58 protein-coding genes and 1 other annotated feature (2 of these 59 cut by a window edge) are annotated in these 57,671 nt (G+C 45.2%); of the genes, 47 read left to right on the top strand and 11 right to left on the bottom strand.

The window, feature by feature from the left end; genetic code table 11:
* The 17 genes from J2Z66_RS14725 to spoVM form a co-directional block, all read left to right on the top strand.
* Window positions 1-1,817, top strand: partial view of a bifunctional homocysteine S-methyltransferase/methylenetetrahydrofolate reductase gene (locus J2Z66_RS14725; protein WP_209972190.1) — the 3' portion only. The gene continues 85 nt to the left of window position 1, outside the view; only the last 1,817 of its 1,902 coding nucleotides appear in the window; its start codon lies beyond the left edge, outside the window; its stop codon occupies window positions 1,815-1,817.
* 28 nt (window positions 1,818-1,845) lie between these two features.
* Complete coding sequence (locus J2Z66_RS14720; RefSeq protein WP_209972189.1) at window positions 1,846-2,730, top strand: YicC/YloC family endoribonuclease; 885 nt, start codon at window positions 1,846-1,848, stop codon at window positions 2,728-2,730.
* A gap of 35 nt (window positions 2,731-2,765) precedes the next feature.
* On the top strand, window positions 2,766-3,026 hold the full coding sequence (remA, locus tag J2Z66_RS14715) for an extracellular matrix/biofilm regulator RemA (RefSeq protein WP_009672664.1): 261 nt from the start codon (window positions 2,766-2,768) through the stop codon (window positions 3,024-3,026).
* Window positions 3,016-3,654, top strand: coding sequence for a guanylate kinase (gmk, locus tag J2Z66_RS14710; RefSeq protein WP_209972188.1), 639 nt, complete (start codon window positions 3,016-3,018; stop codon window positions 3,652-3,654). The genes remA and gmk overlap by 11 nt, the downstream gene beginning before the upstream one ends.
* A 2-nt stretch (window positions 3,655-3,656) precedes the next feature.
* Window positions 3,657-3,875 (top strand): DNA-directed RNA polymerase subunit omega, encoded by a 219-nt coding sequence (rpoZ, locus tag J2Z66_RS14705; protein ID WP_209972187.1) that lies wholly within the window; start codon window positions 3,657-3,659, stop codon window positions 3,873-3,875.
* A 59-nt stretch (window positions 3,876-3,934) separates the two neighbouring features.
* Window positions 3,935-5,197 (top strand): bifunctional phosphopantothenoylcysteine decarboxylase/phosphopantothenate--cysteine ligase CoaBC, encoded by a 1,263-nt coding sequence (coaBC, locus tag J2Z66_RS14700; RefSeq protein WP_209972186.1) that lies wholly within the window; start codon window positions 3,935-3,937, stop codon window positions 5,195-5,197.
* Window positions 5,197-7,734 (top strand): primosomal protein N', encoded by a 2,538-nt coding sequence (gene priA / locus J2Z66_RS14695; protein ID WP_209972185.1) that lies wholly within the window; start codon window positions 5,197-5,199, stop codon window positions 7,732-7,734. Before coaBC ends, priA begins: the two co-directional genes overlap by 1 nt.
* A gap of 43 nt (window positions 7,735-7,777) precedes the next feature.
* Window positions 7,778-8,263, top strand: coding sequence for a peptide deformylase (gene def, locus J2Z66_RS14690; RefSeq protein WP_209972184.1), 486 nt, complete (start codon window positions 7,778-7,780; stop codon window positions 8,261-8,263).
* On the top strand, window positions 8,260-9,240 hold the full coding sequence (gene fmt, locus J2Z66_RS14685) for a methionyl-tRNA formyltransferase (RefSeq protein WP_312894560.1): 981 nt from the start codon (window positions 8,260-8,262) through the stop codon (window positions 9,238-9,240). The genes def (J2Z66_RS14690) and fmt overlap by 4 nt, the downstream gene beginning before the upstream one ends.
* 38 nt (window positions 9,241-9,278) lie before the next feature.
* A complete protein-coding gene (gene rsmB, locus J2Z66_RS14680; protein WP_376774403.1) occupies window positions 9,279-10,769 on the top strand; it encodes a 16S rRNA (cytosine(967)-C(5))-methyltransferase RsmB in 1,491 nt (496 codons plus the stop codon).
* 104 nt (window positions 10,770-10,873) lie between these two features.
* Window positions 10,874-11,917, top strand: coding sequence for a dual-specificity RNA methyltransferase RlmN (gene rlmN / locus J2Z66_RS14675; protein ID WP_209972182.1), 1,044 nt, complete (start codon window positions 10,874-10,876; stop codon window positions 11,915-11,917).
* Between the two features lie 15 nt (window positions 11,918-11,932).
* Entirely contained in the window at window positions 11,933-12,694 is a 762-nt protein-coding gene (locus tag J2Z66_RS14670; RefSeq protein WP_209972181.1) for a Stp1/IreP family PP2C-type Ser/Thr phosphatase, read from the top strand.
* Window positions 12,695-12,700: 6 nt separating this feature from the next.
* Window positions 12,701-14,884 carry a Stk1 family PASTA domain-containing Ser/Thr kinase gene (gene pknB / locus J2Z66_RS14665; protein WP_209972180.1) on the top strand — a complete coding sequence of 728 codons (2,184 nt, stop codon included), beginning with the start codon at window positions 12,701-12,703 and terminating at the stop codon, window positions 14,882-14,884.
* The gene (rsgA, locus tag J2Z66_RS14660; RefSeq protein ID WP_209972179.1) at window positions 14,884-15,807 is read left to right on the top strand and encodes a ribosome small subunit-dependent GTPase A; all 924 of its coding nucleotides are present in this window, start codon (window positions 14,884-14,886) and stop codon (window positions 15,805-15,807) included. Before pknB ends, rsgA begins: the two co-directional genes overlap by 1 nt.
* Before the next feature lie 4 nt (window positions 15,808-15,811).
* Window positions 15,812-16,462 (top strand): ribulose-phosphate 3-epimerase, encoded by a 651-nt coding sequence (rpe, locus tag J2Z66_RS14655; protein WP_209972178.1) that lies wholly within the window; start codon window positions 15,812-15,814, stop codon window positions 16,460-16,462.
* A gap of 18 nt (window positions 16,463-16,480) precedes the next feature.
* Window positions 16,481-16,720, top strand: coding sequence for a hypothetical protein (locus J2Z66_RS14650; RefSeq protein ID WP_209972177.1), 240 nt, complete (start codon window positions 16,481-16,483; stop codon window positions 16,718-16,720).
* Between the two features lie 207 nt (window positions 16,721-16,927).
* Complete coding sequence (gene spoVM, locus J2Z66_RS14645) at window positions 16,928-17,008, top strand: stage V sporulation protein SpoVM (RefSeq protein WP_209972208.1); 81 nt, start codon at window positions 16,928-16,930, stop codon at window positions 17,006-17,008.
* Between the two features lie 59 nt (window positions 17,009-17,067).
* Here the strand turns inward: spoVM and rpmB are convergent, their stop codons facing one another.
* Window positions 17,068-17,256, bottom strand: coding sequence for a 50S ribosomal protein L28 (rpmB, locus tag J2Z66_RS14640; protein WP_209972176.1), 189 nt, complete (start codon window positions 17,254-17,256; stop codon window positions 17,068-17,070).
* A gap of 281 nt (window positions 17,257-17,537) precedes the next feature.
* Here rpmB and J2Z66_RS14635 point away from each other — a divergent pair, with 281 nt between their 5' ends.
* The 8 genes from J2Z66_RS14635 to abc-f all read left to right on the top strand — a co-directional run bounded on the left by J2Z66_RS14635 (window position 17,538) and on the right by abc-f (window position 27,721).
* Window positions 17,538-17,897 carry an Asp23/Gls24 family envelope stress response protein gene (locus tag J2Z66_RS14635; protein WP_209972175.1) on the top strand — a complete coding sequence of 120 codons (360 nt, stop codon included), beginning with the start codon at window positions 17,538-17,540 and terminating at the stop codon, window positions 17,895-17,897.
* A gap of 19 nt (window positions 17,898-17,916) precedes the next feature.
* Window positions 17,917-19,692 (top strand): fatty acid kinase ATP-binding subunit FakA, encoded by a 1,776-nt coding sequence (locus J2Z66_RS14630; RefSeq protein ID WP_209972174.1) that lies wholly within the window; start codon window positions 17,917-17,919, stop codon window positions 19,690-19,692.
* 25 nt (window positions 19,693-19,717) lie between these two features.
* Window positions 19,718-20,575 (top strand): fatty acid kinase binding subunit FakB, encoded by an 858-nt coding sequence (locus J2Z66_RS14625; protein WP_209972173.1) that lies wholly within the window; start codon window positions 19,718-19,720, stop codon window positions 20,573-20,575.
* Between the two features lie 4 nt (window positions 20,576-20,579).
* Entirely contained in the window at window positions 20,580-22,625 is a 2,046-nt protein-coding gene (gene recG, locus J2Z66_RS14620; RefSeq protein ID WP_209972172.1) for an ATP-dependent DNA helicase RecG, read from the top strand.
* Between the two features lie 98 nt (window positions 22,626-22,723).
* On the top strand, window positions 22,724-23,014 hold the full coding sequence (locus J2Z66_RS14615) for a stage VI sporulation protein F (RefSeq protein ID WP_209972171.1): 291 nt from the start codon (window positions 22,724-22,726) through the stop codon (window positions 23,012-23,014).
* 84 nt (window positions 23,015-23,098) lie between these two features.
* Window positions 23,099-23,357, top strand: a binding site (T-box leader).
* A gap of 125 nt (window positions 23,358-23,482) precedes the next feature.
* Window positions 23,483-24,481 carry a tryptophan--tRNA ligase gene (trpS, locus tag J2Z66_RS14610; protein ID WP_209972170.1) on the top strand — a complete coding sequence of 333 codons (999 nt, stop codon included), beginning with the start codon at window positions 23,483-23,485 and terminating at the stop codon, window positions 24,479-24,481.
* A 33-nt stretch (window positions 24,482-24,514) separates the two neighbouring features.
* Window positions 24,515-25,507 (top strand): CobW family GTP-binding protein, encoded by a 993-nt coding sequence (locus J2Z66_RS14605; RefSeq protein ID WP_209972169.1) that lies wholly within the window; start codon window positions 24,515-24,517, stop codon window positions 25,505-25,507.
* 363 nt (window positions 25,508-25,870) lie between these two features.
* Window positions 25,871-27,721, top strand: coding sequence for a ribosomal protection-like ABC-F family protein (gene abc-f / locus J2Z66_RS14600; RefSeq protein WP_209972168.1), 1,851 nt, complete (start codon window positions 25,871-25,873; stop codon window positions 27,719-27,721).
* Window positions 27,722-27,728: 7 nt separating this feature from the next.
* On the opposite strand, the gene J2Z66_RS14595 is transcribed toward abc-f, so the two are convergent.
* Entirely contained in the window at window positions 27,729-28,745 is a 1,017-nt protein-coding gene (locus J2Z66_RS14595; protein WP_209972167.1) for a polysaccharide deacetylase family protein, read from the bottom strand.
* 100 nt (window positions 28,746-28,845) lie between these two features.
* A complete protein-coding gene (locus J2Z66_RS14590; protein ID WP_209972166.1) occupies window positions 28,846-29,670 on the bottom strand; it encodes a metallophosphoesterase in 825 nt (274 codons plus the stop codon).
* A 136-nt stretch (window positions 29,671-29,806) separates the two neighbouring features.
* Here J2Z66_RS14590 and J2Z66_RS14585 point away from each other — a divergent pair, with 136 nt between their 5' ends.
* The gene (locus tag J2Z66_RS14585; protein ID WP_209972165.1) at window positions 29,807-30,193 is read left to right on the top strand and encodes a hypothetical protein; all 387 of its coding nucleotides are present in this window, start codon (window positions 29,807-29,809) and stop codon (window positions 30,191-30,193) included.
* A 57-nt stretch (window positions 30,194-30,250) separates the two neighbouring features.
* Here J2Z66_RS14585 and J2Z66_RS14580 read toward each other — a convergent pair whose 3' ends face one another.
* Both J2Z66_RS14580 and J2Z66_RS14575 read right to left on the bottom strand, forming a co-directional pair.
* Complete coding sequence (locus J2Z66_RS14580; RefSeq protein ID WP_209972164.1) at window positions 30,251-30,670, bottom strand: hypothetical protein; 420 nt, start codon at window positions 30,668-30,670, stop codon at window positions 30,251-30,253.
* A gap of 151 nt (window positions 30,671-30,821) precedes the next feature.
* Complete coding sequence (locus tag J2Z66_RS14575; RefSeq protein ID WP_209972163.1) at window positions 30,822-31,427, bottom strand: pentapeptide repeat-containing protein; 606 nt, start codon at window positions 31,425-31,427, stop codon at window positions 30,822-30,824.
* A gap of 248 nt (window positions 31,428-31,675) precedes the next feature.
* Here J2Z66_RS14575 and J2Z66_RS14570 point away from each other — a divergent pair, with 248 nt between their 5' ends.
* Window positions 31,676-32,893, top strand: a complete 1,218-nt coding sequence (locus J2Z66_RS14570; RefSeq protein WP_209972162.1) for an MFS transporter — start codon at window positions 31,676-31,678, stop codon at window positions 32,891-32,893.
* Between the two features lie 57 nt (window positions 32,894-32,950).
* The gene (locus J2Z66_RS14565; protein WP_209972161.1) at window positions 32,951-33,526 is read left to right on the top strand and encodes a nitroreductase family protein; all 576 of its coding nucleotides are present in this window, start codon (window positions 32,951-32,953) and stop codon (window positions 33,524-33,526) included.
* Window positions 33,527-33,577: 51 nt separating this feature from the next.
* Here J2Z66_RS14565 and def (J2Z66_RS14560) read toward each other — a convergent pair whose 3' ends face one another.
* The 3 genes from def (J2Z66_RS14560) to J2Z66_RS14550 all read right to left on the bottom strand — a co-directional run bounded on the left by def (J2Z66_RS14560) (window position 33,578) and on the right by J2Z66_RS14550 (window position 35,044).
* The gene (gene def / locus J2Z66_RS14560; protein ID WP_209972160.1) at window positions 33,578-34,093 is read right to left on the bottom strand and encodes a peptide deformylase; all 516 of its coding nucleotides are present in this window, start codon (window positions 34,091-34,093) and stop codon (window positions 33,578-33,580) included.
* Window positions 34,094-34,127: 34 nt separating this feature from the next.
* Window positions 34,128-34,367 carry a helix-turn-helix domain-containing protein gene (locus J2Z66_RS14555; protein WP_209972207.1) on the bottom strand — a complete coding sequence of 80 codons (240 nt, stop codon included), beginning with the start codon at window positions 34,365-34,367 and terminating at the stop codon, window positions 34,128-34,130.
* A gap of 134 nt (window positions 34,368-34,501) precedes the next feature.
* Complete coding sequence (locus J2Z66_RS14550; protein WP_209972159.1) at window positions 34,502-35,044, bottom strand: hypothetical protein; 543 nt, start codon at window positions 35,042-35,044, stop codon at window positions 34,502-34,504.
* Window positions 35,045-35,299: 255 nt separating this feature from the next.
* Here J2Z66_RS14550 and glf point away from each other — a divergent pair, with 255 nt between their 5' ends.
* The 14 genes from glf (at window position 35,300) to J2Z66_RS14480 (ending at window position 53,577) form a co-directional block, all read left to right on the top strand.
* The gene (gene glf / locus J2Z66_RS14545) at window positions 35,300-36,424 is read left to right on the top strand and encodes a UDP-galactopyranose mutase (protein ID WP_312894558.1); all 1,125 of its coding nucleotides are present in this window, start codon (window positions 35,300-35,302) and stop codon (window positions 36,422-36,424) included.
* A gap of 59 nt (window positions 36,425-36,483) precedes the next feature.
* Window positions 36,484-37,269, top strand: a complete 786-nt coding sequence (locus J2Z66_RS14540; protein WP_209972157.1) for a hypothetical protein — start codon at window positions 36,484-36,486, stop codon at window positions 37,267-37,269.
* Window positions 37,270-37,467: 198 nt separating this feature from the next.
* Window positions 37,468-37,938, top strand: coding sequence for a phage holin family protein (locus J2Z66_RS14535; RefSeq protein ID WP_209972156.1), 471 nt, complete (start codon window positions 37,468-37,470; stop codon window positions 37,936-37,938).
* Window positions 37,939-38,048: 110 nt separating this feature from the next.
* Window positions 38,049-40,442 carry a helix-turn-helix domain-containing protein gene (locus tag J2Z66_RS14530; protein WP_209972155.1) on the top strand — a complete coding sequence of 798 codons (2,394 nt, stop codon included), beginning with the start codon at window positions 38,049-38,051 and terminating at the stop codon, window positions 40,440-40,442.
* A 149-nt stretch (window positions 40,443-40,591) separates the two neighbouring features.
* Window positions 40,592-42,118 carry an extracellular solute-binding protein gene (locus tag J2Z66_RS14525; protein WP_209972154.1) on the top strand — a complete coding sequence of 509 codons (1,527 nt, stop codon included), beginning with the start codon at window positions 40,592-40,594 and terminating at the stop codon, window positions 42,116-42,118.
* 97 nt (window positions 42,119-42,215) lie between these two features.
* Window positions 42,216-43,166, top strand: coding sequence for an ABC transporter permease (locus tag J2Z66_RS14520; RefSeq protein ID WP_209972206.1), 951 nt, complete (start codon window positions 42,216-42,218; stop codon window positions 43,164-43,166).
* Between the two features lie 10 nt (window positions 43,167-43,176).
* Window positions 43,177-44,067, top strand: coding sequence for a carbohydrate ABC transporter permease (locus J2Z66_RS14515; protein ID WP_209972153.1), 891 nt, complete (start codon window positions 43,177-43,179; stop codon window positions 44,065-44,067).
* Window positions 44,068-44,133: 66 nt separating this feature from the next.
* Window positions 44,134-45,561 (top strand): glycosyl hydrolase family 28-related protein, encoded by a 1,428-nt coding sequence (locus J2Z66_RS14510; RefSeq protein ID WP_209972152.1) that lies wholly within the window; start codon window positions 44,134-44,136, stop codon window positions 45,559-45,561.
* A gap of 22 nt (window positions 45,562-45,583) precedes the next feature.
* Window positions 45,584-46,639 (top strand): glycosyl hydrolase family 28-related protein, encoded by a 1,056-nt coding sequence (locus J2Z66_RS14505; RefSeq protein ID WP_209972151.1) that lies wholly within the window; start codon window positions 45,584-45,586, stop codon window positions 46,637-46,639.
* 226 nt (window positions 46,640-46,865) lie between these two features.
* Window positions 46,866-49,115, top strand: a complete 2,250-nt coding sequence (locus tag J2Z66_RS14500; protein WP_209972150.1) for a helix-turn-helix domain-containing protein — start codon at window positions 46,866-46,868, stop codon at window positions 49,113-49,115.
* Between the two features lie 181 nt (window positions 49,116-49,296).
* Window positions 49,297-50,061, top strand: a complete 765-nt coding sequence (locus tag J2Z66_RS14495) for an HpcH/HpaI aldolase family protein (protein WP_209972149.1) — start codon at window positions 49,297-49,299, stop codon at window positions 50,059-50,061.
* Window positions 50,062-50,077: 16 nt separating this feature from the next.
* Window positions 50,078-51,070: a DUF4432 family protein gene (locus J2Z66_RS14490; RefSeq protein ID WP_209972148.1), complete on the top strand. Its 993-nt coding sequence runs from the start codon at window positions 50,078-50,080 to the stop codon at window positions 51,068-51,070.
* 36 nt (window positions 51,071-51,106) lie between these two features.
* A complete protein-coding gene (locus tag J2Z66_RS14485) occupies window positions 51,107-52,627 on the top strand; it encodes an extracellular solute-binding protein (RefSeq protein ID WP_209972147.1) in 1,521 nt (506 codons plus the stop codon).
* A 59-nt stretch (window positions 52,628-52,686) separates the two neighbouring features.
* Window positions 52,687-53,577: an acetamidase/formamidase family protein gene (locus J2Z66_RS14480; RefSeq protein ID WP_209972146.1), complete on the top strand. Its 891-nt coding sequence runs from the start codon at window positions 52,687-52,689 to the stop codon at window positions 53,575-53,577.
* Window positions 53,578-53,645: 68 nt separating this feature from the next.
* Here J2Z66_RS14480 and J2Z66_RS14475 read toward each other — a convergent pair whose 3' ends face one another.
* On the bottom strand, window positions 53,646-54,104 hold the full coding sequence (locus tag J2Z66_RS14475) for a CPBP family intramembrane glutamic endopeptidase (protein WP_209972145.1): 459 nt from the start codon (window positions 54,102-54,104) through the stop codon (window positions 53,646-53,648).
* A gap of 365 nt (window positions 54,105-54,469) precedes the next feature.
* On the opposite strand from J2Z66_RS14475, the gene J2Z66_RS14470 reads away from it, so the two are divergent.
* From J2Z66_RS14470 to J2Z66_RS14455, 4 genes are read left to right on the top strand one after another with little or no spacing between them, the layout of a single operon-like run.
* A complete protein-coding gene (locus J2Z66_RS14470; RefSeq protein WP_209972144.1) occupies window positions 54,470-54,655 on the top strand; it encodes a helix-turn-helix domain-containing protein in 186 nt (61 codons plus the stop codon).
* A 28-nt stretch (window positions 54,656-54,683) separates the two neighbouring features.
* Window positions 54,684-55,364, top strand: a complete 681-nt coding sequence (locus J2Z66_RS14465; protein WP_209972143.1) for a hypothetical protein — start codon at window positions 54,684-54,686, stop codon at window positions 55,362-55,364.
* A 6-nt stretch (window positions 55,365-55,370) separates the two neighbouring features.
* A complete protein-coding gene (locus tag J2Z66_RS14460) occupies window positions 55,371-55,907 on the top strand; it encodes an accessory gene regulator B family protein (protein WP_209972142.1) in 537 nt (178 codons plus the stop codon).
* Between the two features lie 17 nt (window positions 55,908-55,924).
* Window positions 55,925-56,047, top strand: a complete 123-nt coding sequence (locus J2Z66_RS14455) for a cyclic lactone autoinducer peptide (RefSeq protein WP_209972141.1) — start codon at window positions 55,925-55,927, stop codon at window positions 56,045-56,047.
* Between the two features lie 51 nt (window positions 56,048-56,098).
* On the opposite strand, the gene J2Z66_RS14450 is transcribed toward J2Z66_RS14455, so the two are convergent.
* Together J2Z66_RS14450 and J2Z66_RS14445 are read right to left on the bottom strand one after the other, a co-directional pair.
* On the bottom strand, window positions 56,099-56,473 hold the full coding sequence (locus tag J2Z66_RS14450) for a hypothetical protein (RefSeq protein WP_209972140.1): 375 nt from the start codon (window positions 56,471-56,473) through the stop codon (window positions 56,099-56,101).
* Between the two features lie 55 nt (window positions 56,474-56,528).
* Entirely contained in the window at window positions 56,529-56,936 is a 408-nt protein-coding gene (locus J2Z66_RS14445; RefSeq protein ID WP_209972139.1) for a helix-turn-helix domain-containing protein, read from the bottom strand.
* A 309-nt stretch (window positions 56,937-57,245) separates the two neighbouring features.
* Between J2Z66_RS14445 and J2Z66_RS14440 the strand changes: the two genes are divergently transcribed.
* A protein-coding gene (locus J2Z66_RS14440; protein ID WP_209972138.1) for an Npt1/Npt2 family nucleotide transporter crosses the window boundary here: on the top strand, window positions 57,246-57,671 show its start. 3,282 nt of this gene lie beyond the right edge of the window; 426 of the gene's 3,708 nt are visible here — the first part of the coding sequence; its start codon is at window positions 57,246-57,248; its stop codon lies beyond the right edge, outside the window.

Genomic DNA, 57,671 nt, shown 5'->3' with positions numbered 1-57,671 from the left:
TCCCGGTCGGCATCTCCTTTGAGGAGCTGAACATACTTCAGCCTGATACGATTGAAGGCGTCCATCGTCGCTACTACGAGGCAGGCGCGAGACTCATTGAGACGAATACGTTCTCGGCTAATCGGGAAAAGCTGTCCAAATATGGCCTTGAGAAGCAAGTGGAAGCAATCAACCGCGAAGGTGTACGGCTTGCCCGCAAAGCGGTCGGCGATGATGCTTATGTTGTTGGAGCTATCGGTTCTATCCGCTCCGGAAAACGCAAAAACGTACGTACGACCCAGGTTGAGAAATCGCTGAACGAGCAAATTAATGTGCTGCTGGATTCGCCTGTAGACGGCCTGCTGCTGGAAACCTTTTATGATTTGGAGGAGCTGCTGCTTGCGCTTAAGCTCATTCGCAGCTTAAGTAATTTACCTGTCATCTGTCAATTTGCAACAGAGGGTACTGGCAGCACGCAGGATGGAATTCCGCTACAGGATGCATGCGAGAGATTGCGTAGTGAGGGGGCCGATGTGATTGGCTTCAACTGTCGGGTAGGCCCGAATGGCATTCTGCGTACGATGGAGAAGCTGACACCGCTTGAAGGCGTGCCTTTCTCCGTATTTCCTAACGCAGGGCTGCCCGACTACGTCGACGGGCACTACTCATACGCGGCTACGCCTGCTTACTTCGCTGAGAGCGCGCTGCGCTTCGCCAGCCTAGGCGCCCGCATTATCGGCGGCTGCTGCGGCACAACGCCTGAGCATATCGCAGCTGTCGCGCAGGCGCTTAGCAGCTTTGTCCCTGCAGAGGCGTCCCAGGTGGACGCCTCCAGGCAAGCCGCTGCGCCTGAGCTGAAGCCGCTGCGCATTCAGCCGCCGGTGCTGGCTTCTGCGTCAGCAGCGCCAGCTGCAGGGCCAACGCTGCTGGACCAGGTCCGGCAGCGGCCTACCGTTATTGTCGAGCTGGATCCTCCTAAGGATCTAGACATTGACAAATTTATGCAGGGCTCGAAAGCCCTGCAGGAAGCTCATGTCGACGCCATTACGATGGCCGACAATTCGCTTGCGGTGACGCGCATGAGCAACCTGGCACTCGGCTACCTCGTGCAGGATAAGCTGGGTGCGCGTCCGCTCATTCATATCGCGTGCCGCGACCGCAACATGATCGGAACACAGTCCCATCTGATGGGCTTGCATGCTCTGGGCATCGATCATGTGCTTGCCGTCACAGGCGATCCCGCTAAATTCGGGGATCTTCCTGGCGCCAGCTCAGTTTACGATCTTACTTCCTTCGAGATCATCCGCATGATCAAGCAGCTTAATGAAGGCATTTCCTTCTCAGGCAAGCCGCTGAAGAGAAAAGCTAACTTTATCGTCGGAGCGGCGTTCAATCCGAATGTGAAATATTTGGATAAGGCTGTCAAACGGCTGGAAAGAAAGATCGAAGCGGGTGCCGATTACATTATGACGCAGCCTGTCTATGATCCTATCCTTATAGAGCAGATCTATGAGACTACAAAGCATCTGGATGTACCGATTTTCATAGGTATCATGCCGCTTGCCAGTGGACGCAACGCTGAATACTTGCATAATGAGGTTCCCGGCATTGAATTGTCTGCTGATGTCCGCAGCAGGATGCATGGGCTTGATGGAGAGGCTGGACGCGCTATGGGCGTGGAGATTGCCAAGGAGCTTCTGGATGCTGCCATGCAGTATTTTAATGGAATCTATTTGATGACTCCCTTCTTACTCTATGAGATGAGTGTGCAGCTAACGAACTATGTTTGGGAAAAGTCGAGCCGTAGTGATTTCCACTTGTACCCACTTTCAAAATGAATTAAAATAGGTTATGGATGTGATCAGAATGCTTCCAAGTATGACCGGCTTCGGACAAGCGAGCCGCAGCTTTGCAGGCTATAAGGTGTTTATCGACGTTAAATCGGTCAATCACCGTTATTCGGAAGTCTCCATCCGCATGCCCAAAGAATGGGCTTGTTATGAAGACTCCATGAAGAAGACCATACTGCAGTCGGTCAAGAGGGGACGAGTGGATGTATTCGTTACGGCAGAACGGGAAGCTGCTTCGCACAAAGCTGTTTCCGTAGATTGGACATTGGTAAACGCTTATATGGGCGCTTCGGAGCAGTTAAGACAGCGATATGGATTTACGGAGAGCCTGTCTCTTGCAGAATTGCTTCGTATTCCTGATCTGATACAGCTTAAAGAAGAGCGGGCCGAGCCGGATGAACAGCTAAAGATGGAATTATGCGGTTGTCTGGAAGAGGCCGTTATGGCACTAACGAGCATGCGGCTGCGAGAGGGCGCCTATCTGAAGCAGGACATTAAGGAACGACTGGAAAACTTGATCACGTTTCATGCGGGGCTGCGCAAGCATGCCTCAAGTGTGGTCAAAGAGTTTGCGGGCAAGCTTCGGCAACGCATTCAAGAGCTGCTGCAGGAGCAGACTCCAGTTGATGAGAATCGTCTTGCTGCAGAGATCGCTATCTTCGCAGACCGTTCTAATATAGATGAGGAGCTAACCAGGCTGCACAGCCATTTCGAGCAGTTCAAACTGCTGATTGACTGTGGAGAGCCTGTTGGCAGAAAGCTCGATTTCCTGATCCAAGAAATGAATCGTGAAGTTAATACGATAGGCTCCAAAGCCAATCATTCGGAGCTATCATCTAGAATCATCGACATGAAGGCCGAATTAGAGAAAATGAGAGAACAAATTCAGAATATCGAGTGATGCCGATATGCGGCTTTCATGAGGAGGAAGTTTGAATGGCTATCAAATTAATTAATATCGGGTTCGGAAATATCGTATCGGCGAACCGCATTATTTCGATTGTGAGTCCGGAATCGGCTCCGATCAAGCGAATTATTCAAGAGGCTCGTGACAGACACATGCTGATTGACGCTACATACGGAAGAAGAACCCGAGCCGTCATTATTACTGACAGCGACCATGTCATTTTGTCGGCGGTACAGCCTGAGACGGTAGCACATCGACTTTCCAACAAGGACGATGATCATGACGAGTAATACGAACACGTTAGACCGCGAAAGAGGCATACTGATCGTATTATCCGGGCCTTCCGGTGTAGGCAAGGGGACGGTATGCGCCGCTCTTCGCCAGGTCGCACCGGAGCTCGTATACTCAGTGTCAGCTACGACCAGAGCCCCACGCCAAGGAGAAATCGAAGGCGTGAATTATTTCTTCAAAACGAGGGAACAATTTCAGCAGTTAATTGAAGCTGATGAGATGCTGGAATGGGCACAGTATGTAAATAATTATTATGGAACACCCAAACGCTTTGTTGAGGATGTACTTCGTTCCGGCAAAGATGTTATACTGGAGATTGAGGTTCAGGGAGCATTGATGGTGAAGAATAAATTCCCAGAGGGTGTATTCATCTTCCTGCTCCCGCCGTCCCTGGATGAGTTGCAGAATCGTATCGTTACACGAGGAACGGAATCGGATGAAACGATCCGCAGCCGCATGTCAGTGGCTCTTGATGAGATGCGTCTTATGGAGCATTATGATTATGCCATCGTCAATGATCATGTGGAAACGGCTTGTTCCAAGATTCAAGCGATTCTTGCCGCTGAGCATTGCAGGCGGGATCGTATTTTCCCAAAAATCGTCCAATGGATAAATGAGGTGAACTAAACATGTTATATCCATCTATTGACAAGCTGCTTGACAAAGTTGACAGCAAGTATTCATTGGTCGTAGCTGCAGCGAAGAGAGCAAGAATGCTCCGCGATGGAACGAAGACCGAATTGAAAAACCAAAAAGCAAACAAAAATGTAGGTATTGCTCTGGAAGAGCTATATGGTGAATATATTAGTTATGAGAAGGTAGAACACAAAGAACTGGTCAAGAGATAAAGTGTATCCGACAACCCTTGTGGTTGTTATTTTTTTCTGGAGAGAAAGGGGGATGCATCATGTCGAACCTGCAAGGTAAAACCATAGTGCTCGGCGTAAGTGGTGGCATTGCTGTTTACAAAGCAGCGGCACTTACAAGCAAACTCGCACAGCTTGGTGTAAAGGTGCGGGTGATTATGACGGAGTCGGCGGCTAAATTCGTCGCCCCGCTGACGTTTCAAACATTGTCCCGCCATCCTGTGTTCATCGATACTTTCGAGGAGAAGGATGCATCTGTCGTATCTCACATTGATTTGGCCGATAGTGCCGATCTGGTCGTCATCGCTCCTGCAACAGCGAACGTTATAGCCAAGCTGGCACTTGGATTAGGGGACGATATGCTGAGCACGACTCTGCTCGCTACAATGGCGCCAATTATGGTGGCTCCTGCCATGAATGTGCATATGTACGGAAATGCTGCCGTTCAATTAAATATGCAGACCCTGCGCAGCCGCGGTGTTCACTTTATTGAGCCTGGTGAAGGGCAGCTTGCTTGCGGCTACGTAGGAAAAGGCAGGCTGGCAGAGCCCGAAGAGATCGTGCAGGAAATTACCCGTTATTTTGCGCAAAAAAAGGAATGGCACGGCAAACGGGTGCTTGTAACCGCTGGCGGTACTGTGGAACGAATTGATCCTGTCCGTTACATAACCAACGATTCATCGGGTAAAATGGGCTATGCCATTGCCGAAGAGGCAGCCCGCCTCGGCGCGAACGTGACGTTAATATCGGGTCCTACGGCGCTACTGGTGCCTCAAGGTGTTGAGCTTGTGCCGGTTATTTCCACTCAGGATATGTTTGATGCTGCAATGTCTGAGCTTGAGAGAGCAGATGTTGTCTTTAAAGCGGCAGCTGTTGCTGATTATCGGCCAGCGGTCAGAGCAGAGCGGAAATTGAAGAAAAAAACGGAAACCCTGACTTTGGAGCTTGTTAAAAATCCGGACATTCTAGAGGAAATCGGATCACGCAAAACGAAGCAGTTTGTGGTCGGATTTGCCGCGGAAACTGACCGGTTGGATGAATATGCCATGGACAAGCTGAAGCGTAAAAATTGTGATTTATTAGTAGCCAATGATATTTCCCAAGAAGGGGCCGGCTTTGGAAATGATACGAATATAGTTCGTGTATACGGCTCTGACGGATTGATTGAGTCTCTGCCGCTTCAAAGCAAGAAGGAAGTTGCCCGCAGGCTTCTGGCTATAGTAGCCGAACGGCTTCCGGCTGTACTTGCAGGCAGAGCTTCTGAAAAAGGCATAACTAACGTCAAACCGATAGGTACCCCCTAATGTTTGCTAAGGTCATCGTTGATGTCCCTGCCAAGCAAACGAACCGTGCTTTTGATTACATAGTTCCACCAGCGTTAAAGGCCTGGGTAGAAGTTGGCAGCCGTGTCACTGTTCCCTTTGGTCCAAGGGTGGTACAAGGCTTTGTAGTCGAGCTGCATGAGGAAACAGATGTAAAAATTGAGCGTTTAAAATCGATACAAAGCGTACCTGATTTGGTTCCTCCGCTAACCGTGGAGCTTGTAGGTCTTGCTCACTGGATGAGTCGGACCTATTTGTGTCATGAGGTAACGGCGCTTCAGGTTATGCTGCCTGGTGCGCTGAAAGCCAAATATGAGCGAGGTTTGCAGGTAGGCATAGAGCCGCAAATGGGTTCCCTGCTGGAGCTGCCCGAGCGCCTCGCTATCCTGGATTTTGTCCGATGCAAAGGAACGCTGTCCATGGAAGCGCTGATGGACCGTTTTCCGCATGAGGGCGCTGCGATTAAGGATATGGTGCTAAGCGGGGCTTTGGTCGAGGTTCAGATGATGAAAGACAGGATTAGCATGAAGAAGGTGCTTACGGTGTTTCCACCGAAAGAAGTGGACAGTCTGGTAGAGGCTGGGGAGAAGCTGCCCGCTAAAGCCCGTAAACAAAAAGAAGTGCTGGATTATCTGAGTCTGCATCCTGATCCGATCCGTCTTACTGAGCTTATGGAACTGATTCAGGTCGGAGCGGGTACAGTTAAAGCACTCGCCGACCGTGGACTTATCGAGCTTAAAGAGATCGAGGTTATGAGAGATCCTTACGCCGGCCGCACCTTTGCCAGAACCATGCCTTTGCCTTTAACGGATGAGCAAAGTACAGTGTATGCGGAAATTCGCAGCGCAATCGTAGAGGGGAAACCGAGTGTGTTTCTACTTCAAGGGGTAACAGGCAGCGGGAAAACAGAAGTATATTTGCAGTCGATACAGCAGTGTCTTGAACTGGGGAAGGAAGCGATTGTGCTTGTTCCGGAAATTTCTCTGACCCCGCAAATGGTCGAGCGCTTTAAAGGACGTTTTGGAAACGAAGTAGCCGTTCTGCACAGCAGACTGTCCCAAGGGGAACGTTATGACGAATGGCGCAAAATTATGCGCAAGCAGGTGCGGGTTGTTATTGGTGCGAGGTCTGCTGTTTTCGCGCCTTTTCAACGATTAGGGCTTATCATTATTGATGAGGAGCATGAATCCTCCTACAAGCAGGAAGATAGCCCCAAATATCACGCTCGGGAAATTGCCGTGCAAAGAGCAGAGAATAACGGTGCTACGGTTGTGCTTGGCTCCGCTACACCATCGCTTGAAAGTATTCATCGAACGAGTGTACTTCCGGATCATGGGACGACGGAATCTCCTTCCTATAGGCTGTTAACGATGAAATCACGTGTAGAAGGAAGACCGCTTCCAGAGGTATTTATTGTCGATATGCGGGAAGAACTGAAGAATGGCAACCGTTCGATGTTCAGTAAGGCGCTGCATCACGCGATTGAGGAAAGGCTGCATAAGAAGGAACAGATCGTTATGCTGCTGAACCGCCGCGGCTACGCTACCTTTGTGATGTGCCGGACCTGCGGATATGTATCCTCTTGCCCTCATTGTGATATCTCGCTTACGTACCATCAGAGCACACGGATGCTTCGCTGTCATTATTGCGGCTATGCAGAGCGAGAGGTGAAGCTGTGCCCAAGCTGCGGGTCGGAGCATATTCGTCATTTCGGAACAGGAACGCAGCGTGTGGAGGAGGAGCTTGGCAAGCTGTTTCCCGGCATTCGGGTTATACGGATGGATGTGGATACGACCACTGAAAAGGGGTCGCATGAGAAGTGGCTGACGATGTTCGGTCAAAAGCAGGCAGACGTGCTGCTCGGCACTCAAATGGTAGCCAAGGGACTGGATTTTCCTGATGTTACTTTAGTAGGGGTGATTGCAGCAGACACCAGCTTAAATATTCCCGATTTCAGATCAGCGGAACGGACCTTTCAGCTTTTGACTCAAGTGGCCGGGAGGGCAGGCAGGCATCAGAAGCTGGGCGAAGTATATGTTCAGACCTATACACCGGAGCATTATAGTGTGCAGTGTGCAAGCAGACATGATTATAATTCTTTTGTTACAGAAGAGCTGCACAGCCGTATTCGTCTGGGTTACCCGCCCTATCAGCGATTGATTCTGGTTACCTTTTCACATGAACAGGCGCCGTTTCTGATCAGAGCAGCTGAGGCCTTTGCCGTTAGACTAAAAGAGCTCATCGAAGATGTGCAGAGAAAGCAATCTACTGAAATGCTGCTTAGTCTGGACGGGTTTGAAGAGCCGCAAGCTGCTGATTTTTCGATGGAAGTATTGGGGCCTGTCGCTTCACCCATTTCAAGGATCAAAGATAGATATCGTTTTCAATGCGTGGTAAAATATCGGGGGGACGGATTAGCTGTGGAGCTGGTTGGTAAAGCGGTTGCTTACTTCGAGCAGCAAAATGCCAAAGAAAAGCTGCAGATCAGTATTGACGTGGACCCGCAGTATTTGATGTAATGAGTAAATAAATATATTAAGACTGATAGAGGAAGGTGCTCCTTTGGGTATTCGAATCATTGTTAAAGATCCAGATCCCGTGCTGCGGGAAAAGGCAAAGCAGGTCACGAAATTTAATTCAAATTTGCATAAGCTGCTGGACGATATGGCAGCTACTATGTATGATGCACCAGGTGTAGGTCTGGCGGCTCCACAGGTGGGCGTTCTCAAGCGGGTCATCGTGATGGACGTCGGCGAGGAAAACAGCTTGATCGAGATGGTGAATCCGGAGGTCATAGCTTCCAGCGGAGAGCAGACTGGCCCTGAAGGATGTCTTAGTATTCCCGGACTTCGCGGAGATGTGAAGAGACCCCTGAATGTAACCGCAAAGGGTCAGGATCGTTACGGGAATGATATTGTGATTGAAGGCTCGGAGCTTTTGGCCCGCTGTATTTTACATGAGATCGATCATTTAAATGGTGTGTTGTTTACGGACTTGGCACTTAAGGTGTACAGGGAAGAGGACGAAGAAGAGGAAGATGCCGAGTGAAGATCATTTTCATGGGCACGCCTGAGTTTGCAGTACCGTCCCTTCAACTGCTGATCGAAGAAGGCTATTCCATTGTTGCTGTAGTTACCCAGCCTGACCGGCCAAAGGGGCGGAAGCGCATTTTGACACCGCCCCCCGTGAAGGTGGAGGCTGAGAAGCATGGCATTCCGGTGCTGCAGCCGGAGAAGCTGCGCCAGGCTGATTCTGTGGAGCTGCTGCGAGCGTTCCAGCCTGATTTAATCGTGACTGCCGCTTATGGGCAAATCTTGCCTAAATCGGTTCTGGATCTGCCTGCGCATGGCTGTATTAATATCCATGCTTCGCTTCTGCCCAAATATCGGGGCGGAGCACCGATTCATTATGCGGTTATGCAGGGTGAACCTGTTACTGGTGTAACCATTATGTACATGGCAGAAGGCCTGGACACAGGAGATATGATCAGCAGGGTGGAAGTGCCTATTGCGGATTCGGATACAACCGGAACGATGTTTGAGAAGCTAAGTGCAGCGGGTGCGGGATTGCTGAAAAGCACCCTGCCTGAGCTTCTGGAAGGCCGCATACAGGCTTCTGTGCAGAATGAAGCGGATGCTGTCTATTCACCGAATATTAAGCGTGAGGATGAGAGGATCGATTGGTCCCGCTCAGCGTTGTCTATTTTCAACCAAATTCGTGGTTTGAATCCTTTCCCGGGCGCTTACACGACATGGAACCATGAGGTTATGAAAATTTGGGCCAGCCGCAAGCCGGAGCCGGCAGGAGAAAGAGAATCGAATGACGGCTTGAAGCGGGATTTACCCGCTGGAATGCCAGTGCCCGGAACTGTGCTGCAGAGCCGGCCAGAAGGCATTGAGGTGAAGACCGGAGACGGTACCCTTTGGCTGACCGAAATTCAGCCGCCAGGCAAAAAGGCGATGGAGGTCGCACAATTTATTAAAGGCTCCAGCATCCCGGACGGAACTGTGCTCGGTTCTCAGTAACCGTAACGCTTTCGTTCCATATGGAAGAGGTTTTTCTATTGTCCAAGCATACAAATAGCAGCACTGGAGGCAGACAAGCATCAAGCTCCGGTGCTGCAGGCACCACAAGTCATACAAACAAGCCAAGTAAGTCAAACAAAACAAATAAGCTGACGGTTAAAGACAGCACATCCAAGCACTCTGCACGCGATGCAGCCCTGGATGTGCTTGTTAGAGTTGAAGAAAATCAGTCCTATAGCAATTTGCTTCTCAACCAAACCTTGCAAAAATATACTTTGGAGCGGGCTGATACCGCACTTGCTACTGAGCTCGTGTATGGAACCATTGCCCGACTCAATACGCTGGATTTCTTCCTTGAGCGTTTCGTGGCTAAAGGGTTGGGAAAGCTGGAGCCGTGGGTGAAATGCCTGCTTCGGCTTAGTCTGTATCAGTTCATGTATTTGGAACGTGTTCCGGATCATGCTGTTGTCAGTGAAGCCGTTAATATCGCCAAACGCCGAGGACATCAGGGAATATCGGGAATGGTCAATGGGGTGCTGAGAAATGTGCTGCGTAGTAAGGAGCAGCTTGTTTTGCCGCCGCAGATGGGCGATAAAAAGCGGATTGCGCTGCTGCACTCTCATCCGGATTGGCTGGTAGGGCGCTGGATCAAGCAGTTCGGCCCTGAAGTGACGGAGCAAATATGTGCGGCTAACAATGAAGCCCCGCATGTCAGCATTCGTGTCAATACAATGAAGTATAGCCGTGTAGAGCTGCTTGAGCAGCTGCGCGAGAGCGGGATTAGCGCAGAGGCTTCCATGCTGGCGCCAGCCGGTATTCTTGTTCGCGGTGCCGGTAATATGGCGATGGATTCACGCTTTCAAGAAGGAGCTTTCTCCATACAGGATGAGAGCTCTATGCTCGTTGCTGAAGCGGTTGATCCTCAGCCTGGCATGAAGGTTCTGGATTGCTGCGCCGCTCCTGGTGGCAAAACGGCTCATATGGCAGAGAAAATGCATGATAAGGGCAGCATTCAAGCTTGCGATCTTTATGAGCATAAGCAGCAGCTTATTGAAGCTCAGGCAAGGAGGCTTGGACTTGCTTCTATTCAAGCATCCGTCTTGGACGCTACGAGGCTGGAGGCACATTTTGCAGAGGAATCCTTTGATCGCATCCTTCTGGATGCCCCCTGCTCAGGACTTGGCGTCATCAGGCGCAAGCCTGATCTTAAATGGGCCAAGCAGGAGGCGGAAATCAAGGAGATCAGTGAGCTGCAGCAGCAAATTTTAAATCAAGTGCACCGCCTTTTGAAGCCGGGTGGAATTCTTGTCTACAGCACGTGTACACTTGAGGCCGAAGAGAATGAGGAGCAGGTAAAGCGGTTTCTGGCGGACCATCCCGAGTTTCAACTGACGCCATTTCCGCAGCAGACATTTGCCGATTCAGGAATCTCCGAAGCTGCGCTGCAGTCCGGATGCGTTCAGATTTACCCATATGAGTTCCACTCGGATGGATTTTTTATTGCCAGACTGAAGAAGCAGGACCGCTAAAGCAGAGGCTGAAACAAGAGGACTGTGTGTTCGGCTCTCATTTGTGTTAAAATACATAAGATTAACAAAAAAAGTTTTTTAAAAAGGTGCAGGTTGTGATAACTATGAAGCCGTTTGTTTATGATTTAACTTTAGAAGAGTGGCAGGCATGGATGAAAACGAACAGCGAAGCTGCTTTTCGTGCCGGGCAAGTGTTCGATTGGCTTTATGTGAAGCGGGTTCTCAGCTTCGAAGAAATGACGAATTTGCCAAAAGGCTTGCGAGATAAGCTCGCAGAGCAGTTTGAGTTCGTCACACTGCATGAAATCGCAAAGTATAAGTCACAGGATGGTACCGTCAAATTTCTGTTTGAGCTATCCGACAAGAATGCGATTGAAACAGTGATTATGAAGCACAGCTACGGCAATAGTATTTGTGTAACGACACAAGTAGGCTGCCGGGTAGGCTGTACGTTCTGTGCCTCGACGCTGGGCGGGCTGAAGCGCGATTTAACTGCCGGAGAAATTGTTGCCCAGGTGGTTAAGGCGCAAAAGCTGCTTGACGATGAAGAGGAACGGATCAGCTCGATTGTCATAATGGGAATCGGCGAGCCGTTCGAGAACTATGAAGCTACGATGAATTTTCTCAGAATAATGATTCATCCGAAGGGGCTTAATATCGGGCAAAGACATATTACTGTATCGACCAGTGGAATCGTGCCGAATATTTACAAGTTCGCGGATGAGAATTTGCAGGTGAATTTGGCGATTTCGATCCATGCGCCTAATGATGCATTGCGGTCCAAGCTGATGCCGGTAAACCGGAGGTTTCCTTTTAAAGACCTGATTGAGGCTTGTCAATATTATACAGCCACAACCGGTCGCCGGATTACGTTCGAGTATGCTCTTATGGGGGAAGTCAATGATCAGCCCGAGCATGCCGAGGAATTGGCCCAGGTGCTCAAAGCAATGCCGCTCAGCCATGTTAATTTGATTCCGGTAAATTATGTGGCAGAACGGGATTTTAAAAGAACGCCTAGAGATGATATTTTTATGTTTCAGCGGATTTTGGAACGAAATAAAATCAATGCAACCATACGCCGTGAGCAGGGCAGTGATATTGCAGCAGCCTGTGGTCAACTGCGAGCCAAGCATATGAAGAACAAGTAATGAGGTGAAACCGAAATGTTGATGGTGAGCCAAACGGATATCGGAAGGGTTCGTCTTGTCAACGAGGATCGTGCGGTTGTTCAGCAGGAGCTGAATGGGCTGTCGCTAGCTATCGTTGCAGATGGAATGGGCGGACACCAAGCTGGAGATATCGCCAGCCAGATGGCCATTGAAAGGATACAGGCAGGACTTCAGGTCGTTCGCAGCGAGATGTCTATCGAGGAGCGAAAGAGAAGGCTTATTCAAGCTATTGAAGCAGCAAATGAAACCATATTTGAGTTTGCAACCCAGCGGGAGAACTACCACGGAATGGGGACTACTGTGGTGGTGGTACTTGCTTCGCAGGAACTGCTGCTGATTGGTCATATTGGTGACAGCAGAGCTTACAAAATCAATAGTGAATCGATTCTTCAGCTAACAGAGGATCATTCTTTGGTGAATGAGCTTGTGAAAACAGGTCAAATTACTGCGGAAGAGGCGAGTGAGCATCCACGCAGAAATGTGCTGCTTAGAGCCCTTGGGACAGAACCAGGAGTAGAAGTGGACATTTATGAATACACATGGAAGCCCGGGGATGTTGTTCTTTTGTGTACGGACGGCTTAAGCGGTCTGATTGATGTGGACATGATATGGAATCATGTGAAGAAGGAAGCGAATCTTGAGCTTGCTGCACAACAGCTTATCCAAAGCGCGCTAGATGCGGGTGGAGACGACAATGTCACCGTTATTTTGCTGAAGCATAGTCAAGATATCGATACCGCTGAAGGAAAGGGGTGATGAGGATTGATCGGTAAAAAGCTCGGAGGAAGATATGAAATTCTGGAACGCATCGGCGGCGGCGGCATGGCGCTCGTATATAAAGGGCAGGATTTGCTGCTCCATCGTAAGGTGGCCGTTAAGGTGCTGCGCCAGCAGTATGTGCATGATGAGGATTTCATTCGTCGTTTCCGGCGCGAAGCTCAGTCGGCCGCTTCTCTCTCTCATCCCAATGTTGTCAGTATTTACGATGTCGGCCAGGAAGGCGACATTCATTACATTGTTATGGAACATATTGAGGGCACAACGCTTAATGATCTCATTAAGTTGAAGGCTCCGCTTCAGGTTGAGGAAGCTGTGCATTATGCAAGCCAGATTGCCGATGCACTTGATCATGCCCATCATAATGAGATTATTCATCGTGATATTAAGCCGCACAATATTCTTATCGGCAAGAACGGACGTGTGAAGGTAACAGATTTTGGCATTGCCAGAGCAGCTACTTCGTCTACCATAACACAAACAGGCTCTGTGATGGGTTCTGTGCATTATTTTTCTCCTGAGCATGCAAAAGGGACGAATGCTGGAGCGAAATCTGACCTTTATTCGCTTGGCATTGTCATGTACCAAATGCTTACTGCGAGGCTTCCTTTTGTCGGGGAAAGCCCTATCAGTGTTGCTCTTAAGCATCTCCAAGAGGACGTGGAGGAGCCGCGCAAAGTGAATCCGCTAATCCCGCAAAGCGTGGAGAACGTGATTCTGAAGGCGATGCGCAAAAAAGCAGATGAGCGCTATCAATCGGCGAAGCAGATGCTGGACGATCTTGAAACCTGCCTGCTGCCAGAGCGGCGTAATGAATCGAAGGTTACGTTCTGGGAACCTGAAGGCATGGATGAAGAGCGTACGATCGTCATGCCGGCTATTCGTGCCGATCAATTTGGCAGTCACTACGAGGAAGAGTCCGAGAGTCCTGTTGTGTCCAAAGCAGCCGAGGTAGAGCCTGTTAAGAAAAATGGCTGGGTTAAGCCTGTAATATGGATAGTTATTTTGCTGATCCTGCTGGCCTTTATGTGGTATTTGGTAGGCTTTGTGAAAGGTAAAATCACTACGGAAGAGGTATTCGTTCCCAATGTAACCACGATGACCTTGGAGAAAGCCGAAGCAGAATTGAAGGCTGTTAACTTGGAGTCTAGCGTTGTGCGTGAAAGGAATGAGCAACCTAAAGACATTGTTTTCCGCCAGGAACCGTTAGAGATGAATGTAAATGTAGGCAGTATTATTACTTTGTATGTCAGTGATGGACCGGAGAAGCCTAAATTAGAAAGCTATATTGGTCAAACTTTAAATGAAACCAAAGCGAAGCTTGTGGCGTTGGGTGTGAAGGATACGCAAATTGTCGTGAATGAGGAGTTCAGTGATGAACCACTTGGTACGATATTGGAACAAACGCCGACTGAGGGTGAAGAATTCGATCCTGCGACCGTAACCATTACGTTCAAAGTCAGTAAAGGGCAAGAGAAAATTGCTATGCCAGATTTAGTTGGATTAACTGAGGCTGAGGCCAAGAAGAAAATTGCTGATTCCAAGTTAAAGCTGGCTGCGGAAGGCATCAAACGTGAAAAGAGCTATAAGCAGCCGAAAGGCAAAGTAATCAAGCAGTTCCCTTATGAACCTGGCAGTGAAGTGTCTCCGGGTGCTGAGATTAGCAGTTTAATAATCAGCGATGGTCTGCCTGCGGAAGCGGGGCCGATTCTGGTCAGCGTACCGGTTAGCCCAGCGGAGGAAGGCAAATCCTCTTCCTACAGCATTATAGTTAGCGACGCACAGTACGATAACTACGAATACAGTACGAATTCGATCAATAAGACAACTTCAATTGGTGTGAATATTATCGTTTCACCAGACAGTAAAGCAGTGGTCCTGGTCAAAGTTGACGGAAAGCTGGTCAATACGATTACCCGCACTTACGAGGATTATCTGTTTGAGCAAAATGGCGGCCCGACAGAAACACCGACTCCTTCTGAGTCTGTTTCTCCAAGTCCAACACCAGTTAGCAGTCCAGCATCAACGGAAACCGAGATGCCGAGTGCAGATGCATTCAAAGGCCAGTATGCAATAGGTTCGCAGCATAGTTCCGTCATTACGGATGCAGTGGCTGTAAACCATATCAACGGTAATTTTCATCAGCTTGGGATCGGAGGCAGACTCTAATGCCGCAAGGTTGGATTGTCAAAGCATTGAGCGGCTACTATTATGTACTGCCTGAGCAAGCGAACCTCCACACGAAAGCGGTCATTCAATGCCGGGCAAGAGGCGTATTTAAGAAAAGAGGCATTTCTCCGCTTGTTGGAGATCAGGTCATTTATGAGCTTACAGAAAATGGGGAGGGGACGGTTACAGAAGTTCTCCCCCGCACTTCTGAGCTTATCCGTCCGCCGATGGCGAACGCAAAGCTGGCTGTATTGGTGTTCTCTGTAACGGAACCGGCTCTGAATCTTCAACTGCTGGATAAGTTTCTTGTGCATGTTGCTCATTCCGGTCTGGATGCCCTGCTTTGTTTCACCAAATATGATTTATTGGACTTCAATTCGTCAGAGCAAAATGAAGAGCTTAAATCTAAGCTTCATCAGGTATTTCAGCTTTATGAAACGATTGGTTATGAAGTTGTTATTACCAGTGCTAAACGAAAGCAAGGGATAGAAGAGGTTTCAAAGCGTTTGGCAAACACGATTAGCGTTTTTTCCGGGCAATCGGGTGTGGGTAAATCTTCCTTGCTTAATGCGATGAACAGCAATCTGGATATAGAAACCAATGCTATTAGCATGAAGCTTGGCAGAGGGAAGCATACGACCCGTCACGTAGAGCTTTGGCCGTTAGAGAATGGTGGGTTTGTTGCAGATACTCCTGGTTTTAGTCAATTGGATTTCATGGAGATTGAGGTTGAAGAGCTGAGCAGCTGTTTTAAAGAGTTCGCGGCGGTCGCTGAGGGATGCAGATTCAGGGGGTGCTTACATCTTCATGAACCGGATTGCAAGGTTCGTGATGGCTCAACAGAGGGCAACATCGCACCATCCCGTTATGAAAACTATCTAACGTTTCTTCATGAAATGAAGAATAGAAAGAAGAGGTATTAAACCGATGGTTATGATTGCACCTTCTATTTTATCAGCAGATTTCTCCAAGCTTGGAAGCGAGATTAAGGAAGCGGAGCTTGGCGGAGCGGATTGGATCCATGTCGATGTTATGGATGGACATTTCGTTCCCAATATCACAATTGGGCCAGCCGTGGTGGAAGCGATCCGGCCTCACACGAAGCTTCCGCTGGATGTGCATCTGATGATTGAGAATCCGGAAAGGTATATTGTTGATTTTATCCGGGCAGGTGCCGACTATGTCTCTGTACATGTGGAGGCCTGTAAGCATTTGCACCGCACGCTGCATCTTATTAAAGACAATGGTGCCAAAGCGGGGGTTGTGCTTAATCCGGCGACCCCTCTGGGCTCTATCGAATATGTATTGAATGCGGATATTGATCTTGTGCTGATTATGACAGTTAACCCTGGCTTTGGCGGTCAAAAGTTTATTCCTGAGATGCTAAAAAAAATTCGTTTATTGCGTGAGAAGGCAGTGAAGCTTGGTTTGGACGAGTTGCATATCGAGGTGGACGGCGGCATTAATGAAATGACTGCCAGACAGGTAGTAGAGGCAGGTGCCAACGTTCTGGTAGCCGGAAATGCTATATTTGGGCAGCCAAGCCGCGCGGAAGCCATCAGACGAATTCGGGGTTGAAAGGAAGCGGCGGAAGTTATGAGAATAACCTGGTTATTTATATATAGTGTCATCTGCGGTGCTTTGCTTACGTTCTATTCCAACATTCAAGATCTCAGCAAGTTTTTATTCAGTATTGGGGCAATCTACGCGGGAATTCGATTCTTTCGCCAATTTGAGAGCAAGAGCTTGCGGATTTGGTTTATTGTTCTTTCCGTGCTGCTGTATTTCATATTCAACATTGCTTTTGCTTTTTCCCAATATATGAAGAATATCTGAATATGCCCTGCATACATATGGTTACAAGAGACTTAGCGTTCTTGTAGCTTTTTTTTGTTCAAAGGCATGCACTGTCTTCAGCTTTGGGCATATCCTATGGTAACGTGAAAATTTGGTGACCTTGAAGATGCATTGCCGTATAGCAAAACTCAGGGCCAATGCTACGAAGTCAGTATTGTTAAAGCAAACTCTAAGGAGGGGTAGAGGATGAAGTTCTATACAATCAAGCTACCAAAATTTCTGGGCGGACTTGTTAAAGCCGTATTGAATACCTTCAGTAAACACTAAGGTTGGCTTCTTCTCCCCCATAAACGCAAAAAAAAGCACCGATGAGGTGCTTTTTGGCTTTACACGCGAGTTAATTTACCGGACTTAAGCGCGCGAGTACTTACATATACGCGTTTTGGTTTACCGTCAACTAGAATGCGAACCTTTTGGACGTTAACGCCCCAAGTGCGCTTGTTTTTATTATTAGCGTGTGACACGTGATTACCAGTGCCTGGTCCTTTACCTGTAATAAAGCATTTGCGGGACATGTTTGACACCTCCTTCGGTATTATACAAAGCAGCCTGGTTGGCAAGCCTGAGCTCGACATGACAGCTTTCGTCATTTGTTTTCATTGTAGTTATTGTTTCACCAGTTAAAACACACTTAAACATAATACCACAGCGTTAAGAGCCCAGTCAATGAATTCCTGTTTCTTTCCTGCTTCTTCGTTGCTTCTTTGTCGCTTCTTTGTCGTTGGCGTTTATTTATTTGGATGATTATAGTACAATAAGCTAAGACCCTACACCCATGTAAAGGAGACGGTGATCAGTGACAATCGAGCTTTCAACAGAATTCGGCAAAATATTTGTAACCAACGATGTGATCGCTACACTGGCAGGTTCTGCTGCCTTGGATTGTTATGGACTTGTAGGCATGGCCTCACGCAAGCAGCTAAAGGATGGCATCGCAGAGCTGCTGGGTCAAGGGAATTTGAGCCGCGGGGTTGAAGTGCGCCGTGAAGCGGATCGACTTGAAATCGATCTTTATATTATTGTCAGCTATGGAACCAAAATTTCAGTTGTGGCTAACAATGTGCAGACGAAGATCAAGTACATTTTAAATGAAGTAGTAGGTCTGCATGTAGATGATGTAAATATATTTGTGCAGGGAGTACGTGTAGCCCGCTAGGCACGAAGGAGAGTGCATCTTGAGTAAGCGCTTCAACTCGATAAATGGTAATGACTTCGCCCAAATGGTCTTCGCGGGTGCAGAAAACCTTCGCAGAAATGTGGATAGAGTTAACGGACTTAACGTGTTCCCCGTTCCTGATGGGGATACAGGTACAAATATGAATCTTACGCTTATTTCTGGTGTGGAGGAATTGAAGAAGAAGCCATCCTCGCATATTGGACATGTAGCAAACGCTCTTTCCAAGGGTTTATTAATGGGCGCGCGCGGGAACTCAGGAGTTATTTTATCCCAATTATTCCGCGGCTTCGCCAAGTATGTCCATGATTTCGATGAAGTGGATTCTGTACAGTTCGCTGCCGGTTTGCAGCAAGGTGTAGAAACGGCCTACAAGGCCGTAGTTAAGCCGGTTGAAGGAACGATTTTAACAGTTTCTAAGGAGGCCGCCAAGCAAGCTGTGTTGTTCAGGCGGGCAGCCGATGTGCTTGAGCTTATGCAAGAGGTGCTGGTAAAAGCTGAGGAGGCATTGGCCCGAACGCCAGAGCAGCTTCCTGTATTGAAGCAGGTCGGGGTTGTTGATGCAGGAGGACAAGGGCTAGTCTGCATTTATGAGGGCTTTGTAACAGCTTTGCGGAGTGGAAGTGGAAAATCCAATTTCACGGATAGCTTTATGAGTCCGGAAATTGGTTCAGGAACATATTCAGAAAGAGCTTCTTCCGCACCGCCGGCTTTTTCTGCAATGAATTTGGCCCAGGAAGCCCACCAGCTGCAGGGGAATCGTCCGGTACAGGCGCATCTGGCTACAGAGGATATTGAATTTGGATATTGTACAGAATTTATGCTGACGATTGCGCCGGGCAAGACGCCTGGACAGCCATTTGCCGAGGATATTTTCCGCAATCAGCTGGAGAAGCTGGGGGATTCGCTTTTGGTAGTGTCTGATGAGGAATTGGTCAAGATCCACATTCATGCCGAATACCCAGGTGAAGTGATGAATCTGGCGATGAAGTATGGCGACCTCAGCAGAATTAAAATTGAAAACATGCGCGATCAGCATACACATATTTTGGAAGGTACGGCGCATAGCGCGAGCCCGGGCGGCACGACAGCACCTGATCTGGCCAAAGAACCACTAAAGCCTTATGGCTTTGTTGCAGTGGCGATGGGCGAAGGTATTAAGGAGATTCTCACAAGTGTCGGCGTTGATGTAGTTTTGTCCGGAGGACAAACGATGAATCCGAGCACGGAGGATCTGGTGAATGCAGTGCAGCGTATCGATGCGCAGACTGTATTCATTCTGCCTAACAATTCGAATATCATCCTGGCTGCGCAGCAGGCTAAGGACATAGTGGAGGGCAAGACGGTCATCATTATTCCCTCCAAATCGATTCCGCAAGGACTGGCCGCGATTCTGGCTTTTCAAGAGAACTCGGAACCACTTGCCAATAGTGAAGCAATGACTTCCGCCATCGGACGCATTAAGAGCGGACAAGTCACTCACGCTGTACGGGATACACAGATGGATGGTATCGAGATTAAGCTCGGGCATTTCATAGGTATACACGATGGCCGCATTGTAAGCTCTGAGCCGGCGCTCATGGATGCAAGCAAAAGGCTGCTGCAGGATATGATTGAAGAAGGCTCCGAAATCGTGACTATTCTGACTGGTGATACAGCTAAGGAAGAAGACATGGAGGAGCTGGAAGCTTTTATCCAGGAGATGTACCCGGAGCTGGAAGTTGAGCTCCATTCCGGAGGGCAGCCAGTTTATCCTTATATTTTCTCAGTAGAATGAAATTTGATGGAAGGAGTGGGTTCAAGTGAGCAGCATTCGTATCGTCACTGACAGTACGGCAGATATTCCTTTAGCTGTACGGGAAGAGCTTGGAATAGAGATGGTTCCGTTGAAAATTCATTTTGGCAGCGAAACGTTCCTGGATGCAGTGACGCTGCAATCAGCATCTTTTTACGAAAAGCTGGTATCCACGGCGGCACTTCCTACAACTTCCCAGCCTTCTCCCCTTGAATTCATGGAGGTCTACAAAAGGCTTGCTGAAGAGCCAGGTACGCAAATCATTTCGATTCACCTATCGTCCGCGCTAAGCGGGACCTATCAGTCGGCTGTGCTTGCCGGAAACATGATGGAAGAAGAAAAGCTGGGCAAGGTGAATGTCGTAGATTCCTTATCAGCTTCATATGGGATTGGCGTATTAGCGGTAGCAGCGGCAAAAGCTGCAAGAGAAGGACACAGTGTAGAGCAAATACTGACGCTAATTCAAAATATCAGAAAAGATTATAAAATTTATTTCCTGGTCGATACATTGTCCTATTTGCAAAAAGGGGGACGAATCGGCAAGGCATCTGCAGTACTAGGCTCGCTTCTTAGTATTAAGCCCATTCTTTCAATCGACAAAGATGGCGTTGTGGCCGCGATTGATAAGGTGCGGGGGCAGAGAAAAGCGATGGCCCGCATTATTGAGCTTATGCAGGCGGATATTCCTGGCAAAGCACTGCATCTGGTTATCGCCCATGCCAACAATCTGGAGGCGGCAGATCAGCTTCGCGGGCTGATTGAAGACAATTTTGAAGTGCTAAGCGTGGAGTATATCATCCTAGGTCCGGTTATCGGTGCCCATGCCGGACCAGGAACTTCGGCTGCGTTCATTAAACCGGTGTAGCGCAATGGATCTGAATCTGATACTAGTACGCGATGTCCGTGGAGTTGGCGCCCAGAAGGTTGAGGAGCTCAACGCTATGGGCATTTTTACGGCTGCAGACCTCATTGAATATGTTCCTTTTCGCTACGAGGATTATACAATTAGAGATTTAGTTGGAGTGAAGGACGGAGACCGGATTACCATACAAGGGAAGATCGTTGGCGAGCCGGTACTGCAGCGTTATGGAGGCAAGTCCAGGCTGTCTTGCAAAGTTATGGCCGACGCTTTTTTCATTACTGCCGTTTGGTTTAACCGCCACTTCTTGAAAGAAAAGCTGCAGGTGCAGCAGGACATTCTGCTTACGGGTAAATGGGACGGACGACGCATGCAGCTGACCGTTTCCGATTCCGAATTTCCTGGTCCAGGGGCTACCAAGACGGGAACTGTGCAGCCGGTCTATTCTGTAGCAGGCTCGCTTACCCAAAAATGGATGCGCAAGGTAATCAAGCAGGCATTAACGCAGTATGGGGCGATGATTAGTGAGGTTTTGCCTGCTTCACTGATCCGAAAGTATGGCTTTATGTCCAGGGGAAAAGCATTAGCTATTGTGCATCTGCCGGGTGATATCCATGAAGGGCAAAAGGCCAGAAGCCGCATGGTGTATGAAGAGCTGTTTCTTTTCCAGCTAAAGCTGCAAGCTTATAAAGCTGTCAACCGCCGCCGTGCGGATGGCATTGCCCAACAGATTGAATTGCCTGGCGTCCGCGCGTTTGTGCGTTCATTGCCCTTTCAGCTGACGGAATCACAAAAGCAGGTCATTGCGGAAATTTTGCAGGATCTGCAGCAGCCCTATTGTATGAACCGGCTGCTGCAGGGAGACGTTGGTGCAGGGAAGACGGTTGTTGCTGCTGTTGCCCTCTTCGCGACTATTAAGGCTGGCAATCAGGGGGCATTGATGGTGCCTACAGAGATTCTTGCCGAGCAGCACAAACGTTCACTGGACAAGCTGTTCGAGCCGCATGGAGTGCAGATCGCTCTGCTCACGGGAAGCTCCACTGAACGTCAGCGAAGAGATATACTAGCCGCTTTGCAGACGGGGTTGGTTGATCTTATTGTTGGAACTCATGCGTTAATTCAAGAGGACATCTATTTTCGCCAGCTGGGTCTTGTCGTAACGGATGAGCAGCATCGTTTCGGTGTGAATCAGCGCAGTATTCTACGCCGTAAAGGGATGAATCCCGATGTTCTGGCTATGACCGCGACGCCGATTCCACGTACACTGGCCATTACGGCATTTGGTGATATGGACGTCTCCACACTGCGTGAGCTGCCCAAAGGGCGCAAGCCAATCAAGACGTATTGGGTGCGGGAATCCATGATCGAGCGGGTACATAGCTTTATCGATAAAGAGGTTGCAGGCGGACGGCAGGTGTATGTGATCTGTCCCCTCATTGAGGAATCAGAGAAGCTGGATGTCCAGAACGCGATTGATGTTCACCTGCAGCTGCAGCAGCATTTTCCACGTATGCGAGTCGGGCTGCTGCATGGACGAATGAGCGCTCAGGAAAAGGATGCAGTGATGCAGGGCTTTAAGGATGGTATCGTGGAGACTCTCGTTTCCACGACAGTCATTGAGGTTGGCGTGGACGTGCCGAATGCTTCGCTGATGGTCATCTATGATGCCGACCGCTTTGGTCTCTCACAGCTGCATCAGCTGCGCGGCAGAGTAGGCCGGGGTGAGCAGCAGTCGCACTGCGTGCTTATCGCTGATCCGAAGACAGAGGTAGGCAAGGAACGTATGAAAGCAATGACGGAGACGACGGACGGCTTCGAGATCGCCAGGCGCGACCTGGAGCTGCGTGGACCGGGAGATTTCTTCGGCACGAAGCAGAGCGGACTGCCCGAGTTCCGGCTCGCCGATATGATGGTCGATTTTGCTGTCATGGAAGAGGCTCGTGACGATGCTGCAGAGCTAGTAGCTGAACAAGCCTTCTGGACTGGAGTGGAGTACGCCGGGCTGCGGCAGTATTTGCAGCGTCAGCAGGTGTTCGACAGCGATGTACTCGACTAAAGCAATCATCTATCTTTCAATTTCCTTCAAGATGTAGGAAGAATTCCGCGACCTCCCTCATAGACTAGAAGAGGAGAGGGATCGGAGGTGCTGAAAGGATGAAGGTTTATGAGAAGTATGGGATAGATCCTGTTTGGGTAGAACGCGTAAAGGTAAAATTTAAGAACCGGGAAACCAAGGAACGAGTCAAGCAGATTTTGCATGGTGTAACGGCTCAAGATTTGCAGAATAAAGCCAAAATCAGCCGATTGCTGGGTGCTGTATCTAAGGCGCTTGGAGAAAAGCTTAGTGAAGAGCAGAGTAACACGATTATTGATTTTGTTATTTCGCAGCAAATTGATCCGGCAAATCCGTTTCACAAGATAAAGCTGTGGAATATGTTTCGTTAACTATGCTTCATTATCTATCTTTCATTAATTAGGCTCACCAGCTGCTTGTAGGGTTTCAGAATTTGTGATAAAGTAATAAAAAAATAGTACACGATGAAGAAGAAGAGTACACGTTAGGATGGCTTCAGAGAGCTGATGGTTGGTGTGAATCAGTGCTGGAATAACGTCGAATGGGCTTCTGAGTGCCGATCCGAACGGGCAGTAGGAAAGGCGGATAGTCTCACCGATACAGGAGACAGGGTATCGTAAGCGTCTTGGATGCTTGCTGTACCTGTAGAGAGAGTCAGCTTGGCGACAAGCTAACTAAACAAGGTGGTAACGCGAATTCAACTTCGTCCTTTTAAGGGACGGAGTTTTTTTATATTGGAAAGGGGGTGATGGCCATGGATGATGGCTGGTGCTGGCGAAACATACTTTCAGTAGAAGCAGTTCAATTCTGGACATATCATTTTTCGAGGAGGAAGTCTTATGAAAGAACGTGTATTAACTGGAGACCGCGTTACTGGCAAGCTTCATCTTGGCCATTACACCGGGAGCTTGAGAAATCGGGTAAGTTTGCAGGAGCAGTACGAATCCTTTGTGATGCTGGCTGATGTACAGGCACTCACAACGCATTTCGATCACCCTGAGCTTATTAAAGCTAATCTTAGAGAAGTAGCTCTGGATTATTTATCGGTGGGCATTGATCCCGCTAAATCTACGCTGTTTATTCAATCTATGATTCCGGAAATTGCTGAGTTGATTGTTTATTTCTCAATGTTTGTGACGGTCAATTCCTTGCGTCATAACCCTACGATTAAGTCGGAAGCGAAGCAGCGTGGCAGCACGGATATGTACTATGGGTTTCTCGGTTATCCGGTCAGTCAGGCGGCTGATATTACGTTTTGTAAAGCGACGCTAATTCCGGTTGGGGAAGATCAATTGCCTCATATTGAACAGACGAGGAAAATTGTTAGACGTTTTAATGATCTATATGCTCCAATTTTGCTTGAGCCAAAGGCATTGGTCGGTCCGCGGCTGGAAGGTATAGATGGAAATCATAAAATGAGTAAAAGCCTTGGCAATGCCATCCTGCTGGATTCGAGCCAGAAGGAAGTGGAGGAGAAGTTGAAAAAAGCCAAGACGGATCCAAGCCGTGTTCATAAAAACGATCCCGGACATCCGGATATTTGTCCCATATATGGCTATCATGCTGCCTTTCAACCTGATATAGCTGCTGATATTCATAAAGCTTGCTCCGAGGGACAACTCGGCTGTGCGGATTGTAAAGGAAAGATTGCGAATACTCTCCATGAGCTCCTTGAACCAATGCGTGAGCGAAGACAAGTCTATAAAAGCAAGCCTGGTTATGTGGATGAAATACTACTTGCCGGAACAGGTAAAGCACAAGCAATCGCCAAAGAAACGATGCGTGAAGTGCGTGAGGCTATTGGGATTAATTATTTTGAAGATATGATTACAAGGTAGAACTGAAAGCACATATGGATGGAGGTTAAGCCAATGGAGAATACGAGGAGAACCGAGCCTGCTGTTCCTGTATATATTTTGTCCGGTTTTTTGGGGAGCGGCAAAACGACCTTTTTGACCCAAGTCATTGATTATTTTACTGCTTTGGGCAGAAAGCCTGCGGTCATTATGAATGAAATTGGTGAAGTTAATTTAGACGGTTTGTTAATCGACAGAACGGTTCCGATGGCAGAACTGCTGAGTGGATGTATTTGTTGTACGATCCGTGACGATCTGGGAATAACGCTAAGTGAGCTGCTGGCTGCCCATCAGCCGGATTTAATTTTCATTGAATCAACGGGTGTTGCCCATCCGCTTGAAATTGTAGATGAGGTTACAGATGCCAGCTTCACGCTTCCTGTGGAATTAAAATCTGTCATATCAATTGTTGATGCCCCGCAGCTGCTGCAGCTAAGCCGGACGAGTGCAGGCAAAACGTTCCTGCTTATGCAGGAGCAAATCCGCTGCGCGAGTGTGCTGGTTTTGAACAAGACGGATCTGGTGGTTCCTTCAGATTTGCCGGAAGTGGAGCAGTTGCTGCGGGATTGGAATCCGAAGGCCTATTTGGAGCAGTCCGTACATGCCCAGATCACACATGAACTTATGGAAGTATTGGAACAAAAGCATGATCAGGAGTATGAAAATGGACAGCAGCAGCGGGGACAACGGGAAGAGAAACAGCATGAGCACAATCCATGCAAGGCACATTCTTCACATGAGCATGTAATCGCGTATACGCATTATTTTGATAAGTCAATGGATAGTCATGAATTTGAGCTTTTTATAAGCAGACTGCCGGATGACATTTATCGGGCAAAAGGAATTGTAACATTTAGAGATACACAGAGCAGGTTTATGTTTCAATATGCCTATGGCGAGGTTGACTTTGTTAAAATTACTCCTCCAGACGGGGTTAGAGATGTGGGAGTGTTTATAGGTGAGAATTTTTCGAAGGAAATAATACGGTCCTCGATTTCGCTGTTATAATATAGCACACTCAATAGTACACACTTTATCCATTTAGCGCTTGCCAAATACTGCGTGTATCCTTTATAATGGAGCCATTCTTAGAACTCGGAGGTACCCCGGACGGTGAAGTAATTACGCCCAACTCAATTCTGCTTTTCATTATATGAGAAGGCAGACTCTACAACAGGTAGAGCGAGTGGGGATCGTATGTCCAAAAGGGGAGACTGATGTTCAGAATTTAAGCTGCGCGCCTGATTTAACCGAGGGCTGCTATTTAAGCTTATTCCTTTTTTGCATACAATTTCATTTGAATTCGTTCTTCCTGACTGTGGGCTGCTGCCTGCAGTTTTTTTGTATTTCAACACAAGGGAGGACATCTATATGACATTACTTATAAAAGCTACAAATCTTTCGAAGGAAGCTGCTGGAGCTGTGTTATTTACTAAGGTAAACGTTGAAGTGCACGCTGGAGAGCGGATTGCATTGTTCGGACGGAATGGGGTTGGTAAAACTACACTGCTGAATATGCTAACCGGTACTATTCAACCGGATAAGGGGACGATTGAACGGAAGCTGCCTGTCACGGAGTGGGGTTGGCTGGAGCAGCAGGTTGAGGCTTCGGATTCAATATCGATAGAGACATATGTACAGTCAGGAAGTCCTGAGCTTTATGCCTGCAAATGTGAGCTTAGCGACTTGGAGGCCAGCATGAAGAAAGCTGATACAAGCGATATGGAGAGCTTGCTGCTGCGCTACTCTGCGACAAGTGAGCGGTATATTCAACTAGGCGGCTATGATTGGGAAATTGAGGTGGAAAAAAAGCTGCTGCAGCTAAAGCTTGGACGGGAGCTTTGGGATTTGCCGCTGCATGTATGCAGCGGCGGTCAGAAGACAAGGGCACAGATGGCGCGCTTGATGGTGCGGAATCCGCAGCTGCTGCTGCTGGATGAGCCGACGAATCACCTGGATGGAGAGTCGCTGGAATGGCTGGAACAATGGCTTCAAGGGTATACGGGAACGGTCTTGTTCGTTTCTCATGATCGATACTTCATTGACCGGTTAGCGGATAGCTTGATTGAAATTACACCAAATGGGAGTAAAAAATATCATGGGGGTTATTCCGACTTCGTACGGCAGCGGGAAATTGAAGTGAAAACACAGGAGACAGAGTATCGCAAGCAAAAACAACAGCGTGAGCAATTGGAGGCTTCAATCCGTACTTACAGACAATGGTTTATTCAGGGAGAAAAGAATGCCAGAAAAGCAGAAGTGCCTATTCAGCGGGGGTATTTTCAAGCGCGTTCCGGGAAACATATTGGGCGCCTAAAAGATAAGGAGAAGCAGTTGGAAAGGCTGGAGGCGGAGCGGGTAGAGAAGCCGCGTGAAGCAGCAGGGCTGCATATGAAGCTGGAGGGGAGTGATTTCTCCGGACATTCGCTTGTGCGGATGGAGCAAGTTTCGTTTTCATTTCAGCAGGGAGCAGCTATGCTTTTCCGTGAACTGCAGTTTGAAATAGTCAGAGGGGACCGGCTGGCCGTACTTGGTTCAAATGGTGTTGGCAAAACCACGCTGTTAAAGCTGCTTATTGGCAGCTTATTTCCAACCGAGGGAATAGTCAGGCATCACCCACAATTAAAGCTCGGCTATTTCTCACAGGAGCTTGATAATTTGGATAAACAAGACACCCTACTTGACTGCTTGCTCTCGCTGCCTTCAATGACGCAAACACTAGCTCGAACGATATTGGGCTGCTTTTTATTCTCAGGAGATGATGTCCACAAACAAATTAAAGATTTAAGTATGGGCGAGAAGTGCAGAGCTGCTTTTTTAAAGCTATATTTTAGCGGAGCAAATTTACTTGTGTTGGATGAACCTACTAATTATTTGGATATTGATACGAGGGAACGCATCGAACAGGCACTTGAGCATTATCCGGGAGCGATGGTCCTTGTGTCGCATGATCGCTTTCTGATCCGTAAGCTGGCCAATAAGCTGATTTGGTTGACAGGTGATGGTCATTCCTTATTGTTCGAGGGAACCTACGATGAGTATGAACAATCAAAAAAGGATAGAAGCATAGCGCCTCATCTCCGCGAGCAAGCAAATGAACGGCGCAGATTGGAGCATTTGCTCAGCTTGCTGATGGCAGAGGAAACGCCTGATCAAGCAGCTGAACAGCTCCAAATGCACCAGGTCAGACAAATCAAGCTAAAGCTGGCTAACCTGGATTGACTTTTTCTCATAAATTTTTGGCAACTTGCAGCAGCTCTGGAACGGTTACCAGCTGGTATCCATCGGCTTTTAGCTTTTGAATGACGAGAGGTAAGGCCTCAACTGTCCCGCTTAAATCCTGCTTGTCTCCACCGCCTGAATGCTGCAAAATAATGGAACCCGGTCTTGTTTGCTGGAGAATGGTCTGCAGTACTTTGTCTTTACCGAGCTGCTTCCAATCCAGTGAATCCACATTCCAATTAACAATCAGGTAATTATGGCTGGATAACCATTTGACTTGCTGTTCGTTAATGGCCCCATATGGAGGACGTATTAGTTTGGGTGCATAACCGGTCAGCTTTTTCAAAACATTTTGGGTGCTTTCAATTTGATTCACAAAATTTTCTTGAGAAAGCTTGGGATAGAAAGCATGATTATAGGAATGGTTTCCAATAATATGTCCTTCACGGACGATTCTTTGCACAAGCTCAGGATGAGAGCCCGCTTTAGTTCCGACAAGAAAAAAAGTTGCTTTCACATGATGAAGTTTAAGTACGTCCAGTACTTGAGGCGTAAATTTGGAGTCAGGGCCATCATCGAAGGTTAGAGCTACTTTTTTCTCCTTCGATGATCCTCTAAGCTTAAGGATGTTTGGGTATTTACGCACAAGCTCTGTAAGAGTAAGGCTTCTGGCGGCTGCTTTGCGTTTGCCTTGGTTTTGATGAACGGGTACAGAAGGCTTTTTAGTTGGCTCCGGCTTCCTCGAATGTTTACTTTGTACAGTTGTTTCCTTAGCTGAAGGCTGTGAAGGGGATGGCTTAGAAGTGGACTCCACAGAAAGTGTTGGTTGAGGAGCCGCTATTCCCGGTTGCGGGCCGGGCTGCAAATTACCCGCTTCAGCTGTTGAGATCTGCAGGGGGACAGGAACAGTGGTCTGTGCTTCCTCCTGCATATCATGTTGAGGCTTGTTTACAATCATACCGCAGCCAGATAAGAGAATGGCGCATATGGTAACAAAGGAAACAAATATAAGCAGTTTTTTCATGAAAATCCCTCCGTGTAAAGCCTGTGCTAGCTTATAGGATGGGCTAGGGGAGGGCAGAATATCCAAGTAAATAAAAACAATTACGGCTGTTTAATAATGCTTATGTACATATTTGTATGGCTTTTTTGGGTATTCCCTTGTTCTCTTGCGGGTAGCCCAGAGCCGCGTTGAAAAACCGGCATCCATGAAGGGAGTAGTCCATTCGATTGTGGAGATGTCCGAAGCACCAAATTTTGTTTTTAATAAAAGGGAAATAAGGGGCTCCATCAAAATAATAAAAGCTTGTTGTCAGATCGAGCTTGCGGCTGAGAGGGGCATGACTCCAATCCGGAGAAAAATGTGTAATAATCACATCGGAGTGGGGAAGAATACGTAAGAGCTTACTCTTTTCGGCGTAAAACATATCTGTGGTTGCTCGTGTGATTCCGCGCGTACATACAGCATCGTTGGATACAGCTAACCAATGCTTGTAGATTTTGGCATAATTAGAGTTTAGGATTTGAATCCCGTACTGAAAATCGTACCACATACCGCATCCGCCGTAGCTGATTCCATCAATAGTAATAATATCTCCATCCAACATATAAACGTTAGACAAGCTTTGAGCATATTTTTTCATTTCAGTAAATCTATTGACCGAGTCATATGCATAGGAATATCGAGTAGATGAAGACTCCATATAATAATCATGATTGCCAGCAACCAAAAGAATATAAGAATAGTAATTTTTGAGCTCCTTAAGCAGTTTGTAATTTTGTTTGTTTCTATGACCCAGATCACCCGCTATGATGAGAACTGCTGAGGGGCGTTCGGGCAATAAGCTTGCAGCGAATGCTTGGAGGCTCTGCTTCTTATTAAATATGTGCCAACCGGTTGTGATCCAAAAGTCAAGATGAATATCAGATATAAGATCGAATGTGGGCATGAACGTTCCTTTCCATTAGAAAAAAATAAGACTGGAAATGTGTAAAGCAGTGCTTTTATGGGTAAAGAAAGATAAGGGACTCTCAGTCCCAAAAAAAGGATGAGTATAAACAATAAATATAAAGGAGCTGAATTTTATGTCAAAGCCTATTCAAGCTTATTTTAGCACAGAAAGTGATGCTGAAAGCGCAAGGATTTCTCTAATGATTTTTAATATTGATCTTTTGGAGGTAGGTGAGCTCGGGGATGGCCGCCCTGAAGGAGTAAGATTTGTAGTTCCGATAATTGCTGGATCAGGGAGTGGTATAGCTACTGGTACAGGAATGGGGACCTTGGGTGCAGATGCAGGAGCAGTTGGAACTGCTGCGAGTACCACACCGGTAGTTGGCGATTTGGACAAAAATGAGCCGATAGATTACGATAAACTGCGCTATGTACTTTCAGGCAAAGTTAGAGAACAGGACTATCCAGAAATTGTTAGAATTATTCATCGCAATAAGGGACATGTGCAAGCGTTTGACTAGTGTGGTGTAAGATTTGAACTTAAATGCAAAACCCCCGTGTAGGGGGTTTTGTGATGTTTATGATGTTTGTATTAGCTGCTCAGCTTTGTTGTCCGTAATAGAAGGTAGGAACAGCAGAGATACGCTGCTGCTGATGGGGATAATTCCAAGGATGCTGCTGGCTGGTGTGGGAAAGGGTATGTGGGTGATATGGATGATGCCACGGGTTAATCCAGTAGGGATGATGTATAGGATGAAAGCCATATTGGTGAAAAACATGTTGTTGTCCATGGTGTCCTTGGTGCCACTGGCCTTGATGTCCCTGCCCTTGGTGTCCTTGGTGCCACTGACCCTGATGCCCTGGGTGCTGCCATCCGCCATGCTCATCATGATGGCCCTGGTGATGGCCTTGCTGATAATGGTCATGAGTGCCAGACTGTGGAGCTTGATATGGGGCAGATGAAGGTGGGCGGGATAAATCGAATGCATCGAATGCATCGAAGGCTTCTGCAGCGTTTACTAAATTGGGATCTTCCTGCGTCATGAAAATTCTCCTCTCAATTAAAAAGCATACAGTAGCCTATGCTCGAAGGAGACTTAAGGGCACTTATCCCGGTAAATTGGGCTGAGGGCTATTTTCTAAATAGGTTCAATCAATTTTGGCGCCATAAGACCGCAAAAAAGTAACAGCTTGCATCATATCCATCCGCGCACCCTTAACGTCCAATGCTTTGAAGTCAATGCCATCAAGTATAGCACCTCTTAAATCTGCACCTTGCAGCCTCACTTTGCCGAGCTGCGCTCTTGTTAAATCTGCATGTCTGAGGTCCGCCTTTTCGAGATTGCAGCTATACATATCAGCTTCTGTTAATCGAATGCCGCGCAGGTCCTGCTTGGATAAATCCGTGTGCCGCAAATTTACATAAGACCAGTCGCCGCCGCGGATTGTGATTCCATCCATCTGAGACTCAGAAAAGTCGGAGCCGATCATCTTGCATTCCTCAAACTTGGAGACAAATAGGTTGGCCCCCCGAAAGATGCAATTCGTGAAAGCAGAACCGTTATGCAGAGAAGCATTAAACATGGCTCCAGTAAAGTCACAAGCTATGAAATTGCAGCCTGTTGTAAACACCTCTTCCAAGTGGGTACCCCGAAACCGGCATTTAGTGAAGGTGCAATTGCGCAATTCTCCTTCTCTTTGGTCGGACTGGCTGAAGTCTGTTTCTTCATAATGTTGATCTACATGCTGGAACATATGTGGCAGCCTCTTTTCGATATTTTTATCTATGGATTAGGTCTGACGAAAAAAACGTACTGATGTTTCCATTTTAACTTATTTGGAACATAATTTCGAATGTCGAGTTGTGAAATATCGTACATAATTACAAGCATCGCCAATATGGCGCTAGATAGCAGTACACATGCTTTTTCCAATTCTTTTATTGACTTGTTCAACAGCCATGATATAATCTCTTGATGAGCAATTAAGGGAGGAATAACTTGATGAACAAGGCACAAACGACAACGGCTGCAGCTGCGACTACGGTCTATCCTATTTTATTTGCAATCAGCATTGTTCATTTATTGAATGATTTAATGCAATCGACGATTTCGGCTCTTTTTCCTATTCTTAAAGATTCGCTCAGTCTGAGCTTTGCACAGATTGGATTGATTGCTTTTGCGATGAATATTACGGCATCATTTTTACAACCACTGATTGGGCTTTATGCAGATGCTCGTCCTAAGCCTTACATTCTGCCCTTTGGGGTAGGCTTTACCTTAATCGGGATTATTGCACTGGCATTCGCTCCAAATTTTGGCTGGATTCTTATTGCCGTTATGTGTGTAGGGATAGGCTCAGCGGTATTCCATCCGGAATCCTCCAGGGTAGCTTATTTAGCTGCGGGAGGCAGGAGAGGACTTGCCCAATCCATCTTCCAGGTTGGCGGCAATTTTGGGAGCGCTTTGGGACCTATTATGACGGCCATCATATTTGTACCCTTAGGCCAATTTGGTGTTATTTGGTTTGTTTTTGCAGCTGGAACAGCGATATGTATTCAATTCTATGTGGCTGGCTGGTACAGCAAGCAGAATCTGCTGCCGCGGCAAAAAGCAAAATCGAAGGCGGTTCAGCACAGCGGCGGTCTGACAAAGCGGCAAATTGGGTTTGCCATCGCGATTTTAATCATGCTCGTCTTTTCTAAAAATGTATATATTTCAAGTATTACAAGCTTCTATTCCTTTTACTTGATCGGAGATTATGGAGTTACGGTACAGCATGCCCAGCTTTTTTTATTTGCTTTTTTAGCTGCGTCTGCTGCCGGGACTTTTTTGGGAGGGCCGCTTGCGGACCGCTTTGGAAGGCGTAACATCATTTGGATTTCGATTATGGGTACAGCACCGTTCTCGATATTATTGCCTTATGCCAGCTTATTCTGGTCGGGTGTACTGTGCATTTGCGCTGGATTTGTGTTATCATCGGCCTTTTCGATTATTGTGGTCTATGCGCAGGAGCTGATGCCAGGTAAGATCGGGCTAGTATCGGGATTATTTTTTGGTTTGGCCTTTGGGCTTGGAGGTCTTGGTTCAGCACTGCTTGGTTTACTTGCGGATGCAACAAGCATAGCCTTTATTATGAAGCTGTGCGCATTTTTGCCTTTGATCGGCATTCTGACGGTGTTCCTGCCCAAGGATGAAGCTATAAGGGGCAAGGCGGCATAAAACATAAATGAAGAAATGTGCAGTAAACATAGGGAATACAAAAGGAGCGATTAGAGCATGAATGTCAAGGATGCTATTTTAAGCAGGCGGAGTATAGGAAGAGTTAAACCGGATGCTGTTGATCCCAAGCTGATCGAAGAGCTTCTGGAAGCGGCTGTTTGGGCGCCAAACCATCGGAATACGGAGCCGTGGCGCTTTATTGTTATGACAGGAGAAGGAAGAAAGGTGCTTGGGCGGGCTTATGGAGACATTGCCGCAGAAGAGGCTGATGATAAGCTGTCCGAGGAGGAGCTGCAGCTTCTATACAGTAAACAGGAGCTAAAAGCTTTGCGTGCTCCAGTCGTTATTGCTGTTGCAATGTGCCATACTCCAGGCTTAGTGGTGCCTTGGATCGAAGAAATTGCCGCGGTGCATGCGGCTATTCAAAATATGCTGCTCACAGCACATGCATTAGGTCTTGGTGCGATTTGGCGAACGGGAGATCCGACTTATCATCCGAAGATGAAAGCAGCCTTCGGTTTTCAAGGTGAGGAAGAACTGGCCGGCTTTATCTATGTTGGCCATCCGGAAGTTCCGGCAGGACAGGGCAAGCGCAGTGAATTCCAGCAAAAAACGGTTTGGCTAACTGAATAAATCTGTTTTAAAACGCCGGCTTCCTCTTGAATGGAGACCGGCGTTTTTTCTTTATTTTTGATTGGATAAGCGGACAAAGCCGGAGAGCGGGACAGCCTCACCAGTCTGGTCATGATAAAGTGAATGATCTTGGATATGATCGATGTACAGCACTCCGTTCAAGTGGTCAATCTCATGCTGCATGCAGCGGGCAGTGAAGCCCTCTGCTTCCAGATAAACGGTCTCCCCGAGTCTGTTCATCGTTTGGAGACGAACATAATTGGCTCTCTTTACAATCCCTGTGTAATGGGGTAAAGACAAGCAGGCTTCCTGGCCAACCTGCTCACCGCTCATTTCGAGAATTTCTGGATTGATAAGCTCGATCAAACCATCCCCGCAATCCATCACAACTACTCTTCTAAGTATGCCTACCTGCGGAGCCGCTAGTCCGGCACGGCCATCGGTAGCATACAGGATTTCTCCCATTTTATCAAGCAAGCTTATTATTCTAGGATTCAATTCAGTTACAGGTTTGGAAATTTTCCTTAGAATGGGATCTCCAAAGGGAACTATGTTCTGTTGAGTCAAAGCCGTCAGCCTCCAGTTTTGTGGTTTGAATCTCTCAAGCGCCTTTTATCTTGTTAGGTGTATGGACCCATAAATCGTTGGGTGTACAATCCAGTGCTGTGCATAAAGCATCTAATGTTTCAGCCTTCATTTGTTTCGGTTGGCCTAGGAGCAGTGCGCTTACGGAAGGTGCAGATAATCGATAGCCGCTTTTTTCCTGTAACAAACGTGCTAAATGCGCACCTGACCATATGCCCTTGTCAGTCATTACCTTGCGCAGCATCCATACAAGTATGACATCACCCGCTTTCTCCTGAATTAGGCAGCACGTTAATATATTAGGTAACACCTAATATATCAGAAACAGAAAATAAAATAAAATACTTTTTCTCACTAGGAGAGATATTTTTGATGATTAACTGAAAAACATTATCCAATAGTTCGTACCGTTGATGCTTTTATAAAGTTTGCATAATCGATAACAACAATTCGATCTCTATTATCGATTCGGAAATTTTTCCATCTTGGTTCATTATTTCTTCTGTTAGTTAAATCATTTGGTGTTATTCCTGCACTTACAAATTCATCTTGCAATTTATATACTAGATCCTTATTTTTTTTATTTTCTGAAGACGACCCCATGATCTTCTCCATTATGCACCATCCATGACCATGGTCTACAACTTTGGCAAGATGATTTTTGATGGTGGGCAATGAGGATTCATATAACATGGCTTCTGATTTATTATCTTTTATACCTTTATTCGAAAAAGCAATTTTCAATACATAGCCGGTTTTTAGGTCAAAAACAATTCTACTTCTTCCTGTACCAATTACTTTATAAGAAATTTTTAACTTCCGCAAGGCATGATTACGACTGTACTTCTTTAGCTTATGATGCATTTCCTCTACTTTTTTAATCCACTGCTCAATTGTAACCAGATCACTTGGTTTTAAATATTTTTCACCCATTGTTACCTTCCTCTCTGAAACTTAATCTATCATAAGTATCGTATTCAAATGAAATTGGAATGTTCATATTAAAGATAGTTTAGTATTGTCTAATTCTGAAGTAGTAGATTTGTAAACCAATCTATCACACTCTACATCCAGAATTACAAATCTTTTATTGTTATAACAATATCAACTCATACACACACCTTTTATATTAATTTGAATATCCTAAACTATCTTTTGTAACTAATTCTTGAAATGGTGGTGACTTGCGTGAAAGTAGATTGGCTGATTGTCGGTGCTGGATTTACCGGAGCTACTTTGGCTGAGCGGATTGCTTCCCAACTGGGCCAAAAAGTATTATTGGTAGACCGCAGAGATCATATTGGAGGCAACTCTTACGATTGCTATAATGAGGAAGGCATCTTGATCCATAAATATGGATCGCACACGTTTCATACCAATTCATCTATGGTGTGGAACTATCTTTCTCGCTTTACAGAGTGGAGACACTATTTTCATAATGTGCTTGCCGTAGTGGATGGTAAGAAAATCCCCGTTCCATTTAATCTAAACAGTATATATGCTCTTTTTCCCAAAAAGTATGCAGAAAAGCTTGAGGAATTGCTTATCCAACATTATGGTTACGGAGTGAAAGTACCCATTCTAAAGCTTAGGGAAAGCGCAAGCGGAGACCTTAGCTTTTTGGCTGACTATATTTATAAAAAAGTATTTTACCACTATACCCTTAAGCACTGGGAGCTCAACCCGGAAGAGTTGGATCCGTCAGTCACTGCACGGGTACCGGTGTATATTAGCAGGGATAACCGCTATTTCCAAGACACCTATCAAGGTATTCCAAAGCATAGTTATGCGACTCTCTTTAGTCGAATGCTAAACCATCCGAATATTAGGGTACTCTTGAACACGGACTATAAGGAGATTATCGGAGATATCAAGTTTAAGCGGATGATCTACACCGGACCTATCGATGCTTTCTTTGATTACAAGCATGGAACCCTTCCGTACCGTAGTCTTCGCTTTGACTTTGATACCTTAAATCAAGAATATTTCCAGGAGGCTGGAACCATCAATTACACCAATGAGTATGAATTTACTCGCATTCTTGAAACAAAGCATCTTACTGGTCAAATCTCCCCAAAGACAACTATTACCTATGTTTACCCTCAACAATATAACCAGCAAAGCGAACCCTACTACCCTGTTCCACGCGCAGAGAACCGGCAGCTCTACAACCTATATGCAAAGGAAGCAGAACAGATTAAGGATAAAGTGCTTTTTGCTGGCAGGCTGGCGGATTATAAATACTACAATATGGATCAGGCAGTGGCACGTGCATTAACACTGTTTAAAGAAATCGCGGAAAAACGGAGTTAATCTCCCGGAGCTGATGGACGTAAGAGACACTCCAATACTAATTTAAGAGGTGAGGTCTTATGATTTGCTTTTCCTTGGTAGCCCATGAAAATGAGAAGGCTGTATGTAATCAAGTAGAAAATATTCGTCGTTTTATAGGAAGTGATTTCATGATTGTTTTATATAACGGAGGCACAGATAAAGAATTTGGCAAACAAGTTTGTGAAAAGTACAATGAAGTAAAATTGTGTCCTTATAGCAGACCCTTACAATACAGAAAAACGGGTAGAGTCTTATATGACGTGTCGAGATGGCTTAAGTCAATGAATATTCATTATGACTATCTGGTCTACTTGGAGTCAGATACCATGTTTATAAAAAAAGGGTTTAAGAATTACCTCTATAAAGTAATGAGGGGATACGATTTTATTGGGCAGCACTGGAGAAAGTACAAGCCTAGCAAAGATTGGCCTAGATCTCCTGGGACGAAGACGATGTTTAAAGATTGGAAGCGATGGGAAAAATATTTTAAACAAAACCATTTTTATAAAACATCGAACCCCTATCAGACCTATAGATATGAAATGATTCAAAAAATCTTGGAAATCATTGATGGAGAAAAACTAGAGGTATTATTAGCTGAAAGCCCGGTAGAGTCATTAGGTGAGATGATATTTCCGACATTAGCGAAAAAATGTGGAGCTAAAATACGAGAATATCCCATATTGTTTAAAAAATATAATCGTTGGAAGCCTGAGCTTAGCAAAAATGATGTTAAGAAAGCAGTAAAAAAAGATGATTTTATGTTTGTTCACCCTATCAAAAGTAATACTGTCCGAGATTGGATGATGAAAAATATTAAATAAAGTTGACTGATATATGTGTAACTTAGTGGAGATTAAATAAAAAGAACAGGGCGTAAGCTCTGTTCTTTGGTATGATTTACGATAATCTTGGGCTAATCACAAAAGCAATACTAGTGATTTTGTTAAAAAAAATAGGGGAACAAGCTGCACCTCTTAGCAATATAATATAAAGGGAAGGTGATTAAATTGAGGCAATCAATGCTAAAATTTGTTGTGGAAGCTTTGGGGATTTATACATCTCAGCACACTTTAGTTTCAGGAACGATCGCAATCTTAGGTACTATTATGACTAATTTGTATGGAGGCTGGTCGGCTTCTTTAGAGGCACTGATGTGGTTAATTGTGGGTGATTATACTAGCGGAATATTTGCGAGTTTAAGAGAGAAGAAAGGTCTTAGCTCGGCAATTGGTTTTCGTGGGCTAGCCAAAAAAGCTTTCATTCTCTTCGTTATTTTAATTGCGCATAAGCTCGATGTAGCTATGAATTCAGAAGTTATCATGCTCGGCGCCATTTACTTCTATATAGCGAATGAACTTATTTCCGTGACCGAAAACATGGGAAGAATAGGTATACCGGTTCCCGGTTCCATTATTAACGTGATTGCCGTGCTCAAAAAGAAAGAAGAAAAAGAGAATCAGGAGCAAAATCAGAAAAAGGAAAAAGAGTGATAAAATAGCCCTGGAATAGAAGCAAGTGTCATCAAAATACTATGCATGACAAAAATGTATTATAGCTAATTTCTAACCAGATCCCTATACTGGACATAGTTCGGGGGGTGTTGAAGCTGTTAGATAAAATGGTGGGTGCTGCCCAAAAAAGAGCTTTTCTGTTGAGATTAATTGCGTATACGCTGCTTGTATCTCTTACACCTCTTTTGTTAAGCAGCTTGTTTTTTTACTACAATACCCAGACTTCACTGAAGTCGGAACTTGATAAAGCCAACTCTAGTTATTTGAACCAGACTGCAAATGCAATGGAAATGCTGCTGATGCAAACCAAGAAAAGTATAGAACAATTTATGGTGGACAGCTCGCTTAAGGATTTCGAAATGTTTCCCAGGGGGCATTATTACGAGCATAACCCAGGATCTTTTGCAGACAAGGAATTGGTATTTCTCGAACGTTACTTAAATTTAAAGAAAAAGGTTATATGGAATCTCGAAAATTTGCAATACACGAACAATTTCATAGACTCCGTTTATTACGTTGAGCGTACAAAGGGCATTGTACTTGAACCCTTCGGAGCGCATCCGGGATCTTCGGAGTCTCTTACCTTTGAAGAAGCATGGAACCGTTTACCGGAAAATATAGATGTCTATCCTTTCTTTATGAGCCTGCGAAAAATCAAGGAGCCAAATGGAAGGTGGCATGAAGTTCTGCCAGTTCTCTATAAAACCTCCAACTCCAACAATTTTATTGTGGTCAATCTTCACGTAGAGAAAATGAACCAGAAAATGATTACTGAAACCAGAAGTGAAATGTCCCGCGCTTTTCTTGTTTTATCGGATCGTGGCCATATTCTGCTTCATGATGGTGTAGAAAGCAGCTATGAAGCCATTTTGCAGGATATGAAGGATCGAACTCAGCTTACAGCAAACCTGCAACCGGCAGAAATCATTAATAAGGGGAAAAATCTGCTGATCACGTACAAAACATCCTCTATGCTGGGCTGGACTTTTGTTAATGCCGTGGATTTAAACGACTTATATAGAGGGATCGCTAATTTACGTAGCGTTATTGCTGCAGTTTCCTTGCTGCTCTTGACTGTGACTGGCCTGCTTTGCATCTTCATGTCCCGGTCCATTTATACGCCTCTTCGGAAGCTGATTACCTATATCAAGAGCTTTGATACGACTGCTGAAATAAGCCAACAAAATAATAAGCGGATTAATGAACTCAATTGGATTCAAACAAGCTGGGATCAAGCGATTGATGATAATAAAAGTATGCGTGACAGACTGAAGGAGAGTTTACCTGCATACAAAGATAAATTCCTCGCATCTCTTATCATGAATCCTATTTACAGCAACGATTACATAGAGGAACGGATGGCTTTTTTGGGCATTGCTTGCAGACAGGATCATTTAGCGCTGCTGCTGCTATTTACAGAGGACGATCAGTCGACACCTGCAGATATTATGAGTAAAAATATTACTTCTATTAAAATAATGGACACTCTTGAGGCTCAGATAGAGGATTGCGGCAGCGGCTTCGTAGTTGAATTGGCTGAGGGGTGTATCGCTATCGTGATTCATCGAGATCCGAATGATCCCGGTGAAGTTTTTTCATTTGCCGAACAGATTCGGCAGGAGATCAAAGTGGAGTTCGATATTCACTGTACGATCGGAATCGGTCGGCCCTGCCCAGGCTGGAAGGACTTGAAGGTTGCTTATGAGGAAGCGAAGGAAGCCATTCTATGCCGCAATATTTCAGGAACAGGTGAAGTTATTTACATAGAGGACGTCAGGCTGGAGAGCAGGCAAGTATTTGCCTATCCGAAGAGCGCAGAAATGATTTTACACGGGTATGTGAAAAATGGTCAGGTCGAAAGCGCCAAACAGAGCTTGGAACAATGGATCGAAGCGATCATCATGCAGGATGAAGGAATTCAATACCGGCATGTGCAAGGCGCCTTTATGCAGCTTCTCGTCAATTTGACGGACATTGCTGATAATGTTCAGCTTGACCTGAATCAATCCATGAAGATACAAAATAATTTATACGCAGTCTTACTACAGCTTAAAGATATCGAGGAAATGGCCGCATTTATCGGAGAGATAATCGAGTGCACAGCCTTGCATATTCATGAAACTTTTCAATTAAAAAGTAATCTCCACGTAGAGGAAGTTTTGAGAATGATCGATGAGAGCTGTGGAGCTGATGTTACATTAACGACAGCGGCTGAACGGCTGAATTTGAATCCTTCTTATTTAAGCAGGGTTTTCAAGGAAAGCACAGGAGGAACTTTAATGGATTATTTAACAGGTGTCCGTATAGAGAAAAGCAAACATTTATTGACAGAGAGCAGCTTGAAGATCAAAGAGATAGGTGAAAGACTTGGTTACACCCAGGCTAACTATTTTACTAAGTTGTTCAGGTCGTACACAGGCTTGACCCCAGGTGAATACCGCAGAAAGTATGGAAATAACGATCTTAAGGATCTTAAAGACTAGTGTGAGTTGCCTATAGAGCTTTATTCCTGCTGTTTTTTTGATAAATGCCAATAGTAAAAAGATTACTCTTTTCATGAGTAAGAGGCTTCACTTATGATCGAGTTGGGCGCCCGGCTTACAGGAAACATATCGTTATAGGAGGTCATGAGATGTCGAGAACTTGGTCAAGAACGAGTATGTCTATGGTTATGATGCTTGTGCTTGTCATAGCTGGGATCGGATGCTCGGCAAAGAGCACTACAAATGCTGTAGAAACGACTCAGCCGAGCAAAGTTGAAAAGGTTTACATTTATGCCAATGCGGGAAATTTAGAGGTGGCTTCCTCCTTCTCCAAGCCTGAGGAGCTGGAACTGGTCAGGCAGGAGATTATTAAAAAGTCAGGCTTCGAGATCGTTCCGATCATTCCACCCAAAGGGGGAGGGGATAAGCTAAGCCTGCTGCTTGCTTCTAATGAGCCGCTTGACATTTTTATGGGCGATGTCGTGATGTACCGCAATCATAAGGCGATCCAACCGGTTCAGAAGCTGCTCGATAAACACGGGGCTAACATTCTTAAATTGTGGCCGGAAGCCTGGTCGGATTCATGGAAAGCGTTCTCAGATAAGGAAGGGAACGTCTGGGGAATTCCGAGCGCTCCTTCCTTGGCTTTGAAGCCGGTATTTCTGAGAACGGACTGGCTGAAAAAATTAAATCTGAGTATGCCTACAACCATTGAAGAATTCGAGCATGTACTGCAGGCATTCAAGGAAAAGGATCCCATGGGAAATGGCCAGACGATTCCGCTTATTGCTCCCGTAGATGCGCTCAACTTAGGCCTCGCAGGCGGGTTTATGGATATTGGCTATGGCAACTGGCTGGACACGGACGGCAAGATCAAGCCTGCCGAACTGCATCCCGGTTATAGAGCATTTATTGAGAAAATGTCCGAGTGGTACAAGAAAGGATATATCTATAAGGAAACCTATACGCTCAGTTCTGCAGGAGCCAGGGAGCTGGTGACAAAAGGCAGGGTAGGGGCAAGCTTGATTCATTATTCCCTTATTACGAATAGCGAGCATCAGCTGCAGCAAATTGTTCCCGAAGCCAAGTATGAGGTTGCTGCTGATCTAAAAGGACCACAGGGCTTTATTCAGACTTTGCCTGATACACCTACTCTAGGATGGCTGATTAGTAAAAATTCGAAAAATCCGGAAGCGGCGATCAAATTAATCAATTGGATTTATTCTGATATCGAAAATTACAATTTATTGTTTTATGGCATTAAGGATCGTCACTGGAAATATGTGGATGAAGAAAATCATGTGATGGAACAGCTGAATCAGGATTATGCAGGTGAGTTTCTGACCGCTTCAACGGTTGCCTACATGAAAATGACATCGTTTAGCGATCCTGCGCAAAAGCCGGAGTACGATTACCTCAGTACGTACAGTGGAGACACAAGCAGGGTTAAGAAGGGCACCACGGCTGATCGTTCTTTCCTCTACGATTATAAGCTGATTTCGGACAGTCTGCCGAATCAGGCTGACATCACAAGGATGACCTATGAGGAAATCGTTAAATTTATTACGGGCGCAAGACCTATGTCTGATTACGACAAGTTTATTGAAGAGCTTTACGCGGCCGGACTGGATAAGTGGATTGAGGTCTATACGGAACAGTACAACAATGCGAAATAAGAGGATATGACTCATATTTGGCACCGCCGTTACGGCAAAATGCCTTAAGCGGCGGAATCCGCATTTAGGAGTGGTAAGGAGTGGTAGCTTGGCAGTGATGACAAAGGCAGCAGCATTCAAACCCTTGACGAAAGGGCAGCGCAAACGAAGCTTGATGAGAAAATACAGGCTGTATTATTTCCTGCTTTTCCCTGGTGTTGTATTTTTTCTTATTTTTCATTATATTCCGCTTTACAGTATTATCATTGCCTTTAAGGATGTGTCCCCTTTTGACGGGTTTCAGGGGATATTTACAAGCGAATGGGTTGGGCTTAAGCATTTCAGAAATTTTACGAATTCCTATTATTTCTGGAACATTATGAAAAATACAGTTCTCATCAGTCTTTACCGGCTGATTTTCGGATTTCCCGCTCCGATTATACTTGCTCTTTTGATGAATGAAATCAAAAGCATTAAATTTGTGAGAGTGATCCAATCCATCTCCTATTTACCACATTTTATTTCGATGGTTGTCGTTGCCGGCTTGTTAACTACATTGCTGACAACGGATGGCGGCTTTATCAATGCCATTTTGCAGCAATTCGGAATTGAGCCGGTTTATTTTCTGGGCGATAAAAATTATTTTCGTTCTGTTCTCGTCGTTTCTGGCATTTGGAAAGAAATCGGCTGGGGGACGATCATTTATTTAGCTGCTATTACAGGCATTGACGCTCAATTGTATGAGGCTGCGACCGTTGATGGGGCAGGCCGCTTTAAACAACTTATTCACATCACACTGCCTGGCATGATGTTCATTATTGTAATTATGTTTATCTTTGCTGTAGGCGGTCTGTTAAACGCGGGCTTCGAGCAAATATTCCTGCTGTACTCACCGCCTGTTTATGAAGTATCGGACATTATTGACACGTATGTGTATAGGAGCGGGCTGGAGGATATTCAGTATTCATTCGCTTCTGCAGTAGGTTTATTCAAATCAGTGCTGGCACTCATTCTGCTTCTGGGAGCTAATTATTTGGCTAAGAGGCTGGGACAGCAGGGGATATGGTAGGTGGTAACAGATGAAACCAGGCGGAGAAACGCTGGCAAGCAAAGTGTTTGCTGCCTCAAATTATACGTTTTTAACATTGCTTTCTTTAACCTTTATAGTGCCTTTTATCGTTATTCTTTCAACATCCCTGGTCAGCGAGACAGAATTGATTCGCAGGGGGAATTTTATTCTCATTCCTGAAGCGCTCAACTTCTCTGCTTATGGGGCTTTATTAAGTAAAGGTTCAGCGATTTATCAAGCTTATGCAATGACTATATTAAGGACAACAGTGGGGACTTTTCTGAATCTGTTGATGACCTCGATGATGGCATTCGGCTTGTCTCGCAACCAACTGCCTGGGCGTAACGCCGTAATTACCCTGGTGTTTATTACAATGCTTATTGAAGGGGGGCTGATACCTACATATTTGCTGATGAAGGGGCTGCATTTGCTTGATACCTTTTGGGTGATGGTGATCCCTGGGTTGATCAGTGCCTGGTATTTGATCATTATGCGCAATTTTTTTATGCAAATTCCCGAGGTGCTGCTGGAATCAGCAACGATCGATGGGGCTTCGCCGCTGCGTATTTTGATGCAAATCGTTTTGCCCCTAAGCTTGCCAACAATGGCCACGATCGGATTGTTTTATGCGGTCGGGCACTGGAATGCCTGGTTTGATGCAACGATTTATATTAACGATTCCCGCTTGCAGCCGCTGCAGGTTATGCTGCGTCAAATTGTACTCTCAGCAAGCCCTGATGAATTGAAATTATTGGTTACACCCGGCATGTCGGGCCGGCCGACTCCGCAAAGCTTGAAGGCCGCTGCTATTATAATCACGACTGTGCCAATCTTATGTGTATATCCTTTTTTACAAAAGCATTTTGTGAAAGGTGTATTAACAGGATCGATCAAGGGTTAAAAGAAGACCAGCGCCGAAGGATTCAGCTTCATGTAACAACCACTATGAATATGGGAGACATGCGAAATGGATAAACATTCGGAAGTAATGCGTGATGGAGCCGGGCGGACCGGAATAAGCAGGAGAAAGCTGCTGGCTTCACTTGGGGCTGCCGGCATCGCCCTTGCTGCTGGAGGTGCGTTCCCGATCCAAACGGCAAGTGCCAGCACTTTTGACATTATTAATGTAAAGGATTACGGGGCTGTAGGTGATGGACTTGCTGATGATACAGCTGCATTTAATCTGGCTATAGCGGCAGCTTCAGGTGGAGGTGTAGTCTTTGTACCCAGAGGTGTCTACTTGATAGACCCGTCCCCTGGAATGGGTATTGTGCTTACATCGGGCATTAATCTGATTGGAGAAGGCGACAATGCAACCGTATTGACCGCTAAACCGACAGGGGGTTCTGTGATTCGGCGGGATTTTAACCTCTTTGGTACGAATGCCTATTTGCAGGATGTTTATATTGCACATATCGCAGTTGTACTTAACCATCCTGCTACTGCCTCGTCGGCCAATTATGAACAAATAGGTTTCGATTTCCGCAATATTACGCGTAGTACGATCTACGAATGCTACGCTGGCAACTTTACCCGGGGTACTTTGGGCAAGGCAGATAATCCTTATGTGGATATGGCTCAAGGGTACGGGATCGTCTTCGGTACTGTAGCCTCAGGATATTCCTGGTATGCAGGCGGTGAAGTGAATACAGCCGAGAGATGCACGGTATGGGGAGCCAAAAAAGCGATCGTCCTGGATGATTTGACTTTGTCGCCCTTATCTGGAGCCCATGCGACGGTCGTCCAAGCCTGTGATGTGCAGCTTTGTGAGTTGGGCATAGGCTCGGAATCGCGCTACACGGCAGGTATGGTGTTCGAAAATAATACGGTTCAGTATTTGGTCAATGCAAGAGGCAGCAGTAACACGACTTATTGTTATCGGATAGAAGGCTATGGCAATACGATAAGAGGCGCGTATATAGAATCTCAAGGCAATGATTATACCCTGTACCTGGGTAGTTATTCCACAAGAAATCAAGTGGATTTGGGCTATTATTCTTCGAACGGAGCCATTACTGATCTGGGATCATCCAACCTGATTCAATATATTGACGCTGATGAAGGTACCTGTATCAAGTCGTTTAATCAGATTGTTCATCAAGAGGCATGGGTGAAATTTGATCACACCGGTACTATTCTTGGAGCAAGCGGAGTGTCAGGAGTTACCAAGATCAGCACAGGTAATTATGAAATCGAATGGACGCATGCTTTTCCAGCCGCCCATTACTCTATCTCCGTCTCCAACTCACTGGACGGATCAGGAAACGCGGCTCACACGGCTGTGGATAACCAAACTGCAGGGCAAGTTACGATCAAAACGTTCAAGCTAGGTAAAAAGGGGGTTACATTGCCTGTGGACCTGCCAGCGGTTATCGTTCATGCGAGGTTAATTTAGCGTTATTTTTAGGAGGGGAAGCATGGAAAGCATGGAAAGCTCAGCCATAGCATCAAGAGTATTTGCATTAAACGTTACGCATTTTGGAGCAGTGGGAGACGGGAAGACCGATGATACCGAAGCGTTCAATCAGGCTATTCTGGCCGCGGATGGTGGTGGGACGATAGTTGTTCCGAAAGGGATTTATTTAATAGATCCTTCACCTGGCAAAGGAATTGTGCTGCGAACAGGCATTCAATTAATCGGGGAGGGGGAGAGCGCATCGGTTCTAACCGCAAAGCCAGTAGGCGGATCTGTCATTCACAGAGACTTTCTTCCTTCTGGTCCGAACGCTTATTTGCAGGACGTATATATCGCCCATATCGGCATCGTACTCAACCATCCGCCGACAGCCTCACCCGGAAACTATGAGCAAATCGGATTCGACTTCCGCAACGTGACACGCAGCACCCTCTGCGAATGCTACGTCGGCAATTATACCCGGGGGAGCCTTCATAAGCCTCCAGGAGAAATTGCAGATATGATCCAGGGCTATGGGATCGTCTTCGGTTCAACAGCATCAAGAGGGCCAGCCTATGCCGGAGGCGAAGTGAATTCTGCGGTGAGATGCACAGTATGGGGTGCGAAAAAAGCGATTGTGCTGGATGATCTGGCTTTGTCGCCGATGTCAGCGGCGCATGCCACGGTTGTACAAAACTGTGATATCCAAATATGTGAGCTGGGCATTGGCTCGGAGCAGGCTCATACAGCAGGCGTCATTTTTGAGAATAATATTGTGCAGGCGGTAACCCGGGCAAGGGGCAGCGGAAATGCTACCTATTATTATCGATTTGAAGGATACGGCAGCAAGATTGAAGGAGCCTATTTGGAAGGCTACGGACCTGAGGAAGGAAATGCCGATGGGATGGACGCCGATCACGTTCTTTTGCTCGGGCCGGATTCGAAGAGAAACAGGGTGCATTTGGGCTACTATACCTCAAAAGGAATTATTAAGGACATGGGAACATGCAATATCGTTGAATATTTGGATGAATCCGACGGCACTTGGGTCCAAACGTATAATCAAGCGGCTCGCTAGCAGTGGTATGTTGCTTTTTGTATAGGCTGGACAGGGAAATGGTGCAGGCTGCTCCAAATTATGCAGAAAAAAAGGAGTTGTATACCCAGAACTAGAAATAGTTAGTGTTGAATAGGCAATTATATAGCAATTATACGAGGGGCTAAATGGCTTGTAACATTAAAGGTGTTAAGCCCCTCAAAACTTAACATAGAGCAGAAATTAAATATAAAAAGGGGCGCTATGGATGGTTTTCAAATGGAGAAAGGCTCAGAGAAGCAAAAACCTGCCGACAAATTTCTATGCGAAGCTCATCTTTTACATTGTCATGATTGCCATACTGCCTATTCTTATTGTAAGCACACTGTCCTACTTGAATGTTAAAAAAGCACTGGAAAGTGAAATGAAGACCTGGAACCAGTATGTGCTGGAAAATTCGAAAAATGCGCTGGAGCTTAATTTTAATCAAATCTTATATCAAGCCGGTTATTTAATAACGAACAATATCACGAACGAATATGAAAGCGTTTATAATTCCATCGATTATGAAAATATGGCGGTTAGCTCGTTCAAACAGGATTTGAATGGGTTAAACGAATATTTATTTTTCAAAAAAAATATGATCAAAATGATGTCCTCCATCAAGATGAACAATAAATACATTGATGATATTTATTTTTTTGATAAAGAAAAAGATATGATCTTGAATTCCGAAGGTCATCAATATAATAAAACATCCTTTTATGATCAAGATGTGTACCAAATTCAGGAGAACAGCAAAGCCATCTTTAGCCGGATGGATATAAGGACTTTAAATAGCGGGGGCATTTACAAAAATATTGTGACGCTCGTCTATCGGACATTAAATAAAAATAATACTTTTGTCGTCAATATTAATATTAGCGCATTGTTCAATAGTACAATAAGCAGCTTGTCGATTCCGCATAATGATCATTTTATATACTCTAAGGAAGCAAATAAGCTTATTAGCAGCTCGGATCAGGGTAACGAACTTATCCTTGAAGAGATGGGTGGCGTAGATCAGCTCATTGCCTCGGCAGAGAAAGACCGGATCTTGAAGGACCACTATCTGGTTTCCTGGGTGAAATCGGAACGGCTGGGCTGGTACGTGTTTAATGTGAAAGATTTAAGAAGCTATTACAATAACCTGGAAAAAGCGAGAAATCTGGTACTGCTCTCAAGCAGCCTGCTGCTGCTGTTATTTCTTGTTCTGTCTTCTTTTGTATTAAACCGGATTTATTCTCCATTTAAAAAGCTGATTCTTGAAACCTTCAATATTCAAAATAAGCTGAATGAGAACACCCCTGTTTTACAACGTTTGTTCAAGTATGAATGGATTAAGGGGACCTCTTATTCACAAGAGGAAGTGGAGCGAAAGGCGAATGAGCTGAATTGTGTGCTTCCGAAACCAGACCTGTTTGTGCTGCTCGTACAGTGCGAGGACGGAAATAATAAGGACATGCAGGAAGCTTTTGATTCATTGCTGTTATCCCGGCTTCAGGGCTTTTGTCTGGATATCGATGGACAGCTAGCTTGTGTAGTTCATATGCCAAAGGAAGAGATCAAGCAGCTGGATATGCTGGTGCAGGCAGTTAAGGATGAAGTCAGTATGCGGTTAGGCATTCCGGTTGCTGTGGGCGTCGGCAGAGCTTGCAGCAGCTTGACAGAGCTGAACCGTGCCTATATCGAAGCTGCAGAAGCACTGAAATACCGGTTTGTCTATGGCAATGATGAAATCATCTTCTTTGAGGACATTAAGCTGTCAAGCCAGAAGCATATCAGCTATCCGGTAGAGAAAGAGAAGGCGCTAAGAAACTGCATTATGACTGGCAACACGGAGGATGCTCAAAATATTCTGAAGAAAATTATTGATGAATTGACGGAATCACAAAATGCGCTAAGCTCAGCCAAATTACATCAATCATTTCAAATGCTGATGAGCGGTATTTTGAAAACCGTTGATATGCTCGGCATTGAAATTGAGGATATTTTCGGTCCGCAGACGAATTATTTCGAAACGGTGAGCAGCAGCTTAAATAAAGAACAGCTTTACCTCAAATACTCTGCTTTAATCGAAGAAATTATGAAGTATGTGTCTACAGAAAAAACAAATAAGAGCAGCAAAGATATGAGCAAAATCATCGCTTTTATCGAGGGGAATTATGATAAAGATATTTCGCTTGTGGATGCAGCGGATGTAGTAGGCCTGAATCCATCCTATGTAAGCAGGCTGATCAAGAACCATACAACGAAAAGCTTTACGGATTACGTAACCGAGAAGAGGATGAGTGAAGCTGAGCATTTGCTGAAAACGACTTCTTCGAAACTGGATACGATCAGCCAGCAGGTCGGCTATCAGAATACGTATTATTTCATCAAGGTGTTCCGCAAGCATTATGGGACGACTCCCGCGAGGTTCAGGCAGGCCTATGCTGAATCCATTCACACGCAATCAGGTGAAATCAGCTTGGATTAAGTTTGAATGAAGTTTGAATGACGCTTGAATAAAGCTTGAATGAAGCAAGATTAAGTGTGGATTTGCCAAAATGTCATCAAATGACAGGAAGAGTCATAGATGTACTATTTATATCGGGTATGTTTTGCTGTAGGCTCAGCTTGAGCAGCAAATAACGATGGTGCAGGGAGAGGATTTTAAGATGAAGGGTAACGAGTTGGCGGAAAAATTGAAGCAGCGGCAAAAAACGTTTGGTACTATGATTACGAGCATTGCCTGGCCGGGAATTATACCTATTCTCAAGAAGGGGCCAATTGATTTTGTCGTATTTGAGATGGAACATAATCATTTCGATTGGGCTGAATTAGAAGCGCATCTTAGAACGGCGCATATGTTGGATGTGGCTTCTCTGGTCCGGGTGACGGACATATTCTATTATCAAATATCCAAAGCACTGGATCTTGGAGCAAGCGGAATTCTCATCCCGCGTATCGAAAGTTTTCAGCAACTGGAGCAGGTAATCAGCATGATGAGGCTTCCGCCGAGAGGCAGGAAAGGGGTTGGCGGCTACGATTTTGCTGTCGATGACCTGATCGAGAAATTATCTGCCTACAATGATGAGAAATTATTGCTGATCCAGGTAGAAACACCGAAAGTACTCGCTGATCTGGATCAAATGCTGGAAACCGGAGAAGTGGCTGGCGTCATTGTAGGTCCTTATGATCTGTCGGTGTCACTCGGTATTCCTGGACAGTTCGAGCATCCGCAATTTATGGAAATAGTAAATGAAGTGATCCGTATATGTGATGCACATAGCATTTCCTGCGGTATGTACATGGAAGGGGAAGAACGGATCAGGTACTGGCGGAATAAGGGGATGAATGTGATTTGGTCTGGAAGTGATATGGGATTTTTTGCTGCAGGGTACAATCAGCTTTGCCATATAATAGAGCTTTTAGATGAATAAGCGGGAGAGAAGAACATTGCGTGCAGGATCATCGGAATCCTCAGATTTATTTGGGTGCAGGCTTAAACAGGAAGTCGTGGAAGGTCACAAGGTGCTGGTTTTGGAAAATGAGGCGCTTCGTATCGGTATTGATGTTGACCATGGCGCACATATTTTTCAATTTATTGATAAACGGACACAAATGAATCTTTTATATGAGGACCCTAAAGGTTTAGCGAACCATGATGTGGGAGGTTGGTATGAGCTGTTTCCTAATGCTGGTAAGGCCTGCAGCTTTAACGGCATTGACCTTTCTGGCCATGGAGATGTACGCAGCTTGAGGTGGTCCTTTCGGATCGGGCGCGAGAGCAGGGAGGAAGCAGTAATTTCACTTGAAGCTACAAGTAAAGAACTGCCGTTAAAGCTGGAAAAAACGATTACGATCCGAAAGGAACAACCAACGGCATGGATTACAGAAAAAATTACAAACTTAAGCGATAAACAGCAGCCCTATCTATGGGGTCATCATGTTACGTTTGGGGCTCCTTTCATTAGCTCGCAGTGCCGAATTGAATTGCCTGACTGCAGAGTATACAAGCGGCCGGAATATGGTAATGATGCTTCTCGACTCGCTCCAATGGCCACAGGCACTTTGAGTAAAATAAGCGGCAAGGATGGGGCACCTGTGGATATGACGTACTTTCCTTCTGAGCCATGCAGTGAGATGCTTTTTATCGATGGGCTGAGTGAGCATTGGTACCGTCTATATAATGATGAATGGGATGTAGGCTGTCTATTAACCTGGGATGGCAGTACCTTCCCCTATTTGTGGCTATGGCAGGAGAACGAAGCCGCGCAGCATGCTCCCTTCTACGGTAGAACACGGGGCATGGCGCTTGAGCCGCAAGCATCGGCCGTACCGATGTTGGCAAAAGCACTTGAGGAAGGACAAGCGCCCTGTTTGCAGGCAGGAGAAAGCCGGCAATCTTTTATTCATCTGACTTTGCTTAACGAAAGGCGGAAGAGCTAGCGGTATCAGATATACAGGTTGAAAGGGGGGAAGGGAATGCATAAGAAATATATATTGTTCATCTTGCTTTCAGTTATGATCTTGTTGAGTATGGCTTGCAGCAATGATAGTTCTAAGACAAAGGGGAGTTCGGGTACAGCAAGTGAATCGGCGGCGGTGGAAGCGCAGAAAGCTTATATTTTAACGAAGGTAGAGGCTGGAACGGAGCTGCCCGATGACAAACTTGTCAGTGCGTATATTAGGGAGCAGGCAGGCGTGGAGCCTGTATTCATCAAGCCCCCTGCTGGGACTTACGATGAGAAGCTGAACATGATGCTCGCCTCAGATGAACCTCTGGATGCATTTATCGTGGGAGACTGGACTGAATTTCAGAAAAAAGGAATGATTCGCCCGATCAATGATTTGTTGAAACAGACTCCTGAACTCATGCGAACGTATTCAAAAGAAGAATGGGAAGCCGTTACCGATAAAAAAAGCGGACATATATACGCCATTCCTTTCGCCAATACAGCCAGTGGAAATGCGCCGAGAATTCGAAAGGATTGGCTTGATGCGCTGGGTTTGCAGGTACCTGCAACATTAGAGCAATTCGAGAAGGTGTTAGAGGCATTTAAAACAACGGATAAATTCGGTGAAAACGTCATCCCTCTAGCTACACATTTAAGTGTTTCTCAAATGGACCGTGCTTTTATGGGATTGTGGACCAAGCATGGAGATCATTCCTGGGTAGATACGGATGGAACTGTAAAGCCTGCTATATTAGACCCGGGATATAAAGACTATATTGCCAAAATGACGGAATGGTACGCCAAAGGCTATATTTGGAAGGAAGCATTTTCTCAAGAATTCACGGTTATTAACGACCTTGTTTTCCAGAATCGCGTTGGCGTATTGGCTACTTGGGTTTCTGTGGGGATCGGCGGGATGAATATGCTCATGAGCTCACATCCTGAAGCGGAGTATGTATTCCTTGATAAATTTGAAGGTCCGGCAGGTAGTGCCTACTCACTCAGATTGCCTTCCCGCCAAGGGGTGGCCGTCTCTGTAAACAGTAAGCATCCGGAAGCTGCGATGACATTTTTTAATTGGAGTGTTACGAACAAAACAAATAACAATGTTATTAATTTTGGCCTGCCCAATAAGCATTGGAAGTGGCTGGAGGAAAACAAAGGCATCATTGAGCGGATTTCGGGTGCAGACAAGCAATACTCGGGTATGTATAGTCTGGTCCAAGGTGGACTAAAGATGGCTTCTTCAGATAATACTCATTTGGGCAAGCTGTGGAGCGACTTTTACAAGTATGTCTCTGATACTTCTCTAGACTTAAAGAAGCCGGGGGATTACGGCACCAACTATGATGAGGCCAAAATCAGGGAGAGCGTTCCATCAGCGGGAGATATCGATAAGTTCAAAGATAAATGGCTGGTGAAGTTTATTACGGGCCAAGAGCCTTTGACCAAGTGGGACGCATTTATCCTTGATCTGCGTAAAATGGGTTTGGACAAAATGATCGAAGAACGTACCAGACAGTATAAGGAACAGAACCAATACCATTAATAAAACTAAAACGACAGTGCCCGGTGAGGCTGCCTGTAATGAAATGAGGGCGATTTGAATTGCGGAAAATAACGAAGGATATTGTTTATGAATACAATGATAGAGCCAATATACCAACAGCTTCTGTTGAGTTGAATGAGCCGTTTGTCGTGGAGACGGAACTGTCTACAGGAGACTGGTTGAAAAGCACGGATGATAAATGGGGACCAGGTAAATCTTTAAAGAACAATCCCTGCGCTTGTATCTATGTGAACGGTGCTAAGCCAGGAGACACCTTGCTCGTCCATATTGAGGATATTGTTCCAGGACCGATAGGGCATATGGCTTTGGAAACTTATGAAAGTGTATTTCCTGATATAGCGGAATCTATTTTTGGCCCTTTATTTTCCGAGACGGTAGAAATAGCAAACGGATATGTGAACATCAGCCCGCAGATCAAAGTGCCAATTAAACCAATGATTGGTGTTATCTCGACTACTATAGCAAATGAGGTGCGGAATCATATTGTCGCCGGACCCTATGGTGGAAATCTGGACGTTCAGGAAATTTCGGCCGGGGCTACAGTCTATTTACCTGTTTACGTAGAAGGTGCACTATTAAACTTGGGCGATGTACATGCCCGGCAATCAGATGGTGAGATCAGCGCGGTTGAATGCCGGAGTGAATTAAAGCTGTCTATTGGCATTGAGACTAACAAGAAGCCGCTCGCTTGGCCAAGAATCGTGAACAAGGACTATTGGATGACAGTTAGCTGTGCAAAAACGGAAAGAAGGGCCTTCGAGCTTGCCTTCAAAGAGCTGCTGGAATGGATCTGCGATGAACGTTCGATTTCGAAAAGAGAGGCTTATATGGTTCTTGCCGCGGCGATGGAAGCGAGGTGTACGGTTTATTTAAATCCGTTCCTGTTTACTTATATTTGTAAAATTAATAAAAATTGTTTTGTGGGATAAAATCAGCCGTTCAAATAAGTCAAATAAGGTACCTATAAAGAAGCAGCCGCTAGATCGGAATTATCCGCTCATGGGGCTGCTTTATTGTTGGTGATTTTCCATTCTCCCGCATGTTTTTGCAGCACTCTTGTTATGAAGATAGCTTTCATATCGTAAGCAATATGAATAAGGATGGGGACTAACAGGCTGCCGGTTGTAAAGTAGAAATAGCCCATAATTAAGCCAAATAAGCTTGAGCTGACCATCCCGCTAACCCCTTGCATGAAATGCCCCAGTCCGAAAATAATCGTAACGATCAGAAAACTGCCCCAAGGCGAAATAGAGAGGAGATCGCGAATATAGGTGTACATAAAGCCGCGGAAAATGATTTCTTCACATATGCCCACAATGATCGAGACAAAAATAAACATAAATTGCTGCTTAGAAGTAACCGGGTACAGCTTCTCGTCATAATTCTCAGCAACCTTCTCGCGGAGCAGTTTGCTGTAAGGAAGAATAATAAGCGGGATCACAATCGTAACGATCATATATGAGATTAGAATCCATGTGAGCACGCTTGCTGTTGTGTTGAACTGTAGGGGGGGGGTTGGAACAAACAAATTGTTTATAGGGTTCAGATAAATCACTACAATGGTTATACTTATGTAAATAATATAAAGCCTCAAGTAGGATCTTTCTTTTTCGTAGTCATTGTAGCTGGAATGGAGCTTCTTAACAGTAAAGTAATTTGATACGGGTATGAAGGCGAGGATAAATAAAAAAAGTATACTTTTTAGAAAAATATGAATCTCCTCCAAGGGGATACATTCGTTGACGACCGCCTGCGGTCATGCTAGTATGGTACCATAAAGACCGATATCGGTCAATTGATTAGTACGGAGGTCGCAGGTCTATGGACATAAGCCAATTGAGTAAAATCATCATGGGAACCGAAGAAGCAGCCAAGGAATGGGATCTCTCTCAGGATCATGTCAAGAAACTTTGTCGGTTAGGAAAATGCCATGCCTTGCAAGTCGGCAGAACGTGGATACTATTAAAGAATCAGCCAAATCCAAAAAAGAATGCAGGAAACATTTAAATGAGCAAGAAATCTGGGGGGAACTTCTATGTTTTTAACATTGCTTGTTAAATTAATAGCCTCATTTATATTTGTCACTGCACTTGTGATTATTAATTTTGTTATTTTTAAAATACCGATTAAGGGAAATGATAAACAGATCGTACTGCTTGCCCTGATTGTAGGTACCACTAATTTTTATTTTAAGTTTATTTTGGATTCATCTTACTTTATGCTCATTCAGACATTGGTGTATATCATCGCTTTAACTGCTCTTAGGGGATATCCCATTCTATATGCTTTTTTGGTGTGTACGATTGGATCTCTAGTTGTTTCTTTCATCGACGTCATTGTTACAATTGGAGCAATTCGATTAAATCTAAGCACGTTGGAAGCGATGCAGCAAAACCTGGGCCATTTTTTCTTTTTCCACATGTTAACGTCTGTGGTGTATGTAGTATTGGCGTTTATTCTGTACCGAAGAAAGATTGGATTTTCATTTTTAGTACGAAAATTTTATGTCATGGAGAAATACAATTTTCTGTGGATTATTTTATTGCTTGTAACAACCTTAATTCTGATCGTTGGAACTCAAGGTTTGAAAATATTTTCATTACAAGGCTACATACTTTTATTCGTTTTATTTGGATTAGTTGGAAGTCTTATCTATGGATATAGTCAAAACAAAAAAGCACTAAGAGAACGCTATGATATTTTCAAAGAGGAGTGATATGTTTTGGGCTATATCGAAAGATTAGCAGAATATTTAGCCGTTTCCATTCACAATAATCATCCTGAATCACAGATTGCGGTTCACAAATATGTGTTGACAGCCTTGTTAAATTTGATAGTGATCATTTCTTTAGTTCTCATCACGGCTGCTTTTCTTGGCCATTTTATTGATGCATTAATCTGTGTCCTACCCTTTCCAATATTGAGATTCGTCAGCGGAGGGATGCATTTTAAAAATGAATGGCTTTGCAATCTAGTTACATCCTTTTTTATACTTTTAGCCATATACTTACCAATTGATTATTGGTATACTGGTTTTATCATTAATAGTTTCGCTGCAATGATACTGCTTATTAATACTCCCAGTGGTGCCCAAGGAACTCTTGATAAGAAATTTTATCCTATTTTGAAAGGGATTGCATTTCTAATCGTTTCATCTAATTTTTTATTCCAATCTCACATTCTGGCCACCCTCTTTTTTATTCAGTCTCTAACTACTTTCAGTTTTTCACAAAAATTAATATACCGCTTTAAACTTTAGGAAAGGAGGGAGTGACTATGAAGAAAATAGCTGCAAAAGCTGCAAACACAATTTTGAACTCTATCGCCAAACAACTAGGCAAAACAAATTGTTGGTTTGGATGCTACCGTCAAGATGTCCCTCAAGAATTAATGAAATAATTACATAGAAAAGCGGGTTTCTCTGAAGCTGAGAACCCGCTTTTATTTTTTTCATCGTTTATTGCTTCCGAAAATAGATCCCTTGAGAAATACATCGATAAGAAGGCTGTTATATTTTTTGATTTCTCTGCCGATCCGATTTAATATTTTTAAATCATCCTTTACGACACAGCGTTCCACGCCTTTTTGTCCGGAGTTGTGATGTTGGATGAGAAGATATAAGGCTGCTTCCTGACTTTCAATGTCAACGCTGGCATTTAAGAATACTCGATACATATTAGGTGCTGTTGTTTTGTACACACCACAAAAGTCGCCGAGATCGTCTACATATAGCAGCTTGATGCCTTGGTGCTTGGCTAAAAGAAAAGGGCATTGGATACCAATTTCTGCGTACATATCGTCTTCTGTATGTTTGGCAGGATCCATAAAGTCAACTCCTCAATAAGCAAAAAGTAATTAATAGAGATTGTATCATAATTATCTATGTATGACTTCCTTTTTTTCCCTCTGCTAAATCCTCTAAAAAAGTAAATTCCATAAAGCGCATAATCGATCTAATTTTCATTTCTGTTAAATTGCCCTTTTTTCTAAAAAGCTCCTCTGATTCTTTCATAAAACGATGATACAAACCTTTCTCGTCCTCGGATAATCCATCGATATGATTATAGGCAAAAGTCTGAGAGGGAAATTCGGCTCTACCTAATAAGTAATCACAGGATACGTTAAATATATCCGATAATTGTCCTAACACATCGCTGGGTGGTGGGATTCTGTCAGCTTCATAACCAGCAATGCTGGATCGCTGCTTTCCTAATTGTTCTGCTAATTCATCTTGTGATAAATTGTTTTTTAGCCGCAGGTTTCGTATTTTTTCACCTAGCGTCGTCATGGGCTGCACCCCGTCCATATATTGTAAAAATTCTAAATTAATTATACAATGTCATCTATAATAACACAACGAGCTTTGTTTAATAGCTATTCTTTTAATAGCTCAAAAACGGTGAACCCTCACGCGGAAGTGAGGGTTTTTGGCGAATTTATGACTGAAATACAGGCTGTAAAGCTTACGTATATAGGCCTAAAGGTGGATGCTTGTACTTTTTTTGCAAATTTTTTTTAGAATAAAGAGGAATTTCGCCCTGCGTATGGAATAGGCACTATGATTTATTATAGATTTTATAGTGAAGGGTGAAGGGTCTTGTTAACAAGAGGGGCATCGGAAAGCAGATGGCAAACAAGTTTGCGGAATTTGGCAGCTGATAAGCAGGAATATATAAAAATTAGTTTGCTTTTTTGTTATTTATTTTGCGTGGTTTCAGCTTCAACCATAGGAAGAACGGCGGCGGATGCACTTTTTCTCAGTCATTTTTCTGCTTCCAAGCTCTCATTGATGTATTTACCGCAAGCGGCTACGCTTATTTTGGTAGGTTTGCTCTTTCAAAAGTTTGGAAGCAGAATGCGTATTGACCGGTTGAGCCAATGGATTATTCTGATTGTTGCCTTGCTCGCTCTGGGCTCCAGGTTTCTGGTAGGGTTTGGATTCATGTGGGTTTATCCGCTGATATATGTGGGCTATGATGTGTTTAACTTTTTGATGATTGTTTGTTTTTGGCAGCTCGCCACC

Origin of the sequence: Paenibacillus eucommiae, assembly GCF_017874215.1 — a bacterium.
Taxonomy (GTDB): domain Bacteria; phylum Bacillota; class Bacilli; order Paenibacillales; family NBRC-103111; genus Paenibacillus_AI; species Paenibacillus_AI eucommiae.
Note: the sequence above shows the minus strand (reverse complement) of the source record. Positions and strands in the feature narration are given on the sequence as shown.

What these genes read in the sequence shown, in the direction of transcription:
- J2Z66_RS14720 (WP_209972189.1), top strand. Translation starts at nt 1,846, where the DNA reads ATGCTTCCAAGTATGACCGGCTTCGGACAAGCGAGCCGCAGCTTTGCA.
- remA (WP_009672664.1), top strand. Translation starts at nt 2,766, where the DNA reads ATGGCTATCAAATTAATTAATATCGGGTTCGGAAATATCGTATCGGCG.
- gmk (WP_209972188.1), top strand. Translation starts at nt 3,016, where the DNA reads ATGACGAGTAATACGAACACGTTAGACCGCGAAAGAGGCATACTGATC.
- rpoZ (WP_209972187.1), top strand. Translation starts at nt 3,657, where the DNA reads ATGTTATATCCATCTATTGACAAGCTGCTTGACAAAGTTGACAGCAAG.
- coaBC (WP_209972186.1), top strand. Translation starts at nt 3,935, where the DNA reads ATGTCGAACCTGCAAGGTAAAACCATAGTGCTCGGCGTAAGTGGTGGC.
- priA (WP_209972185.1), top strand. Translation starts at nt 5,197, where the DNA reads ATGTTTGCTAAGGTCATCGTTGATGTCCCTGCCAAGCAAACGAACCGT.
- rlmN (WP_209972182.1), top strand. Translation starts at nt 10,874, where the DNA reads ATGAAGCCGTTTGTTTATGATTTAACTTTAGAAGAGTGGCAGGCATGG.
- J2Z66_RS14670 (WP_209972181.1), top strand. Translation starts at nt 11,933, where the DNA reads ATGTTGATGGTGAGCCAAACGGATATCGGAAGGGTTCGTCTTGTCAAC.
- rsgA (WP_209972179.1), top strand. Translation starts at nt 14,884, where the DNA reads ATGCCGCAAGGTTGGATTGTCAAAGCATTGAGCGGCTACTATTATGTA.
- rpe (WP_209972178.1), top strand. Translation starts at nt 15,812, where the DNA reads ATGGTTATGATTGCACCTTCTATTTTATCAGCAGATTTCTCCAAGCTT.
- J2Z66_RS14650 (WP_209972177.1), top strand. Translation starts at nt 16,481, where the DNA reads ATGAGAATAACCTGGTTATTTATATATAGTGTCATCTGCGGTGCTTTG.
- spoVM (WP_209972208.1), top strand. Translation starts at nt 16,928, where the DNA reads ATGAAGTTCTATACAATCAAGCTACCAAAATTTCTGGGCGGACTTGTT.
- rpmB (WP_209972176.1), bottom strand. Translation starts at nt 17,256, where the DNA reads ATGTCCCGCAAATGCTTTATTACAGGTAAAGGACCAGGCACTGGTAAT.
- recG (WP_209972172.1), top strand. Translation starts at nt 20,580, where the DNA reads ATGGATCTGAATCTGATACTAGTACGCGATGTCCGTGGAGTTGGCGCC.
- J2Z66_RS14615 (WP_209972171.1), top strand. Translation starts at nt 22,724, where the DNA reads ATGAAGGTTTATGAGAAGTATGGGATAGATCCTGTTTGGGTAGAACGC.
- trpS (WP_209972170.1), top strand. Translation starts at nt 23,483, where the DNA reads ATGAAAGAACGTGTATTAACTGGAGACCGCGTTACTGGCAAGCTTCAT.
- J2Z66_RS14605 (WP_209972169.1), top strand. Translation starts at nt 24,515, where the DNA reads ATGGAGAATACGAGGAGAACCGAGCCTGCTGTTCCTGTATATATTTTG.
- abc-f (WP_209972168.1), top strand. Translation starts at nt 25,871, where the DNA reads ATGACATTACTTATAAAAGCTACAAATCTTTCGAAGGAAGCTGCTGGA.
- J2Z66_RS14595 (WP_209972167.1), bottom strand. Translation starts at nt 28,745, where the DNA reads ATGAAAAAACTGCTTATATTTGTTTCCTTTGTTACCATATGCGCCATT.
- J2Z66_RS14590 (WP_209972166.1), bottom strand. Translation starts at nt 29,670, where the DNA reads ATGCCCACATTCGATCTTATATCTGATATTCATCTTGACTTTTGGATC.
- J2Z66_RS14585 (WP_209972165.1), top strand. Translation starts at nt 29,807, where the DNA reads ATGTCAAAGCCTATTCAAGCTTATTTTAGCACAGAAAGTGATGCTGAA.
- J2Z66_RS14580 (WP_209972164.1), bottom strand. Translation starts at nt 30,670, where the DNA reads ATGCATTCGATGCATTCGATTTATCCCGCCCACCTTCATCTGCCCCAT.
- J2Z66_RS14575 (WP_209972163.1), bottom strand. Translation starts at nt 31,427, where the DNA reads ATGTTCCAGCATGTAGATCAACATTATGAAGAAACAGACTTCAGCCAG.
- J2Z66_RS14570 (WP_209972162.1), top strand. Translation starts at nt 31,676, where the DNA reads ATGAACAAGGCACAAACGACAACGGCTGCAGCTGCGACTACGGTCTAT.
- J2Z66_RS14565 (WP_209972161.1), top strand. Translation starts at nt 32,951, where the DNA reads ATGAATGTCAAGGATGCTATTTTAAGCAGGCGGAGTATAGGAAGAGTT.
- J2Z66_RS14550 (WP_209972159.1), bottom strand. Translation starts at nt 35,044, where the DNA reads ATGGGTGAAAAATATTTAAAACCAAGTGATCTGGTTACAATTGAGCAG.
- J2Z66_RS14540 (WP_209972157.1), top strand. Translation starts at nt 36,484, where the DNA reads ATGATTTGCTTTTCCTTGGTAGCCCATGAAAATGAGAAGGCTGTATGT.
- J2Z66_RS14535 (WP_209972156.1), top strand. Translation starts at nt 37,468, where the DNA reads ATGCTAAAATTTGTTGTGGAAGCTTTGGGGATTTATACATCTCAGCAC.
- J2Z66_RS14525 (WP_209972154.1), top strand. Translation starts at nt 40,592, where the DNA reads ATGTCGAGAACTTGGTCAAGAACGAGTATGTCTATGGTTATGATGCTT.
- J2Z66_RS14520 (WP_209972206.1), top strand. Translation starts at nt 42,216, where the DNA reads ATGACAAAGGCAGCAGCATTCAAACCCTTGACGAAAGGGCAGCGCAAA.
- J2Z66_RS14515 (WP_209972153.1), top strand. Translation starts at nt 43,177, where the DNA reads ATGAAACCAGGCGGAGAAACGCTGGCAAGCAAAGTGTTTGCTGCCTCA.
- J2Z66_RS14510 (WP_209972152.1), top strand. Translation starts at nt 44,134, where the DNA reads ATGGATAAACATTCGGAAGTAATGCGTGATGGAGCCGGGCGGACCGGA.
- J2Z66_RS14505 (WP_209972151.1), top strand. Translation starts at nt 45,584, where the DNA reads ATGGAAAGCATGGAAAGCTCAGCCATAGCATCAAGAGTATTTGCATTA.
- J2Z66_RS14500 (WP_209972150.1), top strand. Translation starts at nt 46,866, where the DNA reads ATGGTTTTCAAATGGAGAAAGGCTCAGAGAAGCAAAAACCTGCCGACA.
- J2Z66_RS14495 (WP_209972149.1), top strand. Translation starts at nt 49,297, where the DNA reads ATGAAGGGTAACGAGTTGGCGGAAAAATTGAAGCAGCGGCAAAAAACG.
- J2Z66_RS14485 (WP_209972147.1), top strand. Translation starts at nt 51,107, where the DNA reads ATGCATAAGAAATATATATTGTTCATCTTGCTTTCAGTTATGATCTTG.
- J2Z66_RS14475 (WP_209972145.1), bottom strand. Translation starts at nt 54,104, where the DNA reads ATGATCGTTACGATTGTGATCCCGCTTATTATTCTTCCTTACAGCAAA.
- J2Z66_RS14470 (WP_209972144.1), top strand. Translation starts at nt 54,470, where the DNA reads ATGGACATAAGCCAATTGAGTAAAATCATCATGGGAACCGAAGAAGCA.
- J2Z66_RS14465 (WP_209972143.1), top strand. Translation starts at nt 54,684, where the DNA reads ATGTTTTTAACATTGCTTGTTAAATTAATAGCCTCATTTATATTTGTC.
- J2Z66_RS14455 (WP_209972141.1), top strand. Translation starts at nt 55,925, where the DNA reads ATGAAGAAAATAGCTGCAAAAGCTGCAAACACAATTTTGAACTCTATC.
- J2Z66_RS14450 (WP_209972140.1), bottom strand. Translation starts at nt 56,473, where the DNA reads ATGGATCCTGCCAAACATACAGAAGACGATATGTACGCAGAAATTGGT.
- J2Z66_RS14445 (WP_209972139.1), bottom strand. Translation starts at nt 56,936, where the DNA reads ATGACGACGCTAGGTGAAAAAATACGAAACCTGCGGCTAAAAAACAAT.